The 57,671-nt window shown below is 73.0% G+C and carries 47 protein-coding genes and 1 tRNA gene (2 of these 48 only partly in view); 16 read left to right on the top strand and 32 right to left on the bottom strand.

Translation table 11 applies throughout. The features are described 5' to 3' along the window. On the bottom strand, positions 1–190 hold the 5' portion of the coding sequence (locus tag ACYVDA_RS08315) for a DUF3072 domain-containing protein (protein ID WP_460817079.1). It extends 119 nt beyond the left edge of the window; the window shows 190 of its 309 coding nt (coding positions 1–190); it begins with the start codon at positions 188–190; the stop codon falls past the left edge of the window. Positions 191–257: 67 nt separating this feature from the next. Continuing rightward, positions 258–638: a PLD nuclease N-terminal domain-containing protein gene (locus ACYVDA_RS08310; protein ID WP_460817076.1), complete on the bottom strand. Its 381-nt coding sequence runs from the start codon at positions 636–638 to the stop codon at positions 258–260. 69 nt (positions 639–707) lie between these two features. Between ACYVDA_RS08310 and ACYVDA_RS08305 the strand changes: the two genes are divergently transcribed. Beyond that, entirely contained in the window at positions 708–2,006 is a 1,299-nt protein-coding gene (locus ACYVDA_RS08305) for a class I adenylate-forming enzyme family protein (RefSeq protein ID WP_460817073.1), read from the top strand. Further along, positions 2,006–2,578: a mismatch-specific DNA-glycosylase gene (locus tag ACYVDA_RS08300; RefSeq protein ID WP_460817071.1), complete on the top strand. Its 573-nt coding sequence runs from the start codon at positions 2,006–2,008 to the stop codon at positions 2,576–2,578. Before ACYVDA_RS08305 ends, ACYVDA_RS08300 begins: the two co-directional genes overlap by 1 nt. Positions 2,579–2,692: 114 nt before the next feature. On the opposite strand, the gene rpsA is transcribed toward ACYVDA_RS08300, so the two are convergent. Together rpsA and ACYVDA_RS08290 are read right to left on the bottom strand one after the other, a co-directional pair. Beyond that, entirely contained in the window at positions 2,693–4,165 is a 1,473-nt protein-coding gene (gene rpsA, locus ACYVDA_RS08295; protein ID WP_460817069.1) for a 30S ribosomal protein S1, read from the bottom strand. A 196-nt stretch (positions 4,166–4,361) separates the two neighbouring features. After that, positions 4,362–5,297: a phosphotransferase gene (locus tag ACYVDA_RS08290; RefSeq protein ID WP_460817066.1), complete on the bottom strand. Its 936-nt coding sequence runs from the start codon at positions 5,295–5,297 to the stop codon at positions 4,362–4,364. Between the two features lie 44 nt (positions 5,298–5,341). Here ACYVDA_RS08290 and ACYVDA_RS08285 point away from each other — a divergent pair, with 44 nt between their 5' ends. Continuing rightward, a complete protein-coding gene (locus tag ACYVDA_RS08285; protein ID WP_460817064.1) occupies positions 5,342–6,151 on the top strand; it encodes a class I SAM-dependent methyltransferase in 810 nt (269 codons plus the stop codon). Positions 6,152–6,205: 54 nt separating this feature from the next. Here ACYVDA_RS08285 and ACYVDA_RS08280 read toward each other — a convergent pair whose 3' ends face one another. Then, positions 6,206–7,084, bottom strand: a complete 879-nt coding sequence (locus ACYVDA_RS08280; RefSeq protein ID WP_460817062.1) for a PorA family protein — start codon at positions 7,082–7,084, stop codon at positions 6,206–6,208. A gap of 156 nt (positions 7,085–7,240) precedes the next feature. On the opposite strand from ACYVDA_RS08280, the gene ACYVDA_RS08275 reads away from it, so the two are divergent. Next, positions 7,241–9,076, top strand: coding sequence for a hypothetical protein (locus tag ACYVDA_RS08275; protein ID WP_460817060.1), 1,836 nt, complete (start codon positions 7,241–7,243; stop codon positions 9,074–9,076). Then, entirely contained in the window at positions 9,073–10,299 is a 1,227-nt protein-coding gene (locus ACYVDA_RS08270) for an acyltransferase family protein (RefSeq protein ID WP_460817058.1), read from the top strand. The genes ACYVDA_RS08275 and ACYVDA_RS08270 overlap by 4 nt, the downstream gene beginning before the upstream one ends. On the opposite strand, the gene ACYVDA_RS08265 is transcribed toward ACYVDA_RS08270, so the two are convergent. Further along, entirely contained in the window at positions 10,185–14,318 is a 4,134-nt protein-coding gene (locus tag ACYVDA_RS08265; RefSeq protein ID WP_460817055.1) for an alpha-(1->3)-arabinofuranosyltransferase domain-containing protein, read from the bottom strand. The two genes, ACYVDA_RS08270 and ACYVDA_RS08265, sit on opposite strands and share 115 nt — an antisense overlap. After that, on the bottom strand, positions 14,315–15,067 hold the full coding sequence (locus ACYVDA_RS08260) for a class I SAM-dependent methyltransferase (protein ID WP_460817053.1): 753 nt from the start codon (positions 15,065–15,067) through the stop codon (positions 14,315–14,317). Before ACYVDA_RS08260 ends, ACYVDA_RS08265 begins: the two co-directional genes overlap by 4 nt. Positions 15,068–15,105: 38 nt before the next feature. On the opposite strand from ACYVDA_RS08260, the gene ACYVDA_RS08255 reads away from it, so the two are divergent. Beyond that, positions 15,106–16,275: a glycosyltransferase family 4 protein gene (locus ACYVDA_RS08255; RefSeq protein ID WP_460817052.1), complete on the top strand. Its 1,170-nt coding sequence runs from the start codon at positions 15,106–15,108 to the stop codon at positions 16,273–16,275. A gap of 102 nt (positions 16,276–16,377) precedes the next feature. Here ACYVDA_RS08255 and ACYVDA_RS08250 read toward each other — a convergent pair whose 3' ends face one another. Continuing rightward, positions 16,378–16,542: a hypothetical protein gene (locus ACYVDA_RS08250; RefSeq protein ID WP_460817050.1), complete on the bottom strand. Its 165-nt coding sequence runs from the start codon at positions 16,540–16,542 to the stop codon at positions 16,378–16,380. A gap of 21 nt (positions 16,543–16,563) precedes the next feature. Next, positions 16,564–18,351: a hypothetical protein gene (locus ACYVDA_RS08245; protein ID WP_460817048.1), complete on the bottom strand. Its 1,788-nt coding sequence runs from the start codon at positions 18,349–18,351 to the stop codon at positions 16,564–16,566. An 87-nt stretch (positions 18,352–18,438) separates the two neighbouring features. On the opposite strand from ACYVDA_RS08245, the gene ACYVDA_RS08240 reads away from it, so the two are divergent. Next, positions 18,439–19,701 (top strand): lipopolysaccharide biosynthesis protein, encoded by a 1,263-nt coding sequence (locus ACYVDA_RS08240; RefSeq protein WP_460817046.1) that lies wholly within the window; start codon positions 18,439–18,441, stop codon positions 19,699–19,701. A 34-nt stretch (positions 19,702–19,735) separates the two neighbouring features. On the opposite strand, the gene polA is transcribed toward ACYVDA_RS08240, so the two are convergent. Continuing rightward, complete coding sequence (polA, locus tag ACYVDA_RS08235) at positions 19,736–22,438, bottom strand: DNA polymerase I (protein WP_460817044.1); 2,703 nt, start codon at positions 22,436–22,438, stop codon at positions 19,736–19,738. A 67-nt stretch (positions 22,439–22,505) separates the two neighbouring features. Then, positions 22,506–23,072, bottom strand: a complete 567-nt coding sequence (locus ACYVDA_RS08230) for a GNAT family N-acetyltransferase (RefSeq protein ID WP_460817041.1) — start codon at positions 23,070–23,072, stop codon at positions 22,506–22,508. A gap of 84 nt (positions 23,073–23,156) precedes the next feature. Here ACYVDA_RS08230 and ACYVDA_RS08225 point away from each other — a divergent pair, with 84 nt between their 5' ends. Then, positions 23,157–23,930 (top strand): DUF554 domain-containing protein, encoded by a 774-nt coding sequence (locus ACYVDA_RS08225; RefSeq protein ID WP_460817039.1) that lies wholly within the window; start codon positions 23,157–23,159, stop codon positions 23,928–23,930. A gap of 16 nt (positions 23,931–23,946) precedes the next feature. On the opposite strand, the gene ACYVDA_RS08220 is transcribed toward ACYVDA_RS08225, so the two are convergent. Beyond that, positions 23,947–24,642, bottom strand: coding sequence for an ANTAR domain-containing response regulator (locus ACYVDA_RS08220; RefSeq protein ID WP_460817036.1), 696 nt, complete (start codon positions 24,640–24,642; stop codon positions 23,947–23,949). A gap of 50 nt (positions 24,643–24,692) precedes the next feature. Here ACYVDA_RS08220 and ACYVDA_RS08215 point away from each other — a divergent pair. The 6 genes from ACYVDA_RS08215 to ACYVDA_RS08190 all read left to right on the top strand — a co-directional run bounded on the left by ACYVDA_RS08215 (position 24,693) and on the right by ACYVDA_RS08190 (position 31,374). Then, positions 24,693–24,765 (top strand) — tRNA-Leu (locus tag ACYVDA_RS08215). Between the two features lie 319 nt (positions 24,766–25,084). Beyond that, entirely contained in the window at positions 25,085–26,275 is a 1,191-nt protein-coding gene (locus ACYVDA_RS08210; RefSeq protein ID WP_460817035.1) for a branched-chain amino acid ABC transporter substrate-binding protein, read from the top strand. Positions 26,276–26,449: 174 nt separating this feature from the next. Then, the gene (locus tag ACYVDA_RS08205) at positions 26,450–27,394 is read left to right on the top strand and encodes a branched-chain amino acid ABC transporter permease (RefSeq protein WP_460817033.1); all 945 of its coding nucleotides are present in this window, start codon (positions 26,450–26,452) and stop codon (positions 27,392–27,394) included. Next, positions 27,391–29,649 (top strand): branched-chain amino acid ABC transporter permease, encoded by a 2,259-nt coding sequence (locus ACYVDA_RS08200; protein WP_460817030.1) that lies wholly within the window; start codon positions 27,391–27,393, stop codon positions 29,647–29,649. Before ACYVDA_RS08205 ends, ACYVDA_RS08200 begins: the two co-directional genes overlap by 4 nt. A gap of 7 nt (positions 29,650–29,656) precedes the next feature. Next, the gene (locus ACYVDA_RS08195) at positions 29,657–30,661 is read left to right on the top strand and encodes an ABC transporter ATP-binding protein (RefSeq protein WP_460817028.1); all 1,005 of its coding nucleotides are present in this window, start codon (positions 29,657–29,659) and stop codon (positions 30,659–30,661) included. Further along, positions 30,658–31,374 (top strand): ABC transporter ATP-binding protein, encoded by a 717-nt coding sequence (locus ACYVDA_RS08190; protein ID WP_460817026.1) that lies wholly within the window; start codon positions 30,658–30,660, stop codon positions 31,372–31,374. Before ACYVDA_RS08195 ends, ACYVDA_RS08190 begins: the two co-directional genes overlap by 4 nt. 17 nt (positions 31,375–31,391) lie before the next feature. Here ACYVDA_RS08190 and ACYVDA_RS08185 read toward each other — a convergent pair whose 3' ends face one another. From ACYVDA_RS08185 to trpC, 10 genes are all read right to left on the bottom strand, one after another. After that, positions 31,392–32,471: a kelch repeat-containing protein gene (locus tag ACYVDA_RS08185; RefSeq protein WP_460817024.1), complete on the bottom strand. Its 1,080-nt coding sequence runs from the start codon at positions 32,469–32,471 to the stop codon at positions 31,392–31,394. Then, positions 32,468–33,736 carry a YVTN family beta-propeller repeat protein gene (locus ACYVDA_RS08180; RefSeq protein ID WP_460817022.1) on the bottom strand — a complete coding sequence of 423 codons (1,269 nt, stop codon included), beginning with the start codon at positions 33,734–33,736 and terminating at the stop codon, positions 32,468–32,470. Before ACYVDA_RS08180 ends, ACYVDA_RS08185 begins: the two co-directional genes overlap by 4 nt. 182 nt (positions 33,737–33,918) lie before the next feature. Beyond that, positions 33,919–35,364, bottom strand: a complete 1,446-nt coding sequence (pyk, locus tag ACYVDA_RS08175; RefSeq protein ID WP_460817019.1) for a pyruvate kinase — start codon at positions 35,362–35,364, stop codon at positions 33,919–33,921. 202 nt (positions 35,365–35,566) lie between these two features. Next, positions 35,567–37,033: a glutamate synthase subunit beta gene (locus ACYVDA_RS08170; RefSeq protein WP_460817017.1), complete on the bottom strand. Its 1,467-nt coding sequence runs from the start codon at positions 37,031–37,033 to the stop codon at positions 35,567–35,569. Beyond that, positions 37,026–41,564 carry a glutamate synthase large subunit gene (gltB, locus tag ACYVDA_RS08165; RefSeq protein WP_460817015.1) on the bottom strand — a complete coding sequence of 1,513 codons (4,539 nt, stop codon included), beginning with the start codon at positions 41,562–41,564 and terminating at the stop codon, positions 37,026–37,028. Before gltB ends, ACYVDA_RS08170 begins: the two co-directional genes overlap by 8 nt. 190 nt (positions 41,565–41,754) lie before the next feature. After that, positions 41,755–42,654, bottom strand: coding sequence for a prolipoprotein diacylglyceryl transferase (lgt, locus tag ACYVDA_RS08160; RefSeq protein ID WP_460817013.1), 900 nt, complete (start codon positions 42,652–42,654; stop codon positions 41,755–41,757). Next, positions 42,651–43,322, bottom strand: coding sequence for an SCO family protein (locus ACYVDA_RS08155; protein ID WP_460817009.1), 672 nt, complete (start codon positions 43,320–43,322; stop codon positions 42,651–42,653). The genes lgt and ACYVDA_RS08155 overlap by 4 nt, the downstream gene beginning before the upstream one ends. After that, positions 43,312–44,118, bottom strand: a complete 807-nt coding sequence (trpA, locus tag ACYVDA_RS08150) for a tryptophan synthase subunit alpha (protein ID WP_460817007.1) — start codon at positions 44,116–44,118, stop codon at positions 43,312–43,314. The genes ACYVDA_RS08155 and trpA overlap by 11 nt, the downstream gene beginning before the upstream one ends. Then, a complete protein-coding gene (trpB, locus tag ACYVDA_RS08145; protein ID WP_460817144.1) occupies positions 44,115–45,356 on the bottom strand; it encodes a tryptophan synthase subunit beta in 1,242 nt (413 codons plus the stop codon). Before trpB ends, trpA begins: the two co-directional genes overlap by 4 nt. Positions 45,357–45,496: 140 nt before the next feature. After that, entirely contained in the window at positions 45,497–46,306 is an 810-nt protein-coding gene (gene trpC, locus ACYVDA_RS08140) for an indole-3-glycerol phosphate synthase TrpC (RefSeq protein ID WP_460817005.1), read from the bottom strand. Positions 46,307–46,453: 147 nt separating this feature from the next. Between trpC and ACYVDA_RS08135 the strand changes: the two genes are divergently transcribed. Next, entirely contained in the window at positions 46,454–46,972 is a 519-nt protein-coding gene (locus ACYVDA_RS08135; RefSeq protein ID WP_460817002.1) for a DUF4190 domain-containing protein, read from the top strand. A 60-nt stretch (positions 46,973–47,032) separates the two neighbouring features. Here ACYVDA_RS08135 and ACYVDA_RS08130 read toward each other — a convergent pair whose 3' ends face one another. The 6 genes from ACYVDA_RS08130 to ACYVDA_RS08105 are packed head-to-tail and all read right to left on the bottom strand — an operon-like array spanning position 47,033 to position 52,502. After that, positions 47,033–47,512 carry a DUF2752 domain-containing protein gene (locus tag ACYVDA_RS08130; protein ID WP_460817000.1) on the bottom strand — a complete coding sequence of 160 codons (480 nt, stop codon included), beginning with the start codon at positions 47,510–47,512 and terminating at the stop codon, positions 47,033–47,035. A gap of 4 nt (positions 47,513–47,516) precedes the next feature. Beyond that, complete coding sequence (locus ACYVDA_RS08125; protein WP_460816998.1) at positions 47,517–47,723, bottom strand: HGxxPAAW family protein; 207 nt, start codon at positions 47,721–47,723, stop codon at positions 47,517–47,519. 32 nt (positions 47,724–47,755) lie between these two features. After that, the gene (locus ACYVDA_RS08120; RefSeq protein ID WP_460816996.1) at positions 47,756–48,427 is read right to left on the bottom strand and encodes a Trp biosynthesis-associated membrane protein; all 672 of its coding nucleotides are present in this window, start codon (positions 48,425–48,427) and stop codon (positions 47,756–47,758) included. Beyond that, positions 48,420–48,782, bottom strand: a complete 363-nt coding sequence (gene hisI / locus ACYVDA_RS08115) for a phosphoribosyl-AMP cyclohydrolase (RefSeq protein ID WP_460816994.1) — start codon at positions 48,780–48,782, stop codon at positions 48,420–48,422. Before hisI ends, ACYVDA_RS08120 begins: the two co-directional genes overlap by 8 nt. A gap of 34 nt (positions 48,783–48,816) precedes the next feature. Beyond that, positions 48,817–50,646 (bottom strand): ABC transporter ATP-binding protein, encoded by a 1,830-nt coding sequence (locus tag ACYVDA_RS08110; RefSeq protein WP_460816992.1) that lies wholly within the window; start codon positions 50,644–50,646, stop codon positions 48,817–48,819. Continuing rightward, complete coding sequence (locus ACYVDA_RS08105; protein ID WP_460816990.1) at positions 50,643–52,502, bottom strand: ABC transporter ATP-binding protein; 1,860 nt, start codon at positions 52,500–52,502, stop codon at positions 50,643–50,645. Before ACYVDA_RS08105 ends, ACYVDA_RS08110 begins: the two co-directional genes overlap by 4 nt. Before the next feature lie 123 nt (positions 52,503–52,625). On the opposite strand from ACYVDA_RS08105, the gene ACYVDA_RS08100 reads away from it, so the two are divergent. Then, positions 52,626–53,267 carry a TIGR03085 family metal-binding protein gene (locus ACYVDA_RS08100; RefSeq protein ID WP_460816987.1) on the top strand — a complete coding sequence of 214 codons (642 nt, stop codon included), beginning with the start codon at positions 52,626–52,628 and terminating at the stop codon, positions 53,265–53,267. A gap of 39 nt (positions 53,268–53,306) precedes the next feature. On the opposite strand, the gene ACYVDA_RS08095 is transcribed toward ACYVDA_RS08100, so the two are convergent. The 4 genes from ACYVDA_RS08095 to ACYVDA_RS08080 all read right to left on the bottom strand — a co-directional run. After that, positions 53,307–54,332: an SH3 domain-containing protein gene (locus ACYVDA_RS08095; RefSeq protein ID WP_460816984.1), complete on the bottom strand. Its 1,026-nt coding sequence runs from the start codon at positions 54,330–54,332 to the stop codon at positions 53,307–53,309. Positions 54,333–54,452: 120 nt separating this feature from the next. Next, entirely contained in the window at positions 54,453–55,628 is a 1,176-nt protein-coding gene (gene dusB, locus ACYVDA_RS08090) for a tRNA dihydrouridine synthase DusB (RefSeq protein WP_460816983.1), read from the bottom strand. 49 nt (positions 55,629–55,677) lie between these two features. Continuing rightward, complete coding sequence (locus tag ACYVDA_RS08085; protein WP_460816982.1) at positions 55,678–56,379, bottom strand: hypothetical protein; 702 nt, start codon at positions 56,377–56,379, stop codon at positions 55,678–55,680. 86 nt (positions 56,380–56,465) lie between these two features. Beyond that, positions 56,466–57,671, bottom strand: the 3' portion of a protein-coding gene (locus tag ACYVDA_RS08080; protein ID WP_460816981.1) for a glycine--tRNA ligase. Its footprint extends 207 nt past the window's final position; the window shows 1,206 of its 1,413 coding nt (coding positions 208–1,413); its start codon lies beyond the right edge, outside the window; it ends in the stop codon at positions 56,466–56,468.

Here is a 57,671-nt window from a genome sequence, read left to right as displayed (position 1 = left end):
CCTGGCGGGCCAGGTTGTCGAGGTAGCTGCGCTGGGGGCCGGTCATCGGCTCGTCGCCGGTGACCCAGTGCTCGGGGTCGCGCACGGCACCGGGCTCGGGGGTGGGGGCACCCAGCGTCTCACCCTGCTGCGGGGCCTGCTCCTGGTCGGTCGAGGTGGTGGGGACGTTCTCGTCGGTTCCTTCGCTCATGTGTTCGAACGTACCCCGATCGGGCAAGCCCCACACCCGTGCGGACGAGGGCGTGGGCCCGGTCGACTCAGTCGGCGTCCGGGCGCTCGGCCCGTCGCCGCTGCTCCTCGCGGTAGCGCGCCCGCTGCTCCTCGGCCCGCTCGCGGACGCCGCGCAGGAACGCCTCGTCGGCCGCGGGGTCGGCGGCCGCGGCGCGCCCCGGGCGGTCGTACTCCGGGAACTGCGGGACGGCGCGCTCGTACGGCGAGCGACGGTCGCCGGCCACGTCGGGCCGGCCGGCCACGAGCCACGCGATCGACCCGGCCAGGGGGAAGAACAAGATGATGAGCAACCACCAGACCTTGGGCAGGTGCCGGATGCGCCCCTCGTCGGCGCCGATCGCGTCCACGAGGCAGTAGACCCACAGCGCCAGGGACACCAACCCGAAGAACAGCTCGAACCTGATCACGGGCAGCAGTCTCACCCACCGCGCCCGTGCTGTCCTGGAGAACGGGCACGATGCTGGCAGGATCGCGGCGTGGACCTGATCCCCGGCACGCGCGTGGCGCTGCTCGTCCCCGGCTCCCCGGCGTACGCCGACCTGGTGGTCGCCCTGCTGCGCCACGGCGTCTTCCCGGTCCCGATGGACCTCAAGCTGACCGCCAGCGAGCGGGCCGACCTGCTCGGGACCCTGGAGCCGGTCGCGGTGCTCACCACCCAGGCGGAGGTCGAGACGCTGCTCGCGCAGGTCCCAGCGGTCGACTGCCCTCCCCTGGGCCGGCCGATCCACCTGACCAGCGGCACCACCGGACGACCCAAGGGGGTCTTCTCGGGCGTGCTAAGGCCCGAGGACGCCGCGGCGCTCGTGGCCGAGGAGCGCGACCTGTGGGGCTTCGACCCGGACGACGTCAACCTCGTGCTCAGCCCGATGCACCACTCGGCCCCGCTGCGGTTCGCCACCGGCACCCGCCTGGCGGGGGGACGCGTGGTCGTCCCGGGCCCCTTCGACCCCGCCACCGCGACCCGCGCCATCGAGGCGGAGCGGCCGACCACGATGTTCTGCGTGCCCGCCCACCTCCAGCGGCTGATGGCGCACTGGGACGAGCACGGCGTGCCGGACCTCTCCTGCTTCCGGCTGGTCGCCCACGCCGGCGCCCCGTGCCCGGAGTGGGTCAAGCGGCGGCTGGTCGAGCTGTTCCCGCCGGGGTCGACCTGGGAGTTCTACGGCTCCACCGAGGGCCAGTTCACCGCCTGCCGCAGCGAGGAGTGGCTGGCGCGCCCCGGCACCCTCGGGCGCGCCCGGCCGGGCCGGTCGATGAGCGTGGACGACGACGGCCGGCTGTGGTGCGCCGTCCCGCCGCACGCGCGGTTCACCTACCTCGACGACCCCGGGAAGACCGCCCAGGCGTGGCGCGAGACGCCGGACGGGGCGGCGTTCAGCGTGGGCGACCTCGGTCGGCTCGACGACGACGGACACGTCTTCCTCGACGGCCGCCGCGAGGACCTGATCATCACCGGCGGGGTGAACGTCTACCCGGCCGAGGTCGAGCGGGTGCTCGCCGAGGTCGACGGGGTGCGCGACATCGCGGTCTTCGGCGTCGAGGACCCCGACTGGGGCATGCGGGTGTGCGCGGCCGTCGTCGGCGACGCCGCCCTGGACGACGTGCGCCGCCACGCCCGCGAGCACCTCGCCGGGCCCAAGCGGCCGAAGTCCTGGCACCGGCTGGCCGAGCTGCCCCGGACGCCGACCGGCAAGGTGCGTCGCCTGGACCTGCCGGCCCTGGTCGCGCAGGAGCCGGCCCCCGAGAGCCCCGACGACCCCGGCGGCCGGGCCTGATGGGGTTCACCCGCGCCGAGCTCGAGGGGTTCCGCGACGCGCTGGTCCCCGACCTGCTCCCCCCGCCCGACCGGCCGCTGCGCCTGCTCTTCGTCGGCATCAACCCCGGGCTGTGGACCGCGGCGGTGCAGACCCACTTCGCGCACCCGGGCAACCGGTTCTACCCCGCCCTGCTGCAGGCGGGGGTGCTGGAGGAGCCGGTCGACCCCTCGCGCGGGATGACCGACGCCGACCGGGAGCGGTTCACCGCGCGCGGGCTCGGCATCACCAACCTCGCTCCCCGGGCGACCGCGAGGGCCACGGAGCTGACCGCGGCGGAGCTGCGGGCCGGGGGCGAGCGGCTCCGCGCCCTGGTGCTCGCGCGGACCCCGCGGGTGGTCGCGGTCGCCGGCGTCACGGCGTACCGCCAGGCCTTCGGGGAGCGGCACGCGGTGACCGGTCGCCAGCCGGAGCCGTTCGCCGGCGCCGAGCTGTGGGTGGTGCCCAACCCCAGCGGGCTCAACGCCCACGAGACCACCGCCAGCCTCGCCACGGCGTACGCCGCCCCGGCCCGCGCGGCCGGCCTGCTCTGAGCACCGCTCCGGGGAGACCCCCCGGACGCGCCGGAGCCCGGCCCCCGCGAGGAGGACCGGGCTCCGGTCGGTGCTGCGCTGGTCAGGGACGCGAGCGTCCGCTGACCGTCCGGATCAGCTGGCGCCGCCGGTGAGCTTCTCGCGCAGGGCCTGCAGGGCCTCGTCGGAGGCCAGCGAGCCGCCGTCGGACTCGCCCGACTCAGCAACGTCGTCGCCGCCGCTGGAGTAGGACGTGGCCTGACCGGCCTCGGCCTCGGCCTGCTTGGCCTCGGCCTGCTGCTTGACGTGCGCCTCCCAGCGGGCGTGCGCCTTGGCGTACTGGTCCTCCCAGACCTTGCGCTGCTCGTCGAAGCCCTCGAGCCACTCGCCCGAGTCGACGTCGAAGCCCTCGGGGTAGATGTAGTTGCCCTGGTCGTCGTACGTCGCGGACATGCCGTAGAGCGTCGGGTCGAAGTCCTCGCCCTCGACGGCCGCAGCGGTCTCGTTGGCCTGCTTCAGCGACAGCGAGATCCGGCGACGCTCGAGGTCGATGTCGATGATCTTGACCATGACGTCGTCGTTGACCTGGACGACCTGCTCGGGGATCTCCACGTGGCGCTCGGCCAGCTCGGAGATGTGCACCAGGCCCTCGATGCCCTCCTCGACGCGGACGAACGAGCCGAAGGGCACCAGCTTGGTGACCTTGCCCGGCACGATCTGGCCGATCTGGTGGGTGCGGGCGAAGTGCTGCCACGGGTCCTCCTGGGTCGCCTTCAGCGACAGGGAGACGCGCTCGCGGTCCATGTCCACGTCGAGGACCTCGACGGTGACCTCGTCACCGACGGTGACGACCTCGGACGGGTGGTCGATGTGCTTCCAGGACAGCTCCGAGACGTGGACCAGGCCGTCGACGCCACCGAGGTCCACGAAGGCACCGAAGTTGACGATCGAGGACACGACACCCTTGCGGATCTGGCCCTTCTGGAGCTGGGTGAGGAAGCCGTGGCGGACCTCGGACTGGGTCTGCTCGAGCCAGGCACGGCGCGACAGGACCACGTTGTTGCGGTTCTTGTCGAGCTCGATGATCTTGGCCTCGAGGGTCTGGCCGACGTACGGCTGCAGGTCGCGCACGCGGCGCATCTCCACCAGCGAGGCGGGCAGGAAGCCGCGCAGGCCGATGTCGAGGATCAGGCCGCCCTTGACGACCTCGATGACGGTGCCCTCGACGACGCCGTCCTCCTCCTTGACCTGCTCGATGGTGCCCCAGGCGCGCTCGTACTGGGCGCGCTTCTTGGACAGGATCAGGCGGCCTTCCTTGTCCTCCTTCTGGAGGACGAGGGCCTCGACCTTGTCGCCGACCTCGACGACCTCGTTGGGGTCGACGTCGTGCTTGATCGAGAGCTCGCGCGAGGGGATGACGCCCTCGGTCTTGTAGCCGATGTCGAGCAGGACCTCGTCGCGGTCGACCTTGACGATGGTGCCTTCGACGATGTCGCCGTCGTTGAAGTACTTGATCGTCGCGTCGATGGCGGCGAGGAAGTCCTCCTCCGACCCGATGTCGTTGATCGCGACCTGCGGGGCGGCGGAGAGAGTGGGGGTGATGGTCATAGGAGGAGAGGAACCTTCGGGTGGACTAGGAGTGGTGCGAGAACGCGCAGGAGACCGTTTCACTCCTCACGAGCGTGAGATCGTCCCCGGGGACCGGGGTGGAGGGCGAGCATGGGACTGCTAGGTCTGAGCCACAGGCAGACTCCTGGCGCACCGCCCAGTCTATCCGCCGCCTGACCACACCGTCCAACCGGCGTCAGCGGTGGGATCCCGGCTGGTCCCCCGCCGTCCGCGCGAGCAGCTCCCGGGCCTGGTCGACGCCCGGCCCCGGCTCGGTCCTGGCGGCCAGCTCGACCAGCGACCAGAGGTCGGCCGCCCTGGCGAGGGCGAGCAGCTCGGCGTGGCCGTCCGGCCCTCCCCGGCCCCGGCCCGGGCGCGGTGCCAGGTCGGCGTACGCCGTCAGCACGGCGCGGGTCCAGGCCTCGTCGTCCTCCCGCCCGCGCAGCAGGTGCCCCAGGTCGGTCCAGGCGGACCCCACGTGGGCGAACTCCCAGTCCAGCAGGGCGCTCACCTCCAGCGTGCCGGGGTCCACGAGCACGTTGGCAGGCCCCAGGTCGCCGTGCACCAGGCAGCGGCGACGCGTGGTCGCGAGCAGGTCCTCGGCGTACGCCGCCCGCACGCGCAGCGCCTGCGTCACGCCCTCCCCCAGCACCTCCTCCAGGCGCTCCGCGTGGTGCTCGACCCAGGCCTCCAGGTCGCGCAGCTCCGACGGCAGCGGCGCGGGCACCAGGCCGGGCTCGAGGAACAATCCCGGCGCCGGGTGGACCACGTGCCCCAGCCGTGCGGCCACCGCACCCAGCTGCCGACCCACCCGCTCCGAGCCCGCGTCGTCGAGGTCGTCGACCAGGTCCGCCAGCCGCACCCCCTCGACGCGCTCGCACACGAGCAGGCCGGGCAGGTCCGCCGACGGGTCGCCGGGACGGACCTCCAGCACGCGGGGCACCGGCACCAGCTCGGCCACGAGCTCGAGCACCGCCGCGTCGACCTCCGGCGCGCGCGGCCCCCGGGCCAGGGACCGGCCCCCGTAGATGCGCAGCACCACCTCGACCCCGTCGGGGCCGGGCGAGAGGAAGGTCTCGCCGCTGGCCCCGCCCTCGAGCGGGCGCAGGCCCCATCCCCCGTCGTCGCTCACGGCCCCGAGCCTGCCACGGTCCGGCGGGGGTCTAGCCTCGAGGCGTGTCTGGAGTGCGGCCCGAGCGGCGACCCGTGGACGAGGCCGAGTCCCTGAGGGCCAACGCGGCCGACTGGGACGCCTACGCCGACGAGTACCAGTCGACCCACGGCGAGTTCCTCGGCGACGCCGGCTTCCTCTGGGGGCCCGAGGGCGTCCGCGAGGACGACGTCGCCGCCCTCGGTGACGTCGCCGGTCGCCGGGTCCTGGAGATCGGCTGCGGGGCCGGCCAGTGCTCGCGCTGGGTCCGGGAGCGCGGAGGGGACGCGATCGGGATCGACGTCTCGCTGCGCCAGCTCCAGCACAGCCGCCGCATCGACGAGGAGCACGGCGTCGTGGTCCCCACCGTCCTGGCCACGGCGGCCGACCTGCCGTTCGCCGACCGCAGCTTCGACGTCGTCTTCTCCGCCTTCGGGGCCCTGCAGTTCGTCGCCGACGCCACCGCCCTGGTCGGTGACGTCGCCCGGGTGCTGCGCCCGGGAGGAGTCTTCGCCTTCTCGGTCACCCACCCGACGCGGTGGATGTTCCAGGACGACCCCGGCGAGGAGGGGCTGGTGGCGTCGCAGTCCTACTGGGACCGCACGCCGTACGTCGAGGTCGACGACGAGACCGGTGAGACCAGGTACGTCGAGCACCACCGCACCCTCGGCGACTGGGTGGCCGCCCTGGCGGGGCACGGGTTCTCGCTGACCGACCTGCACGAGCCCGAGTGGCCGGCCGACCACGACCGCACCTGGGGCGGCTGGAGTCGCACCCGCGGGATGCTCACCCCCGGGTCGGCGATCTTCGTGTCCCGGCTGGGCGCACCGCGCTGACGCACCCACCGGAGGCGCCGGGCCGACCCGCAGGCCGACCCGACCCCGTCTCGCTCAGTCGCGCCGGCGGCGCAGCACCAGCAGGACCACCGCGGCGGCGAGGCAGACCAGACCGCCCACGATGCCCACCAGGGGCACGGTGCGCGTCACCAGGTCGAGCTGCTTGATGTTGTCCTGGGTGTCCTTGACGTTGGCCGCGACCTGCTGGTCGGTGAAGTCGAGCTTGAGGTCGAGCACCTTCTGACCGCTGTCCAGCGCACGCTGCTGGCTGTCCTTCTGGTCGATGATCGTCCCGGTGCGGGGGTCGACGTAGATCTGCTTGCTGTCGTCGTAGGTGCCCTTGATGCCCTCGGCGATGTCGATCGGGGCCTGGGAGACGCTCACGTCGTAGACGTAGGTCTCCAGGCCGCGGACGGTGGCGGTGCGCTTGAAGGTGGCGTCGACGGCCTTGCCGGCGGTGCCGTCCCAGTAGGCGTAGGTGCGCTTCTGGGCGTCGAAGGGCCACTTGTTGACCACGCCCTGGTGCGGGGTGGCGTCGGAGGGCAGGTACTTGCTGGAGTTGACCGACAGGGCGGTCTTCCGGTCGGTGGCGAAGACGTCGGTCGAGGCCGAGATCAGGCGCGGGTCCTTGCCGTCGACGCACGCCGGCGGGTTGCCGGTGTCGATGACCAGGCAGGTGGAGTTGGTGAAGGCCACGACCGAGCCGTCGGAGACCTTCGAGTCGGCCTTGGTGATGCTGGTGGCCTTGACCGCGTTGCTCTCGAGCTGGCCGCTCGCGGTGTTCAGCTTCTGGGCCTGGCCGCTGAGCCGGGTCGTGGAGTTCACGTCGAGTGGGGTCTTCTTCACGGTGCCGGGCGCCCACAGAGCCGCCACCAGACCCGCCACCAACAAGAACCCACCGAGTCCGAACAGCACCGGAACAAACTTGCGCATTACCCACCCTTCCCTGGTGTGTGATCGCCGAAGGTTAGCCCACGTCGTCCCGATAGATGAGACGGGGCTCACGGAGATCGGTCACATTCCGAGCACGGCCCGTTGCGCCGGGTCGCCCGCCCCGCCTGTGGCACAATCGCCAGCCGAGGAGGCACGGTGCGACAGCTCGTGGCGCGGCTGGGTCGTCGCCTGGACGTGCTCGGCACGTCCCCGTCCACCCCCGGCCTCGTCCTGGGCGCTGCGACCCTCCTGGTGCTGGCCCAGCTGGCCCTGCGTGCGTGGGCGCTCTACCCGAGCTGGTTCTACCTCGACGACTACCTCCTGCTCCTGCGCGCCCAGCAGGGCGCGGGCCTCCACGTCCTGCTGGAGCCGCACAACGGCCACCTGATGCCCGCCGGGCGGCTCCTCGCCTGGCTGGTGCTGTCGTCCGGCACGCTGAACTGGTCGCTGGTGGCCACGACGACGCTCCTGCTCCAGGCGGTGGCCGACGTGGCCGCGGTGTGGATGCTGGTCACGCTGTTCGGTCGCCGGTGGGGCATCCTCGCCCCGCTCGTGCTCTACCTCTTCGGGACGCTCACGCTGCCCGCGCTGATGTGGTGGGCCGCCAGCCTGAACCAGCTGCCGATGCAGACCGCCTTCTTCGTCGCCGTCGGGTCCTGGACGCTCCACCTGCGCGAGGGCCGACGGCGGTGGTTGGCCGTGACGGTGCTGGCGGTCGGGTTCGGGCTGCTGTTCGACGTCAAGGCGCTCCTGGTGCTGCCGGTGCTGGTGTTCCTGCTGCTGGGCTACTTCGCCACCGGCGGACTCCGCTCGCGGGTCACCCAGGCCGTGCGCCGCTGCTGGCTCGCGGCGCTGGTGCTGGGGGGCGCGGCCGCGGCGTACGTCGGCTACTACGTGTCCGCGGTCGACGCCCCCTTCACCCCCGTCTCCACCTCCGCGGTGCTCGGCACGGCCTCCACCATGCTCGGCACCGGCTTCGTCACCGCGGCCGTGGGCGGCCCCTGGCGCTGGGCTCCCCCGATCGCGCCCAACGTCGGGGCCGCCCCGCCCGACGTCGCCGTCCACCTGTCGTGGGTCGTGGCCAGCCTGGTCGTCCTGCACGCCGTGCTGCGGCGCCGGCGCACCCTGCGGGCCTGGATGCTGCTGCTGGGCTACCTGCTGGCCCTGCTCGCCCTGCTCGTCACCAGCCGGGTCTCGGCGTACGGCGCGGCCCTGGGGCTGCAGTTCCGCTTCCTGACCGACGCTGCGTGCGTGCTCACCCTCGTGCTCGGGCTGGTCTTCCTGCCGCTCCTGGGAGCCCGGGAGTCGAGCGAGGAGCGGTCGGAGCCGTGGCTGCGCGGCCCGCTGCCGCGGCCGGCCGTCGTGGCCCTGGTCCTGGCGCTGGTCGTGTCCGGCGTCGTGAGCTCGGTGCGCTACGTGACCTGGTGGCACCGCGACAACACCAGTGCGCCGTACGCGCGCAACCTGGAGAGCGACCTGCGGGCCGACGGCCCCGTGGACCTGGCCGACCTCGCCGTGCCCGGAGGGGTCGTCGAGCCGCTCGCGGCACCGGCCAACCAGCTCGAGCGCTTCGTGACCCTGCTGCCCAACCAGGCCAGGTTCCCGCGGGCCACGGCCGGCCTGCACGTCGTCGACGACGCGGGGCGGGTGCGGCCGGCGGTGGTGGCCGCCAAGCTCACGTCGGCGCCGGGGCCGCAGCCGGGGTGCGGGTGGCGGGTGAGCGGCACCGGGCTCACGATCCCGCTGGACGGCCGGGCGGTGCCCTACCCGTGGTGGGTGCGGGTGGGCTACCTCTCCTCCTCGTCCTCCCCGGTCGTCGTGCGCGCGGGCGGCACCGTGGTCCAGACCGAGGTCCGGGCGGGCCTGCACAGCCTCTTCGTCCGGCTCGACGACACCTTCTCCAGCGTGCGTCTGGAGGGCCTCACCTCCGGGACGACGCTGTGCGTGGACACCGTGCAGGTGGGTGACGCCGTACCCTCGGACCCACGATGAGCGACCACGAGACGGCCGACCAGGAGCTGCTGCGCCACGAGTTCCCGGTGCTCGACACGCTGCGTGCGGTCGGCGCCCTGGCGGTGTTCACCACCCACGCCGCGTTCTGGGCCGGCGCCTACACCCGCGACGGCGTCGGGGGCACGCTGCTGGCCCGGTTGGACGTCGGCGTCGCCATCTTCTTCGTGCTGTCGGGGTTCCTGCTCGCGCGGCCCTTCCTGGCCCGGTCGATGCTCGGCCACCCGGCACCGCCCGTGCGCCGCTACCTCTACAAGCGGGCGCTGCGGATCCTGCCGCTCTACCTGGTCACCGCGGTGCTCGCCCTCGCCCTGATCACGAAGAACGACGGTCTTGGGCCGCGCGACTGGGCGGTCACCCTGGTCCTGGGCAACACCTTCGTCGACCCCACCCTGCCCAACGGCCTCACCCACATGTGGAGCCTGGCGGTGGAGGTCTCGTTCTACCTCGTGCTGCCCCTGCTGATGCTGGCCGCGGTGGGTCGCCAGAAGTTGCTCGACCCCCGCCGGGTGACCGCGGTCGTGGTCCTCCTGGCGGCGGCCTCCGCCTGGTGGATCCTCGCCGGCGTGCCGCGCGTGGGCGCGGCGACCCACGCCCAGCCGGGCCAGTGGCTGCCGGCCTACCTCGGGTGGTTCGGCATCGGCATCTTCCTGGCCCTGGTCGAGCTGCTCGCGCGCCGGGACCGCTGGACCCCCGTGACGTCCCGGGTGATCGCACTGGCCCACCAGCCCGGCGCCTGCTGGGCGATCGTGGCCGGTCTCCTCCTGGTCGCGGCGACGCCGATCGCCGGCCCCTCCATGCTCGCCGCCCCCACGGTGGGACAGGTGCTGACCAAGAACCTGCTGTACGCCGTCGTCGGCGCGCTGGTCGTGCTGACCGGCGTCTTCGCCGAGGCCGACGGTCGCTACCGCCGGCTGATGTCGCACCCGCCCGGACGGCACCTGGGCAACGTGTCCTTCGGGTTCTTCTGCCTGCACCTGCCGGTCCTCCACCTCGTGATGTGGGTGACCGGGTGGCAGCTCTTCGAGGGCCGCTTCGTCGCGATCTGGACGATCGGCCTCTTGGTCAGCCTCGCGGCCGCCGAGCTGGCCTACCGGCTGGTCGAGACCCCGGCGCTGCGTCTGCGCGACGCGCGCATGTCCGACCTGCGGCGACGCCCGCCCGCCGACACGATCGCGACGACCACCGGGACCAGCACCAGGTAGTGCGGCCAGGCGAGGTCGCCGGCCCACCCGCCGGGATCGGCCCAGGGGTGCAGCAGGTAGGCGCCCGAGGCCAGCACGGCCACCGCCGCGAAGACCCACGGCACCGCACCGGGGGCGCGCCGGTCGACGACGTGCGCCAGGCCGGCGGCGGCCACGGCCACCAGGCCCCCGGGCCACCCCGCGAGCAGGACGGCCGCGACCAGTGCGAGACCGACCGCGACCGGGGCCCCCACGGTGGCCGTCCCGACTGGAGCGGGTCCGTCGGCACCGCGTCGGCGCCACGGTCCGAGCACGAGCGCCACCAGCCCGAGGAGGCACACCAGGCCGAGACCGAGCCCGAGGCGGTAGGCGGTGTCGGGTGCGAAGCCGGCCCGGACGGGCTGGGTCGGCGAGCGCAGGAACCACCCCTGCTGCCAGCCGTCCAGGGTGACCGCGGTCAGGCGGCGCCCGCCCTGCTGCGCCTGCCACCCGGGGTTCTGGTTCTGCTCCAGGTCGACCACCCGGGCCGAGCCTCCCGCGGGGTCGACCACCCGGCGCACGGGGCTCTGAACGTCGGTCGGGGCGGGTCCGCCCGCCGACGACGCGACCGGCGCCGCCGGGTCGCGGAGCACCAGGGAGACCGCGTCGAAGGCGCTCGACCCCCGCAGGGAGACGTCGGTGCGTCCGGCGCCCAGGGCGATCGTCCCGGTGCCGCCGTCGTCGCAGACCGTCGCGGGGAGGTCCTGGCCGGAGAGGAGCTGCGCCGGCGAGGCGACGACCGTGGTCCGGTGCAGCACCCCGTCGACCGTGACGGCCGGGCCGGTCCCGCACCCCAGGTCTGCCTCGGTCGTGGACACGACCGAGGGCACGTAGGACAGCCCGTCCAGCCGGAGCTCGGTGACGCCCACGGGCAGCTGGCTCTGGCGGGCGGCGAAGTCGAGTCCGGTCGCGAACCTGGCCTCGTCGACCTGGATCGTCACCCGGGAGGCGCGGAACGCCGGGAAGCGCGCCCGTCCGCTCCGGTCGAGCGTCACCTCGCGCCGTCCCCCCGGCCAGACCAGGGTCACCGTGGAGGGGGCTCGCGCCGCCGTCTGGTCCGCGGTGGTGAGGGTGAGACCCCGGATCGTGCGGCGGCCGATCCAGTTCAGCTGCAGCGACGGCCGGAAGTCACCGGTGCGCGCGACCCACGTCGTGGTCGGGTCGCCGTCGATCGCGGCGATCGCCGACCCGCGCGGGTCCGCGGTCCCGACCGAGGAGGCGGCGACGTTGACCGGCTGGTCGCGCTGGACCAGGTCCTCCAGCGCCTGGCCCGCGCGGGGACGCACCCGCACGCTCGGGGTGAGGGCCCGCGCGCGCGTGAGCTCGAAGCGGCGGTCGAACCCGGCCTCCTCCTCGCCCGTGCGGTCCCGGTCGGGGGCGCACCGGACGTCGCCGTCCACGACGGCACAGCCCCGGCGGGCGTCCAGGTCGGCCCGGAGCACGATCGCCGCGGGGTCCCCCCACGACGCGGGCGGCGTGGGCAGCACCAGTCGGCGTACGACGGAGCGACCCGGCCAGGTCACCTCGGCCAGGGACAGCGAGGACCGGGACGCCGACGGCGACTCGACCCGGATCCAGGAGGTGGACCCGGCCGGGAGGTCGAGCTCGACCCGCTCCCCGGCGTCCACGGCGCGCTCCGCGCCGACCCCACGGGCGGTCCGGACCCGCAGCACCTGGTTGTCCTGGGAGTCCGGGCCGGCGACCACGCTCACCCGGCGCACGTCGGTGGCCCGGTCGAGGTCGACCCGCCACCACGCCTGGCCCTGCTGGCCGGGCGAGGTCGACCAGGCGGTCGCCGACGACCCGTCGAGGGCGGCGAAGGGCAGGTCGCCCCGACGCGACCCGCCGGGCGCGCCGGCGTCCGAGGCCGACGAGGAGGCGGACACCGACCGCGCTCCCTCCAGCACGGCCCGCGTCGCCCACGCGTCCTGCCCGGGATCGACGTAGTCGCGCCGCGGGCTGGCGGAGCGCAGCCGGTCCCCCGGCGTCACCACCGGGGAGTAGCCGTCGTGGATGCGGGCGAAGGAGCGCTCGCGCTCGCGCAGCCCGTCGGTGAGCACGAACCCGCCCGGTGCTGCCGGCAGTCCCGAGCCGCGTGCGACGTCGGACGCCAGCACCGTCGGGTCGGCGCCGATCAGCCCGAGGTCGGCGAGGTCGGGCAGGTCCTCGGGGCCGCCGGCCACGACGGTGGGCACGCCCCCGGTCCGGGCGTCGCTGGTGCCCGGCACGCGGAACACCTCGATGGCCGGGTAGCGGGTCTGCCACCCGTCGTTGACCACGCTGCGGAGGCCGCCCCGCGTGAAGGAGGCGCTCCCCCCGACGACCGGGCCGAACGACGCCACCCGGGTCAGGCCGGGTGAGTCGGCGATGGCCTGGTGCACCAGCACCGGGTCGGGCACGTCGCTGCCCGGCTGCAGGTCGTTGCGCACGACCAGGTAGCCGACCCCGCTCCGTCGCAGGAAGGCGGTCGTCCCGGCCGAGCCCCGTCCCTGGGCGAAGCGGTCCTCGATCGCGTCGAGCGCGCGGATGTTGCCGGTGGGCGCGAGGGGGATGGCGTTGCGCACCGACCAGGCCGCGGTGGTGAGGAACTGGAGCGGCTCGTCGCGCGGCGTACCCCACAGGTAGCTGCCGAAGGACGTGCCCGGCGCCAGCAGCGCGCTGCCGGCGTGGTGGTGGTCCTCCAGCCACCGCGCCGCCTGGGTCCAGTACGCCGGGACGCTGGCGACCCGGCCGGACGTCTCGAGGCGACCCGCGAACGCCGGCACGGCCGACCCGGCGACACCGAGCAGGACCAGCCCGACCAGCACGGCCCCGTTCACGCGGTCCAGCCGGGCCTGGAGCCCCGCGCTGCGGCCGGCGGGGGCGCGCCGCGCGGCCAGGACGCGGTCCAGGGCGAAGGCCAGCCCGAGCACGAGGGGCAGCCGCACCACCGGGTCGAACTTGTGCACGTTGCGCAGCGGGGCCAGCACGCCGTCCAGGAGACCGTGCAGCGGGCCGGCGAGGACGCCCTGGACCTCCCCGAGGTGGCCGGCCGTCACCATCAGCAGGCCCACCGCGAGCCCGAGGGCGAGGAAGAGCCGGTGCGGGTTGCGCCGGTCGACCAGGCCGGCCAGGCCCGCCATCAGGACCAGGCCGCTGTCCAGGGCCAGCACGCCGGTGATGAGCAGGTCGTTGCCGGCCCGGGAGTCGGCCGAGACGTAGGGGACCCAGTTCGAGGTGCCGCGCAGGGCGTCGAAGAGGGTGGTCGGGAAGGTGGTGACGGTGGTGGTCTCGATGAAGTCCAGGAACGGCGGGCTGTAGGCGCCCATCACGAACAGCGGCACCAGCCACCACAGGGTGCCCAGGAGGGTGAACAGCGGCCACCACACCATCAGCGCCGTACGCCGCCGCCCGCGACGCCGCGTCAGCAGCCACACCACCCCCAGGGGCAGCACGGCGAACGTCGCGGCCGCGTTGACCCCGCCCACCATCGCGACCGCCAGGGCCGAGAGCGCAGCCGCGCGTCGGGGCGACCCCGACGTGGAGCCGAGCACGAGCGGCAGCAGGACCCAGGGGGCCAGGGCGCTCGGCCAGGCCTCGATGGAGATCGGTCCCAGCACCGTCAGCATCCGCGGCGACAGGGCGTAGGCCAGGCCCGCCACCACCACGGTCACGTCGGAGCGGGCGCCCAGGGCCCGGCTGACCCGTGCCGCTCCCAGGAAGGCCACGCACAGCACCAGCGCCTGCCAGAGCCGCTGCACCACCCAGCCGGGCACGTCGAGGGCGTGGAAGAAGGTGAAGAACGGGCCCATCGGCCACAGGTAGCCGTAGGCCTGGTTCTGCAGCTGCCCGAAGGCACCGCGGTCGTCCCACAGGTGCAGCGCGCGCTGCAGGAACTCCCCGGGCGAGACGGCGAGGTCGAACTTGGTGTCACCGACGAGGTAGCCGGGGTCCTGGACGAACGCGAGCCCGACCAGGAGCACCACGACCGCGACCAACCGGACCCGGGTGCGGCCGCTCACCTCGTGCGCAGGACGATGACGAGGTTCCACGTCACCACCTCGCGCACCACCGGCACGTGCAGGAGCCAGCGGGACCACCAGGGGTTGTAGCGCGGCGAGAGCTCCACGACGTCGGCCCGGTCCTGGGTCCGGGCCCAGCGCAGCCCCTGGCCCACGGTGACGGCGAACAGCGACTCCCCGAAGCGGTTCTTCGGCTCGTGCCCGTGCGTGCGGCGGTAGCGCCTGCGTGCGCGGCGACCCCCCAGGTAGTGCCACGGCGCGGTCTCGTGCCCGCCCCACGGCCCGAACCAGACGGTGTAGCTGATGAACACCGTGCCGCCGGGTCGGGTCACCCGGACCATCTCCTCGGCCATCCGCCACGGGTCGGGCACGTGCTCGAGGACGTTGGAGGAGTAGCAGACGTCGAGGCAGTCGTCGGCGAAGGGCAGCTGCATCCCGCTGCCGATCACCGTGCGGGGAGCGATCTCCCCCAGGCCGGCGAGCTCGCCCACGTCGCTGTCCAGGGCGAGGTACGTCGCACCGGCCGACTCGAAGGCCGTGCGGAAGTAGCCGGGCCCGCCGCCGACGTCGAGCATCGTGGCCCCGGCCAGGTCGACGTGGTGGGCGAGCTGCGCGGCCGAGTCCTCGGCGAGCGCGGAGTAGAACCGGTCCGGGTCGGGCTGCTCGTACCGGAACTCCCGCAGCAGCCGGATCGAGCGCCGCAGCGTCGCGCGCCAGCGCGGGTTCGACGCCGGAGGTGGGAGTGGCACGCGGAGGACCATATCCTGAGACGTACACTTGGTCCGAAATGAGCAGAGCGATCGACCTCACCGGCCGGCACGTCGTCTTCCTGAGCTGGCGTGACACCCACAACCCCGAGGGGGGCGGGGCCGAGCGCTACCTGGAGAAGATGGCCGCGGGCCTGGTCGCCCGCGGCGCCTCCGTGACGATCTTCTGCGCCGCCCACCCGGGCGCCGCGCCCGACGAGGTCGTCGACGGCGTGCGGTTCGTGCGCCGCGGCTCCAAGCTGAGCGTCTACCCCGCCGGCATGCGGGCCCTGCGGCGCGGCGACCTGGGCCGGCCCGACCTCGTGGTCGACGTGCAGAACGGGCTCCCCTTCTTCTCCCGCCTGGTCACCTCCGCGCCCGTCGTGGTCCTGGTGCACCACGTCCACCGCGAGCAGTGGCCGGTCGTCTACCCCGGCCTCGTCGGCCGGGTCGGCTGGTGGATCGAGCACGTGCTGGCGCCCCGGCTCTACCGCAGGTCGCAGTACGTCGCGGTCTCCCGCGCGACCCGCGACGAGCTCCGCGAGCTCGGCGTCCGCGGGCCCCGCGTGGCCGTGGTCCACAACGGGACCGACCTGGCCCTGGGGCTGGGCACCGGCCGGTCGGCCGCTCCCACGGTCGCCACCGTCGGCCGCCTCGTGCCCCACAAGCAGGTCGAGCACGCGATCGACGCCGTGGTCGCGCTCCGCGAGGAGGTCCCGGGCCTCACCCTGCACGTCGTGGGCAGTGGCTGGTGGGAGGGCCGGCTGCACGAGTACGCCGCCGAGCACGGCGCGCTGGACAGCGTCGTCTTCGAGGGCCACGTCGAGGAGGACCGCAAGCACCGCGTCTACGAGCAGGCCTGGGTGCAGGCGCTCCCCTCGCTCAAGGAGGGCTGGGGTCTGGTGGTCGGCGAGGCCGGCATGCACGCGACCCCGACCGTGGCCTACCGCAGCGCCGGCGGGACCCGCGAGTCGATCGCGGACGGGCGCTCGGGGCTGCTGGTCGAGACCGGCACGGAGTTCACCGAGGCGCTGCGCCGCGTCCTCACCGACGAGGCCCTGCGGACCCGCCTGGGGGACGGGGCCCGCGAGATGAGCCACGCCTACACGTGGGACCACGCGCAGAGCTCCTTCGCCGTGGTCGTCTCCGAGGTGCTCGCGGGGCGTCGGGTCGACAGCCAGGACCCCGAGCCCGAGGTGTCCGCCCGCTAGTCCGTCGTGGGCGCTGCCCGGGGACGACGAAGGCGCCCGCCCGGTGGTGCCGGGTCGGACGCCTGTCCTAGGACCCCGTCGCGACGGGGTGGTGGGGTCGGGTCAGCCGTTGCTGCCGTAGTCGATGCTCACCGGCTGCGAGATGTTGCCGGGCGAGTTGGTCGGCGCACTGGTCTGCGAGCTGACGAGCCCGACGACCGACACGACGGCGACGGCGCCGCCCGCGAGGATGCTGCCGATGGTCGCGAGAATGGTGGTGGTTCCCACAGTCGTTGTCCCTCCCTGGAATCAGCCGCGATCGTACCAGCAGGTGGACACCTCCCCCGCCGCACCCGGCGCGCCCCGCCGGCGCCGTCGTGCGCGTGCCGGGACCACCACCAGCCCCGCGAGCAGCCCGAGCACCGGCCCGGCGGCGTACGCCGTCCAGGCGACCGCCACCGCCGCCGTGCGCCAGGCCGGCGGACGCTCCACCCGGACGCCGCGCAGCGCCTGCAGCCGCAGCCCGGACGAGCGCAGCAGCACGGTCCCCGCCACCCGCGGCGCCGGGCCGGCACCGACCTCGGTGAGCACGAACCCGACGCCCTCCGCGGCCAGGGCGGCCGACCGGGCGGCCGGCCCGGACCGGCGCAGGTCGTCGGCGACCCGACGCACCCGGGGGTCCTCCCCCGCCACCCGGCGGCCCGAGACGAGCAGGTCGTCGCCGGCCACGACGTCACCGCCGACGAGGCGTCCGGTGGGGTCCAGGACCTTGCGACCGCCGTTCCAGCCCGGCGCGCGGTAGCTGCTCAGCGGCAGCAGGAGCACGTCGCCCTCGCGGCCCTGCGACCGCGCGCGGTCCAGCACCGTCCGTGCCGCGACGAGGTCGCGGGGGTAGGCGACCGGCTCCAGGCGGCCGGCCCAGCCCAGCGCGACGTCGGGCATGGTCGCGACCGGCAGCAGCAGCAGCGCCACGGCGGCCGCGGGACGGGCCGGCGCGGCCAGCCGCTCGACCACCCGTGCCGCCCCGTGCCCCGCGACCACGGCCAGCAGCGGCGCGCACAGGGCCAGCACCCGCGCGCCGTCGCGCAGCAGACCGGCCCCGGGGACGTGGGCGCCCAGCCACCCCGACGCCGCGGGCCAGGCCCACGTCAGCACGGCCAGGCTCCAGCCGACCACCCAGCACACGGCGTACGCCGGCACCTCGCGCGCGCCGGGACCCGCCGCGTCCCGGCGCCACCGGCTCCACCCCAGCGCGACCAGCACGAGCAGCAGCACCAACCAGGTCCAACCGAGCACGCCCCCCCGCGACCCGGGGACCACCTCGCTGTTCCAGATCCCGCCCAGGCTCAGCGCGGCCAGCGGCGCCGGCACCGACCCCTCGCCGGCCAGCGCGAAGACCCGCGCGCCCAGCGGGTCGGTCAGCGCGGTGCCGCCGTGCAGGGCGCCGGTGACCACCCACGGCGCGTTCGCGAGGGCCAGGAGGCCGGCGAGCAGGAGCAGCCGCCGCGGGCTGCGGGCGACCGCGAAGACGACCAGGACCACCGCGCTGACCACCCCGGCGCTCGCGCTGAGGCTGGCCGCCGGCAGCACCACCCACAGGGCCACCGGCACCCGACCGGTCGTGCGCCACGACCGGGCCAGCAGCACCAGCCACGGCAGGGCGGCGTACCCGAGGAGGACGGGCCAGTGCCCGATCAGCAGCCGCTCGGCCACGAACGGGCTCCACACGTAGACCCCGGAGGCCACCAGCTGCGCCGTCACCGAGCGCCGGTCGGTCAGACGTGCGGCCCCGGCCCCCGCCAGCACCAGGGGGACCAGCAGGACCAGCTTCTCGAGCAGCATCCCCGGCACGACCTCGTCGAGCACCGCGACGACCGCGTCCGACGGGACCGCGCGCGGCAGCCCGGTCCCGAGACCGAAGACGTCGGAGTGGAGGGTCAGGTCGGGCACCCAGACCATGTCGTAGCTCAGGACGTAGCCCCGACCCAGCGCCGGCCCCAGCAGGAGCAGGGCCAGGCCCAGGGACCACACCCAGGGCGCCCAGGGCAGGACACGGCGCCACGTCGTCGGCTGGGACGTCGGACCCGGTGTGCTCACCCCGCAGAGCATCCCCTACCGGATCGACACGACGATCCGGGCACCGTCGCGGCACCCGGCGGGGTGGGTGGCCTTAGGCTCCTGGACGTGAGCTCTCCCCTGGCGCGCGTGCGCGACCTCCTGCGCGGCAGCGCCGGCATCGCGGTCGCCATGGGCGTCATGAACGTGACCACCTACGGCTACACGATCATCGCCGCCCGTCTCCTCGGCCCCCGCAGCTACGGCGCGTTCGCGGCCGTGATGGGGCTGCTGCTCGTGATCGGCGTGCTCCAGCTGGGCCTCCAGGCCACCGGCGCGCGACGGATCGCCGCCGACGAGCGCGACGTCGCCGAGATCGAGCGGGCCCTGGTCCGGGTCTCGCTGGGGTCCAGCCTGGTGCTGGCCGCCGCCTGCCTGGTGCTCTCCCCCGTGATCAACTCCCTGCTCCACCTCGGCAGCCTCGGCACGGCCGTCCTCGTGGGGCTCACCGCCTTCCCGATGACGCTGATGGGGGGCCAGGCCGGCATCCTCCAGGGGGAACGACGCTGGACCGCCCTCTCGCTGCTCTACCTGGCCGCCGGGGTGCCCCGCATCCTCATCGGCGGTGCCCTCCTGCTGTGGCGGCCCACCGAGGCGATGGCCGTGACCGGGGTGCTGATCGCCTTCTTCGCCCCCGTGGCCGTCGGCTGGGTGGCCCTGCGCACCTCGCGCCGCCCGCACCGCGACCACCACAGCGGGCGCCACGACGCGCGCAGCATCCTGGGCGAGACGCTGCGCAACTCCCACGCGCTGCTGGCCTTCTTCGCGCTGTCCAACGCCGACGTCATCGTCGCGCGCGACGTGCTCTCCGGGCACCAGTCGGGTCTGTACGCCGGCGGGCTGATCCTGGTCAAGGCCGTGCTGTTCCTGCCGCAGTTCGTGGTGATCATCGCGTTCCCCTCGATGTCCACCCAGGCCAACCGCCGCGGGGCGCTGGTCAACAGCGTCGTCCTCGTGCTCGCCCTCGGCGCGTTCTGCACGGCGGGTGCGTGGATCCTCAGCTCGATCGCGGTCACGTTCGTCGGCGGGCCGGCGTACGCCGCGATCCAGGGCCGGCTGTGGCTGTTCGCGGTGCTGGGCACCGTCTTGTCGATCATCCAGCTGCTGGTCTACAGCGTGGTCGCCCGTCAGTCGCGCAAGTCGGTCTACATGATCTGGACCGCCCTGGTGGTGCTGGTGGTCGCCACCCGCGGCGCCGGCGACACGACCACGCTGCTGCTGACCGTGACCACCGTCGACCTGCTCCTGCTCGTCGTCCTGCTGCTCACCAGCCTGCGCAAGCTGAGCGCGACGGCGCCCGCCGAGGAGCTCGAGGGGCAACCGGCGGCCTGAGCCGCCCGACCGTGCGACCGTGCGCCCCGCTCGATCAGTGGGCGGCGGCGTGCCAGCTCGCGCCGGTGCCCACCGAGACGTCCAGCGGCACCGCGAGGTCGGCCGCGGCGGCCATCTCGCGACGCACCAGCGCCTCCAGCGCGTCGTGCTCGCCCTCGGCGACCTCGAGCACGAGCTCGTCGTGGACCTGCAGGAGCAGCCGCGAGGCCAGCCCCTCCTCGCGCAGACCGCGGTCCACCTTGAGCATCGCGACCTTGATGATGTCGGCGGCCGAGCCCTGGATCGGGGCGTTGAGCGCCATCCGCTCGGCCATCTCGCGCCGCTGGCGGTTGTCGCTGGTCAGGTCGGGCAGGTAGCGCCGGCGGCCCATGATGGTCTCGGTGTAGCCCGTGCGACGGGCCTCGTCGACGATCCCGCCGAGGTAGTCGCGGATGCCGCCGAAGGTCTCGAAGTACTCCTCCATCAGCCCGCGCGCCTCGGTGGTGTCGATGCGCAGCTGCTGCGACAGCCCGAAGGCCGACAGGCCGTAGGCCAGGCCGTAGTTCATCGCCTTGATCTTGGCCCGCATCTCCGAGGTCACCTCGGTGGGCTCGACACCGAAGACCCGCGCCGCGGTCACGGAGTGGAAGTCGTGGCCGGAGCGGAACGCCTCGATCAGCGCCGCGTCCTCGGAGAGGTGCGCCATGATCCGCATCTCGATCTGGGAGTAGTCGGCCGTCATCAGCTCGGCCCACCCCGGACCCACCACGAACCCCTCGCGGATCCGACGCCCGGCCTCGGTGCGGACCGGGATGTTCTGCAGGTTGGGCTCGGTCGAGGACAGCCGGCCGGTCGCGGCGATCAGCTGGTTGAACGTGGTGTGGATGCGGCCGTCCTCGGCCACGGTCTTGAGCAGGCCCTGGACGGTCTGGCGCAGCCGGATCGCGTCGCGGTGCTCGAGCAGGTGCTCGAGGAAGGCGTGGCCGGTCTTCTCGTACAGGCTCTGCAGCGCGTCGGCGTCGGTGGTCCAGCCGGTCTTGGTGCGCTTGGTCTTGGGCATCTCCAGCTCGTCGAAGAGGATCACCTGGAGCTGCTTGGGCGAGCCGAGGTTGACCTCCTTGCCGATCACGGCGTACGCCGCCTCGGCCGCCTCGCGCACCCGGGAGGCGAAGCCCTCCTCGAGCTCGTCGAGGAGGTCGTGGTCGACCGCGATCCCGACCTGCTCGACGCGGGCCAGCACGTCGATCAGCGGCAGCTCCACGTCGGCCAGGAGGCCGGTGCCGCCGCGCTCGGCCAGCTCCTCGTCCAGGGCCGCGGCCAGGTCGAGGACGGCACTGGCGTGCAGCATCGCGGTCTCGGCGCCCGCCTCGTCCGCGGAGCCGTCGAGCCCGTCCAGGCTGAGCTGCCCGTCGTCGACCGCGCCCTGCTTGAGCTCGCGCTTGAGGTAGCGCACGGTCAGGTCGGCGAGGTCGTAGGAGCGCTGGTCGGGCCGGGCGAGGTACGCCGACAGCGCGGTGTCGCGCTCCAGCCCGCGCAGGGTCCAGCCCCGGGCCGCCAACGCGAGCATCGGCCCCTTGGCGTCGTGGAGCACCTTGGGCTGCGCCGGGTCGCCCAGCCAGGCCACCAGGGCCGCGTCGTCCTCGGGGGTGACGTCGCCGACCGGCAGGTGCGCGGCCGTGCCGGCGGTGGTGGCCAGCGCGAGCGACTCCACCTCGCCGGTGCCCGAGCCCCAGCTGCCGTCGACGTGCAGGCCGACGCGCTGACCGTCCGCGGCCTGGTCGGCCAGCCACGCGGCGACCTCGCCGGGGGCCAGGCGGGTCATCTCCAGCGCGAAGCCGGAGGCGTCGATCTCCTCGACCGACTCCAGGGTCTCGAAGAGCCGGTCGCGCAGGACGCGGAACTCCAGGCCGTCGAAGAGGGTGTGCACCTCCTGGCGGTCCCACGGGCGCAGCGCGAGGTCTCCGGGGGCCAGCGGCAGGTCCAGGTCGGTCACCAGCGCGTTGAGGCGCCGGTTGCGGATGACGTCGCCGAGGTGCTCGCGCAGGCTCTCGCCCGCCTTGCCCTTGATCTCCTCGGCGCGGTTGACGACGTTGTCGAGCCCGTCGTAGGTCGCGATCCACTTGGCGGCGGTCTTCGGACCGACTCCGGGCACGCCGGGGAGGTTGTCGGAGGTCTCCCCCACCAGGGCCGCGAGCTCGGGGTAGCGGCCGGGCACCACGCCGTACTTCTCCTCGACGGCGGCCGGGGTCATCCGCTTCATCTCCGAGACCCCGCGCATCGGGTAGATCACGGTGGTGTGCTCGTCGACCAGCTGGAAGGAGTCGCGGTCGCCGGAGCAGATCAGCACCTCGAAGTCCTCGGCCCGGGCGCGGGTGGCCAGCGTGCCGATGACGTCGTCGGCCTCGAAGCCGTCCTTCTCCACGAACGGGATCCGCAGCGCGTCGAGGACCTCCTTGATCAAGGAGACCTGACCGGCGAACTCCGAGGGCGAGGTGGAGCGGTTGGCCTTGTACTCGACGTACTCCGCCGAGCGGAAGGTCTGGCGCGAGACGTCGAAGGCGACCGCGAGGTGGCTCGGCTGCTCGTCGCGCAGGACGTTGATGAGCATCGCGGTGAAGCCGTAGACCGCGTTGGTGTGCTGTCCGGTGGAGGTCGAGAAGTTGTCGACCGGCAGCGCGAAGAACGCGCGGTAGGCCAGCGAGTGGCCGTCGAGCAGGAGCAGGCGGGGACGGTCGAGGTCGACGGCGGAGTCAGGCACGGATTCGACCCTAACCGAGCCCGCCGACAGGTGGACCGGGCAGGCGTCGGGCGGCGGTCCGACCGGGTCAGCTCGAGGTCTGGCGGCGCCGGGCCGAGCGCCGCTGGGCCAGCACCTCGACCAGGTGGCGGTTGGTCCCGCTGACGCGTCGACGCTCCGCGGCGAGGTGCTTGCGCAGGGAGGCGGTGGTGGTGTGCCGCACCGACGCGACCGAGACCAGGCCGAGCCGGGCGAAGAAGCGGTTGGTGTCGCGGTCTCCGTCGGTGATCGCGGTGACCTGCGCGACGTCCTTCTCCTCGGCCCACGTGACCGCGGCCTCCATCAGGGCGTGGCCGTAGCCGTGCCGGCGCTGGCCCGGCTCCACCATCAGGTGGGAGGTGTGCACGACCGACTCCCGCGAGAGCGGGGACAGCGGCGCCCGGGTGAGCTGCAGCGCGGCCACGACGTGACCCTCGACCTCGGCCACCAGCAGACGGTCGTCGGGGGCGGCGGCGGTGCCGGCCAGGGCCTGCTCGGCCTCGGCCAGCGCGCGGGGCGCGGCGTCCTCGGACGGGGACGTGCGGACCCAGAGTCGCAGCAGGTCCGCGGCGTCCGCGGGGACGGCGTCACGGATCTGCGGTGCGGGACGAGGCATCGGACTACTCCTGGTGTCCCCGAGATCGACTGTGGACGGGTGAGAGACTAACCGCCAACGTAGTTCAGTTGTAAAGGAGATGCGGTGTTCCCGGGTACCGGCACCCTCGTCAACGCCCTCGCCGTCCTCCTGGGCGGCACCGTCGGCGCCCTGGTCGGTCACCGGCTCCCCGAGCGCACCCGCACGGTCGTCACCGACGGGCTGGGCCTGGTCACGCTGCTGATCGCCGCGGGGTCGGCCGCCGCGGTGGGCGACCAGGTGCTGAGCCGGGCCGTCGGCTCCTCGGCCCCGATGCTGATCGTGCTGGGGTCGGTCCTCGTCGGCGGCATCGTCGGCTCTCTCCTGCGCATCGAGGACCGGCTCGAGGGTCTGGGCGGCGTCCTCCAGCGCTTGCTCGTACGCCGGCCGGCCGACGCCGCGGGTCACCACCGGACCGCGCACGAGTCGCGCGAGCGGTTCGTCCAGGGCTTCGTGGTCAGCTCCCTGGTCTTCTGCGTCGGCCCCCTGACCATCCTGGGCTCGATCAACGAGGGCCTGGGGAACGGCGCCGACCAGCTGCTCCTGAAGTCGGCGCTGGACGGCTTCGCCAGCATCGCCTTCGCCGCGTCCTTCGGCTGGGGGGTGACCGCGAGCATCCTCTCCCTGGTCGTCGTCCAGGGCGGGCTGACGCTCGTGGGGGCCGCCCTGGGCAGCTTCGTCCCCGACGCCCACCTGGCCGCCCTGACCGCGACCGGAGGCCTGCTGCTGATCGGCGTCGCGCTGCGGCTGCTCGACGTCAAGCAGGTCAAGGTCGCCGACCTGCTGCCCGCCCTCGTGGTGGCGCCGCTGCTCACGCAGCTGGTCGTCAGCCTGCGCTGAGGGGTCCCACCGTGGCTCAGTCGGCCGTGGGTGGAGCCTGCTCCGACGACGCGCCCGGCTCCCCACCCGACTCTCCACCCGACTCCGGGGTGAAGCCCCCCGTGCCGTGGGTGAGCACCCCGTCGGCGACCTGGCGCATCGACAGGCGCAGGTCCATGGCCGTCTTCTGGATCCAGCGGAACGACTCGGGCTCGCTGAGGCCCAGGGACTGCTGGAGCACGCCCTTGGCCCGGTCGACCAGCGTCCGGGTCTCCAGCCGCTCGGTCAGGTCCGAGACCTCGGCCTCGACCTGCCGCAGCTCGGCGTACCGGCTGACCGCCATCTCGATGGCCGGCACCAGGTCGGTCTGGTCGAAGGGCTTGACGAGGTAGGCCATCGCCCCCGCGTCGCGGGCCCGCTCGACCAGCTCGCGCTGGCTGAACGCGGTGAGGATCACCACGGGTGCGATCCGCCGGGCCGCGATCTGCTGGGCGGCGCTGATCCCGTCGAGCCGGGGCATCTGCACGTCGAGGATGACCAGGTCGGGTCGCAGCTCGGTGGCCAGGGCGACCGCCTTCTCGCCGTCCTCGGCCTGACCCACGACGTCGTACCCCTCCTCGGCGAGCATCTCGGCGAGGTCCAGGCGGATCAGCGCCTCGTCCTCGGCGATCACGACGCGGCGCGCAACGGCGCTGGTCGAGGGGGCGCGGGGCGAGCGGGGCGGGGTTCTCACAACCCCAGAGGGTAGTGGGGTCCAGGTCCGGTAGCGTGTGCGCGCGGTCGGCCCCGGTATCCCAACGGCAGAGGAAGCGGTCTCAAACACCGTCCAGTGTGGGTTCGAGTCCCACCCGGGGCACCCCGTCGTACTCCGTCGCACGCCCCTCTGGTCGCCCACCTCCCCGGGCGACCGGACGGTGAACCGCCGGTGCACGGCAGGATGACAACGAAAGACGAGCAGGCCACCCTAGGCCCGCAGCGCCCCAGGAGGGGCGGGCTTCGCCCTACTTGTCCAGACCAGTGGAATCGTCCATGTTTCGCTTAGGCCACGAACGGCCCTGACGCTTGACTCCGCTCACCGCGACCCACAATCTCAAGCCTGCGGGCTCACCCGAGACCCAGATCACGTGGCCCAGAACGGGCCCCGGCAACGGAGGAATTGCATGCGCACTCGCCCCATGGCGAAGCTGGCAGCGGTCGGTCTCATCGGCGCGATGGCGCTCACCGGCTGCGGCAGCTCCAGCGACAAGAGCAGCGGCGGCGGCCTCAGCGGCGGGAGCAGCGGTGGCGGTGGCAGCAACAGCACCTACACCATCGCCTTCGAGGGCCCCCTGTCCGGCGACAACCAGCAGCTCGGCATCAACGAGGTCAACGGCACGCAGCTGGCCATCGACCAGGCCAACAAGTCCGGCAACCTCGGCTTCAAGCTGAAGCTGCTCAAGGCCGACGACGGCGGCGACCCGGCCAAGGCGCCGGCTGCGGCCGCCCAGGTCATCCAGGACAACAGCGTGATGGGCGTCGTGGGCCCCTCCTTCTCCGGCGCGACGCAGGCCGTCGGCAAGAAGTACGGCGACGCCGGCATCACCATCGTCAACCCCTCGGCCTCCAACGGTGAGCTGCAGAAGCAGGGCTTCACCACCTGGCACCGGGTCATCCCCAACGACTTCGCCGAGGGTCCGGCCGCGGCCGACTGGCTGGCGAAGAAGGCCAAGAAGGTCATGGTCGTCAGCGACAAGAGCGCCTACGGCGACGGTGTCGCGCAGGCCGTGGCCAAGGAGCTCAAGGCCAAGGGCGTCACCGTGGTCAACCAGGCCGCGGACGCGACCTCGACCAAGGACTACGGCCCGATCGCCCAGACGGTCGTCCAGGCGGGCGTGCAGGCGATGTTCTACGCGGGCTACGACCAGCAGGGCGCCCAGTTCGCCAAGGCCCTCCAGGCCGCCGGCTACAAGGGCATCCGGATGTCGGGCAACGGCGTGAAGTCCAGCGTCTTCACCGACGGTGCGGGCACCGCGGGCGAGGGCTACTACTTCTCCTGCGGTTGCGCGGACGCCACCGTGGCGCCCGACGCCAAGCAGTTCACGGCCGACTACCAGGCGGCGTTCAACACCCCGCCGTCGACGTACTCCCCCGAGGCCTACGACGCGACGAACATCATCATCGCCGCGATCAAGTCCGCCAAGGCCGCCGGTGGCGTGAACCGCAAGGCCGTCAACGACGCCGTGAACAAGACCGACTACAAGGGCATCACCGCCCAGATCAAGTTCGGCTCCGACGGCGACCTGCCGGCCGGCACCGGCACGGTCAACCTCTTCCAGCAGAAGAACAAGAAGATCGTGAGCCTCGGCGACATCAAGAACGCCAAGTGACCTCGCCCGACCTTCACTGATCCACACCTGCTCCATCGGCGCTCGGGCGCCGTCGCCACCTCGACCAGGGGTGGCGGCGGCGCCCGCTCGTCAGCGAACGACCGCACCGGCCGGCCCGATCGGCCGCCGCTGCGAGAACGACCTCGACCCTGGCCCCTGGAGAGGACCCCCTCCGTGCACGACTTCTTGAACTTCTTGATCCTCGGTCTGACCCGAGGATCTCTCTACGCGCTGATCGCGTTGGGCTACACGCTGGTCTACGGCGTGCTCCAGCTGATCAACTTCGCCCACAGCGAGGTGTTCATGTCCGGTGCGTTCGGCAGCTTCCTCGTCGTCCAGGCCGTCATCGGCGGCAGCTCCAACCCGCCGTGGTACGCCGTCGTCGGCGTCCTCGCGCTCGGGCTCGGCTCCGGCGCCCTCGTCGGCGCAGCCGTGGCCTGGTCCCTCGAGCGGGTCGCCTACCGCCCGCTGCGCAAGCGTGGCGCCCCGAAGCTGGCCTTCCTGATCAGCGCGATCGGCGCCTCGTTCTTCCTCTCCCAGCTGGCCGGCAAGCTCTTCAGCCGCCTGAACAACAGCTTCCCGACGTACTTCAACCTCAACGCCCACGTGCTCGACCTCGGCGGGGTCTACGTCTCCCTGATCCAGGTCATCATCATCGGCTCGGCCATCGTGATGATGCTCTTCCTCGACACGCTGGTCTCGCGCACCAAGCTCGGCCGCAGCATCCGCGCGGTCGCGGAGGACGCGCCGACAGCGGCCCTGATGGGCGTCAACATCGACAAGACCATCTCGCGCACCTTCATCATCGGCGGCGCCCTCGGCGGCGCGGCCGGCTTCCTGTTCGGCACCGCGCTGTTCTTCTCCAACACCATGGGCTTCATCCCCGGGGTCAAGGCGTTCGCGGCGGCCGTGCTCGGCGGCATCGGCAACATCCGCGGCGCCATGATCGGTGGTCTGCTGCTCGGCGTGGTCGAAGCCCTGCTCCCGACCTTCCCCTGGTACAGATCCGGGTTCATCGGCATCCAGTGGACCGACGTGGTGGCCTTCCTGGTCCTCGTCCTGGTCCTGGTCGTGCGACCCACCGGCATCCTCGGCGAGCGTCTGGGGCGTGCGGCATGAAGAAGCGTCGTTCCGAAGCGGCCGAGAACCGCATCGCCCACGCCCAGCGCCTGGTCGCCTGCCTGGCCGGCGGCTTCGTCCTTGCCCTGATGGTCGGCACCCAGGAGGGCACCCAGCAGGACATCTGGCTCGCCTTCCGCCAGGCCGTCTTCAGCCCCCGCATCGTGCTGTTCCTCCTGATCGGCGTGGCGCTCTACGTCGCGATCACCTTCGGTCCCCGGGGCGTGCCCTACCTGAGCCGACCGGGCCTGCGCCCGCTCGGCGCCGGGTTCCTGACCGTGCTGGTGGCCTTCACGCTGCTGCGCTGGACCGACAGCACCGACATCGGCGCGGGCAAGTTCAAGGACCTGGCCGGCGCCGCCGCCCAGACCGGCGGGCTCGACCCGATCACCCGGGTGTTCTTCGGCTCGCTGTTCTCGCTGTTCCCCTGGGTGCTCCTGCTGGGGGTGGCCCTCCTGGCCGCCGTGGCCATCCTGCGCCGCATCCCCGCCCTGGGGTACGCCGCCGGGGCCCTCGCCGTCGTGTTCGGCCTCTGGGCGATCTACGCCCAGGTGGCGGTGCGCAACTTCTTGAACTTCCCCGACCACGCCACCGGCGGCGCGGTCGCCATGCTGGGCTTCTTCGCGATCGCGGCCGCCGCGCTCGTGGCGGCCCGCAGCAAGTCCGACGTCGCCGACACCGACGACTTCGTCGACCGGGCGATGGCCTGGCGCCCGGGCATGCCCCTGGTCGTGCTCGGCGCGGTCATCGGCCTGGTCGGCGTCCTGGTCGCCACGTGGTTCTCCCCCGGCAACAAGAACGCCACCCTGAGCGGCACCGCCGGTCTCTTCCAGGGCGAGGGCCTCGACGCGTTCGCGTCGGCGTACCTCGGCTGGCTGGGCTACGTGCTGTTCGTGGTGACGCTCGCCGTCGCGGCGGCCGCCTCCTTCCTGCGCCACCGCCTGCTCGGCACGGTCGCCGCCGTGCTCGGCGTGGTCTCCGTCGTCATCACCCTGGTCGTCATGCACGACTTCTCGGGGCTGGCGGCCGGCAAGGGCTTCGACGGCGCCTCGGGCGGCTGGGCCAACCTCGGCACGGGCGGCTGGATGACCTGCGGGGCGTTCTCGCTCCTCGCCGGCGCCGGCTACCTCGTCGTCAAGGCCCTCTCCGACCAGACCCGCCTCGCCGAGGACCGGGCCGTCGCGGTCGACTCCGACCACGCCCCCGCCCGACGCGCGGGCCGCAGCCAGCTCGGCACGGCCACCCTGCTGGTCGTCATCACCGCCGCGCTGTTCTACCCGCCCACGGCGACCGACTTCTGGCAGACGGTGCTCGTCACCGAGATCGGCATCTACGTCCTGCTCGCGGTCGGCCTCAACGTGGTCGTCGGCTGGGCCGGTCTGCTGGACCTGGGGTTCATCGCGTTCTACGCGATCGGCTCCTACACCACCGCCTACCTGACCGGCCGCCTCCCGGTGCAGCCGCCGGAGTGGCTGCAGCTGTCGCCGTTGGCGGCGATCCCGTTCGCCATCGCGGTCTGCCTGGTGGCGGGCGTGACGCTCGGAGCCCCGACCCTGCGGCTGCGCGGTGACTACCTGGCCATCGTCACGCTCGGCTTCGGCGAGATCATCCGGGTCATCGCCAACAACGCCAACGGGTTCACCAACGGTCCCCGCGGTGCCTTCAAGATCCCGCCGCCGGAGATCCACCTCGGCCCCATCCACCTCACCTGGGGCAGCAGCGCGCTGGGGTTCTGGTACCTCCTGCTCGTGCTCGTCGTGATCGTGGTCCTGCTCTTCCGTCGGCTGGAGAACTCCCGCCTCGGTCGGGCCTGGGCCGCCGTCCGCGAGGACGAGGTCGCGGCGCAGGCCACCGGCATCAACACCACCCGGGTCAAGCTGCTCGCCTTCGCGATCGGCGCCTCCACCTCGGGTGTGGCCGGTGTGTTCTTCGCCAGCCAGGTCGGGTCCTTCACCCCGGAGAACTTCGTCCTGAACAACTCCATCCTCGTGGTGGCCTACGTCGTCTTCGGCGGCATGGGCTCCCTGCCGGGCGCCATGGCCGGTGCCGCGGTGCTCACCTGGCTCCCGGAGTTCCTCAAGGACCAGGTGCCCGCCGAGGACCGTCAGATGTGGATCGGTGCGGTCATCATCTTGATGATGATCTTCCGCCCGGCGGGCCTGATCCCGGCCCGCCGTCGCAAGGCCGAGCTGTCGGGCCTGGAGAAGCGCGAGAGCGCCGAGACGACCGCGGTCCCCGCGGGCGAAGGAATGTGAGCCGGTCATGAGCGTCGACACCAGCACGAGCGACACCTCCGCCACCACGCGCGAGGTCGTCTACGACGTCAAGGACGTGGTGCTCCGCTTCGGCGGCGTCACCTCGCTCAACCACGTCTCCCTGCAGATGCACCGCGGCGAGATCCTCGCGGTGATCGGGCCCAACGGCGCCGGCAAGACCTCGCTGTTCAACTCCCTCACCGGCGTCTACACGCCGCAGGAGGGGTCGATCGACCTGGCGGCACGCAAGGGCGACACGTTCAGCTCGGTGCTGGGCAAGAAGACCCACGTGATCAACCGGCTCGGGGTCGCGCGCACCTTCCAGAACATCCGGCTGTTCCCCGCGCTCACGGCGCTGGAGAACGTCAAGGTGGGGGTCGAGACCCGGCAGAAGTCGGGCCCGATCGCGGCCATGCTGGGGATGCCCTGGCAGCGTCGCGAGGAGCGCGAGTCCACCGAGCGCGCCTACGAGCTGCTGCGCTTCGTCGGCCTGACCCGACGGGCCAACGAGCTCGCCGGCTCCCTGGCGTACGGCGAGCAGCGCCGCCTGGAGATCGCCCGTGCCCTCGGCACCGACCCCGGCGTGATCCTGCTCGACGAGCCGGCCGCGGGCACCAACCCGGTCGAGAAGCAGGAGCTCGCCGCGCTGATCCAGAAGATGAACGTCGAGGACGACATCTCCGTGCTGCTGATCGAGCACGACATGAAGCTGGTGATGTCGGTGGCCCACCGGCTCGTGGTGCTCAACTTCGGCGAGAAGATCGCCGAGGGCACCCCCGAGCAGATCCAGAAGGACCCCGCGGTGATCGCGGCCTACCTCGGCACCTCCGAGGACGAGGCCGCCCAGATGACCGAGGGCCTCGAGGTCCACACCATCGACGTGGACGAGAGCGTGCTCGACGAGCCGCAGCCCGGCGGCACGACCGCGCCGGACCACCCCGCCAACCCCGGCCACACCGGCCGGACCGACCAGACCGGCGACAGCGCCCAGCCCGGAGGGACCCACCGATGAGCCTGCTCGAGGTCGACGACATCGAGGTCCGCTACGGCGCGATCCGCGCCCTCAAGGGCGTCAGCTTCCACGTCGAGGAGGGCGAGGTCGTCGCCCTGCTCGGCGCCAACGGCGCCGGCAAGACCACCACCCAGAAGACCGTCTCGGGGATGATGCGCCCGAGCCTGGGCGAGATCCGCTACGACGGCCAGCGCATCGACGGCCTGCCCGCCCACGACCTGATCCACCTCGGCATCTGCCACGTGCCCGAGGGTCGCCGGGTGTTCCCGCTGATGTCGGTCTCGGAGAACCTCGAGATGGGCGCCTACCGGTTCAAGCGGCCCGACCAGCAGGTCCTCGACCGCTGCTTCGAGCTGTTCCCGCGGCTGCACGAGCGCCGCACCCAGTACGCCGGCACCCTGTCCGGCGGCGAGCAGCAGATGCTGGCCATCGGCCGGGCCCTGATGGGCAAGCCGCGGCTGCTGCTGCTCGACGAGCCCTCGATGGGTCTGGCCCCGCTGATCGTCAAGCAGATCTTCGACATCGTGCGCGAGATCAACTCCACCGGCGTGACGGTCCTGATCGTGGAGCAGAACGCCGCGCAGGCGCTCGCGCTGGCCAACCGCGGCTACGTCCTGGAGACCGGCGAGATCGTGCTCTCCGGCACCGGTCGCGAGCTGCTCGCCGACGACCGCATCCGCGCGGCGTACCTCGGCGAGGAGATCAACGCCTGAAGCCCTGACCGACCGGGTCAGGACCAGCGCACCTCGACGACCCGGTCGGTGACCTCGGGCGACTCCCCGCCCAGCAGCCAGACCCGGTCGGGGCCGGCCACGATCGCGGCGTCCGAGAGGGCGACCGGCAGGCGCCCGGCGCGCGTGAACCGGTCGGTCGCGGGGTCGAACCACCACGCCGCCGAGGTCTGGGTGTCGGGGTCGGTGCGGCCGCCCAGCAGCAGCACCCGCCCGCCCACCGTGGTCGCGACGGCGTGGCCCAGCGGGCGCGGCAGCCGGGCCACCACGCGCGTCCGCCCGGTCCGGAGGTCCAGGCGCTGCACCTCGGCCAGCTCGCGGTGGTCGACCTCGCCGCCGAGCACGTAGACGGCACCGCCCACCTGCGCGGTCGCGGCGTACCGCACACCCTCGCGGAGCGACCCGACCCGCCGGAAGCCGCCCGGGGTGGCTGTGGCTGGCCGCAGCACGTCCGTGGGGACGTGGACGCCGTCGTAGCCCCCGACGACCACCGAGGACCGGCCCGTGGTGACCACGGAGAGGTCCGAGCGGGTGGTGGGCAGGTGGGCCGCGGTGTGCCAGCCGCCCCGTCCCAGGGTCTGCACGACCGACTGCTCGCTGCTGTTGCCGCCGCCGAAGACCGCAGGCCGTCCGAAGGCCCACCCCGCGGCCGCGTCGTGGACCGGGACGGGCAGCGAGGGCGCGGCGTGGGTCCGGCCGGCAGTCGGGTCGACCGCGGTCACCTGGCCGGTGGACGAGTCGCCCGGCAGCATGCCGCCGACCAGCAGCGTGCGGGCCAGGGTGCCGTCGGCCGAGGTCACCGCGGCACGGGCGACGGCGTACGGCAGGTGCCAGGTGGTGGTGCGGGCCCGGATGCGGGTCGGGACGGGCGCGGGGGTCGGCGAGGCCGCCGCTCCCCCGCTGGCCGACGGACTGGCCGACGGATTGGCCGACGGGCTGGCGGCCGGGCTCGAGGCGGGTGCCGCGGACGACGCACCGGCGTGGGTGGCGCAGCCCGTGGCGACCGCCGCCAGGGCGAGGACCGTCGTGCCGACCCGGGTCGTCCGGGCGAGGTGGGTGCCGCGCGAGCGGGAGCTCACCGCATGTTCCCGGTGTGGCCGAGCGAGTACCGGCCCGGCTGCGGCCAGACCGCGAGCCCGTGGGGGCTGCCGCCCACGGGGATCCGGGCGACCAGGCGGCCGGTGCGGGTGTCGAAGCCGTAGACCTCCCCGTCGTAGCGGCCCGCGAGCCACAGCATCCGGCCGTCGGCGGAGACCCCGCCCATGTCGGGGCTGCCGCCCCCGGGGATGGTCCAGGTGGCGACGATGCGGTTGGTGCGCGGGTTCACCACGCTGACCTCGCCCGCACCGCGGTCCGACACGTAGAACAGCCGGCCGTCGCGGCTGGGGTAGATGCCGTGGGGGTGGCTGGGCATCCCGATGACCCCGACCTGGCGGAAGGTGCGGGCCGAGACCCGGCGCAGCTCGTTGGTGCCCATGTCGGCGACGTAGAACGTGCGGCCGTCCGGGGAGAGCCGCACGTCCTGGGGCATGCTCATCCCCATCGTGCTGGCGTCGCCGCCGGTCGCCGTGCGGTGCGGGTCGAAGGAGATCTCGCCCAGCACCCGGTGGGTCAGGGTGTCGACCTTCACCAGCTGACCGGAGAACTCGCAGGTCACCACGAAGAAGCGGCCGTTGGCGGAGAAGTCTGCGTGGTTGGGACCGCGGCAGCCTGCGGGGTGGACCTCGTCGCGGACCGCGAAGGTGTGCGGGTCGGAGAACCGCAGCGTGTCGTGCTGCTCGACCATCACCACGGCCTGCTTGCCGTCGGGGGTGAAGTAGAGGTTGTAGGGCCGCGGCACCGTGATGGACCGGCCCCGGGTCACCGTGTGCGGGTTCAGCGGCACGAGCTCGTTGGCGACGCTGGCGTTGACCAGCAGCCGCTTCAGGTCGTACGCCGGGACCACGTGCTGGCTCAGGTAGCCGGTCGGGATCACCTTGACGATGCGACGCGTGCGCGGGTCGATGACCGTGACCGAGCTGCCCCGCGAGTCGGGCACGTAGAGCAGCGACCGCTCGCCGGCAACGGTCGGGCTGAGCATGCCGCGCCCGGTCTGGGAGTAGACGTTGTCGCCGATGACGGGCGGCATGCCGGGCAGCGGGTTGCGGAAGGGCCACGCGAGGGGGGTTGCCCGTGCCGGGGCCACCGGGGCACCCCGCGCGGGCGTCGTCGCCGTGCTGCTGCTCGACGCCCCGGGACGGCCCGGGCTGCTCGCCGACGTCGCCGTCGGGCCCGATCCGCACGCGGCCAGCGTCACCGTGGCCAGCAGGCCCGCGGCGACGACCGCTGCTCGACTGCGCCGCACCAGCACCCCTCTCGGTTCCCCACCGCACGGCTCGCCCGGGGTCGGGCTGAGCCCGTGTCGGGGCACGGCCGGGACTGCCCACGGCCGAGGCCCGAGCCTAGGCCCCGTCGCTGAACGCAGCCTGGCGACACCCGGGAGGGTGGGCCGGGCCGTCCGCGAACGGCCGCCCGGGCGTGACGGGGTCAGCGACGCCGGTAGGCGGGGGCGACCTCGTTGATCGCGTCCCCCATCCGGTGGATGCGCAGCGCGTTGGTCGACCCGGGGATGCCGGGCGGGCTGCCCGCGATGATGACCACGAGGTCGCCCTCGGTGACGCGACCGCTGCGCAGCAGCTGGTCGTCGACCTGTCGGACCATCTCGTCGGTGTGCTCGACCGAGGCCGTCTTGAAGGTCTCGACGCCCCAGGTCATCGACAGCTGGGAGCGCACCGTCGCCTCGGGGGTGAAGGCCAGCACCGGGACGGCGCCGCGGTAGCGGGCCAGCCGCCGGGCGGAGTCGCCGCTCTGGGTGAAGGCGACGAGGTACTTCGCCCCGACCCGGTCGGCGACCTCGGCGGCCGCCTTGGCGATCACACCGCCGGTCGTGCGCGGCTGCCAGTCGATGGCCGCCATCGAGGCCAGGGCGTGGTCCTCGGTGGAGGAGATGATGCGGGCCATCGTGCGGACGGTCTCGATGGGGTACTCCCCCACGCTGGTCTCACCCGAGAGCATCACCGCGTCGGCCCCGTCGAGCACGGCGTTGGCCACGTCGGAGGCCTCGGCCCGGGTGGGCGCCGGGTTGGTGATCATCGACTCCAGCATCTGGGTGGCCACGATCACCGGCTTGGCGTTGCGCCGGGCCTTCTCGACCACGCGCTTCTGCAGGAACGGCACGTCCTCGAGCGGGCACTCGACGCCGAGGTCACCCCGGGCGACCATGAAGCCGTCGAAGGCCTTGATGATCTCGTCGAGGTTGTCGATCGCCTGCGGCTTCTCGATCTTGGCGATGACGGGCAGCAGGATGCCCTCCTCGCGCATCACGCGGCGCACGTCCTCGGCGTCGGCGGCGTTGCGCACGAAGGACAGCGCGATGAAGTCCACCCCGAGGTGCAGCCCCCAGCGCAGGTCGGCGAGGTCCTTCTCCGACATCGCGGGGACGCTGACCGGGACGCCGGGCAGGTTGATGCCCTTGTGGTCGCTGACCCGCCCCCCGGTGACCACGACCGTGTGGACGTCCTGGCCGTCGACCTCGACGACGCGCAGGCGCACCTTGCCGTCGTCGATCAGGATCGGGTCGCCGGCCGAGACGTCACCGGGGAGGCCGGCGTACGTCGTGGAGGCGATCTCGTTGTCGCCGGGCACGTCGCGCGTGGTGATCGTGAACGACTGGCCGGTCTGGATCCGCGACGAGCCCTCGCGGAACTTGCCCAGGCGGATCTTGGGGCCCTGGAGGTCGACGAAGACGCCGACCCCGTGGCCGCTCTCGTCCGCCGCCTGGCGCACCCGGTGGTAGACGACCTCGTGGTCGTCGTACGACCCGTGGGACAGGTTGAGCCGGGCGACGTCCATCCCCGCATCCACCAGTTCACGGATCCGCTCGGCCGACGACACCGCCGGGCCGAGCGTGCACACGATCTTCGCTCTACGCACGCCCTGACCCTAGCCGTCCCCGCTTGAACGTTCCAAGCAGCGGGTCGGGCCGGGCTACTTTTCCCCGGCTAGCCGGGGAACAGTCGCCTTGTCGGCCGAACGTTCACCCGACAAGGTCACCCTTTGCCCGACAACCTCACCCCGAGCACGTACGCCGACGCGAGGGGTGGCCCGACCGCCACGGGTCGGGCCACCCGGCGCGTCAGACGGTGAGGGGGCGCTCGCTCGGGCGGATCGGGGCCGGCAGCGTGGTGGACCCGGTGAGCCAGGTGTCGACGGCGGCCGCGGCGGCGCGGCCCTCGGCGATCGCCCACACGATCAGCGACTGGCCGCGGCCGACGTCGCCGGCCACGAACACGCCCTCGACCGAGGAGGAGTAGCCGTCGTCGCGGGCGACGTTGCCGCGCCCGTCGAGCTCGACGCCGAGCTGGTCGATCAGGCCGTCCTTCTCGGGGCCGGTGAAGCCCATCGCGAAGAGCACCAGCTCGGCCGGGATCTCGCGCTCGCTCCCGGGGACCTCGGAGAACTTCCCGTCGACGAACTGCACGTCGACCAGGCGCAGGGCGCGCACGCGGCCGTCGTCGTCGCCCAGGAACTCCTGGGTGGAGACCGAGTAGACGCGCTCGCCGCCCTCCTCGTGGGCCGAGGAGACCTTGTACGTCATCGGGTACGTCGGCCAGGGCTGGTTGCTGGGCCGCTCGTCCGCGGGGCGGTCCATGATCTCGAGCTGGGTGATCGAGGCCGCGCCGTGGCGGATCGAGGTGCCCAGGCAGTCGGCCCCGGTGTCGCCGCCGCCGATGATCACGACGTGCTTGCCGTCGGCGCGGATCTGGTCCGGCACGTCCTCGCCGAGCGAGGCCCGGTTGGACTGCGGGAGGAACTCCATCGCCTGGTGGATGCCCTGGAGCTCGCGGCCCGGGATGGAGAGGTCGCGGGCCTCGGTGGCCCCCATGGCCAGCACGACGGCGTCGTAGCGGTCGCGCAGCTGGTCGCCGGTCAGGGTGTCGCCCACCGCGACGCCGGCCCTGAAGACGGTGCCCTCGCGACGCATCTGGTCCAGGCGCCGGTCGAGGACCTTCTTCTCCATCTTGAACTCGGGGATGCCGTAGCGCAGCAGCCCGCCGATCTTGTCGGCGCGCTCGTAGACGGCCACGGTGTGCCCGGCCCGGGTGAGCTGCTGGGCGACGGCCAGGCCGGCGGGGCCGGAGCCGACCACCGCGATGGTCTTGCCGGTCAGCCACTCCGGCGGCTGGGGGCGTACGGCGCCCGACTCCCACGCGCGGTCGATGATCGTGACCTCGACGTTCTTGATGGTCACCGGGTCGGCGTTGATGCCCAGCACGCAGGCGGTCTCGCACGGGGCGGGACACAGCCGACCGGTGAACTCCGGGAAGTTGTTGGTCGCGTGCAGCCGCTCGATCGCGGCGTCCCAGTCGTCGCGCCAGACCAGGTCGTTCCACTCCGGGATGATGTTGCCCAGCGGGCAGCCCTGGTGGCAGAACGGGATGCCGCAGTCCATGCAGCGCCCCGCCTGGGTGGTGATGATCGGCAGCAGCGCGCGGCCGGGGCCACCGGGGTAGACCTCGTTCCAGTCGTGCTTCCGCTCCTCGACGGGGCGGCGCTCGGCGACCTCGCGGCCGTCCTTCAAGAATCCCTTGGGGTCAGCCATGGAGGGCCTCCATCATCGCCGTGGCGATCTCGTTCTCGTTCTTCCCGTCGGCCTCGGCCTTGGCCTTGGCGTCCATCACGACGCGGTAGTCGCGCGGGATCACCTCGGTGAAGCGGGTGATCGCGGTCTCCCAGTCGGCCAGCAGCTCCTCGGCCACCTCGGACCCGGTCTCCTCGTGGAAGGTGCGCACCAGGGCGTGGAGCTCCTCGGCCGCGTCCTCGACGACCGGGGCCAGCTCGACGAGCTCCTGGTTGACACGGAAGTCCTTGAGGTCGAGCACCCAGGCGACGCCCCCGGACATGCCGGCCGCGAAGTTGCGCCCGGTCTTGCCCAGCACGGCCACCCGGCCACCGGTCATGTACTCGCAGCCGTGGTCGCCCACGCCCTCGGTGACCACCGAGGCGCCGGAGTTGCGCACGGCGAACCGCTCCCCGACGCCGCCGCGGATGAAGATCTCCCCCGACGTGGCGCCGTAGGCGATCGTGTTGCCGGCGATGATCTGCTCGTGGGAGGCGAAGGTCGCCGCGCGGTCGGGCCGCACCACGATCCGCCCGCCGGAGAGGCCCTTGCCGACGTAGTCGTTGGCGTCGCCCTCCAGCCGCAGGGTGATCCCGCGGGGCAGGAACGCCCCGAAGGACTGCCCGGCCGAGCCGGTGAAGGTCAGGTCGATGGTCCCCTCGGGCAGACCCTCGCCGCGGTGCCGCTTGGTCACCTCGTGGCCGAGCATCGTGCCGACCGTGCGGTTGACGTTGCGGACCTCGAGCTGGGCGCGCACGGGCTCGCCGCGCTCCAGGGCCGGCTCGCAGATCTCGATCAGCTCGCGGTCCAGCGCCTTGTCCAGGCCGTGGTCCTGCGTCGTGGTGTTGCGACGCGCGGCGTCCTGGTGCAGCTCGGGGACGTGGAAGACCGGCGCGACGTCGAGGCCGGCGGCCTTCCAGTGGTTGACCGCCCGGTCGGAGTCGAGGACGTCGGCACGGCCGATCGCCTCGTCCAGGGTGCGGAAACCCAGCTGGGCGAGCAGCTCGCGGACCTCCTCGGCGATGTACTCGAAGAAGGTCACGACGTACTCCGCCTGGCCCGAGTAGCGCTGGCGCAGGACGGGGTTCTGCGTGGCCACGCCCACCGGGCAGGTGTCGAGGTGGCAGACCCGCATCATCACGCAGCCGGAGACGACCAGCGGCGCGGTGGCGAAGCCGTACTCCTCGGCCCCGAGCAGCGCCGCCACGACCACGTCGCGGCCGGTCTTGAGCTGGCCGTCGGCCTGCACCACGATCCGGTCGCGCAGCCCGTTGAGCAGCAGCGTCTGCTGGGTCTCGGCCAGGCCCAGCTCCCAGGGTCCGCCCGCGTGCTTGAGCGAGGTCAGCGGCGAGGCGCCGGTGCCGCCGTCGTGCCCGGAGATCAGCACCACGTCGGCGTGCGCCTTGGAGACGCCCGCCGCGACCGTGCCGACCCCGACCTCGGCGACGAGCTTGACGTGCACCCGGGCCGAGGGGTTGGAGTTCTTCAGGTCGTGGATCAGCTGGGCGAGGTCCTCGATGGAGTAGATGTCGTGGTGCGGCGGCGGGGAGATCAGGCCCACGCCGGGCGTGCTGTGCCGCGTCTTGGCCACCCACGGGTAGACCTTGTGACCGGGCAGCTGGCCGCCCTCGCCGGGCTTCGCGCCCTGCGCCATCTTGATCTGGATGTCGTCGGCGTTGGTGAGGTACTCCGAGGTGACACCGAAGCGGCCCGAGGCCACCTGCTTGATCGAGGAGCGCCGCTCCGGGTCGTGCAGCCGCTCGGGGTCCTCGCCGCCCTCGCCGGTGTTGGACTTGCCGCCGAGACGGTTCATCGCGATCGCGAGGGTCTCGTGGGCCTCCTGCGAGATCGACCCGTAGGACATCGCGCCGGTGGAGAACCGCTTGACGATCTCGGAGACCGGCTCGACCTCGTCGATGTCGATCGGGGCGCGCCCGGTGGTCTCGCCGTCCTTGAAGCGGAACAGCCCGCGCAGCGTCATCAGCCGCTCGGACTGGTCGTTGACCCGGGCGGTGTACTGCTTGAAGACGTCGTACTTGCCGGCGCGCGTGGAGTGCTGGAGCTTGAAGACGGCCTCGGGGTCGAACAGGTGCAGCTCGCCCTCGCGGCGCCACTGGTACTCCCCGCCGACCTCGAGCTCGCGGTGCGCGGGCGCGATGCCGCCGACCGGGTAGGCGACGTGGTGGCGCTTGGCCACCTCGTCCGCGACCACGTCGAGGCCGATGCCGCCGAGCTTGGAGGTGGTGCCGGTGAAGTACTGGTCCACCAGCTCCTGGGACAGGCCGAGGGCCTCGAAGATCTGGGCCCCGGTGTACGACGCGACCGTCGAGACGCCCATCTTCGACATCACCTTGAGCACGCCCTTGCCCAGGCTCTTGACCAGGTTGGCCACGGCCTTCTCGGGCTCGACCTTGACGTAGTAGCCGTCGCGGGCGAGGTCCTCGACGGTCTCCATGGCCAGGTAGGGGTTGACCGCGGCGGCGCCGTAGCCGATCAGCGTGGCGACGTGGTGCACCTCGCGGACGTCGCCGGCCTCCACGATGACCCCGACCTTGGTGCGGGTCTTCTCGCGGACCAGGTGGTGGTGGACCGCGGCCGTCATCAGCAGCGACGGGATCGGTGCCTGGGTGGCGTCGGCGTGACGGTCCGAGAGCACGATCACGCGGGCGCCGCCCTCGATCGCCTCGCTGACCTCGGCGCAGATCTCCTCCAGGCGCGCGGCCAGGGCCTCGCCCCCGCCCTCGACGTCGTAGAGACCGCGCGAGACGTGGGTGATGAAGCCGGGCATGTCGCCGTCACGGTTGATGTGGCGGATCTTGACCAGCTCGTCGTTGGTGATCACCGGGAACGGCAGCACCACCTGGCGGCACGACGCGGGCGTCGGGTCGAGCAGGTTGGCCTCGGGCCCGATGGTCCCGTTGAGGCTGGTGACCAGCTCCTCGCGGATCGCGTCCAGCGGCGGGTTGGTGACCTGGGCGAAGAGCTGCACGAAGTAGTCGAAGAGCATCCGCGGCCGGTCGCTGAGGACCGCCACGGGGGTGTCGGTGCCCATCGAGCCGATCGGCTCGGCCGAGGTGTTGGCCATCGGCGAGAGGATCACGCGCAGCTCCTCCTCGGTGTAGCCGAAGATCTGCTGGCGACGGGTGACCGAGGCGTGGGAGTGGATGACGTGCTCGCGATCGGCGATGTCGGCGAGCTTGATCAGCCCGGCGTGCAGCCACTCGTCGTACGGGTGCTCCGAGGCGAGCTCGTCCTTGATCTCCTCGTCCTCGATGATCCGGTGCTCCTCGGTGTCGACGAGGAACATCTTCCCGGGCTGGAGGCGACCCTTGCGGACCACCTTGTCCTGGGGGATGTCCAGGACGCCGACCTCGCTGGCCAGCACGACCAGGCCGTCGTCGGTGACCCAGTAGCGGGAGGGTCGCAGGCCGTTGCGGTCCAGGACGGCGCCGACCTGGGTGCCGTCGGTGAACACCACGCAGGCGGGCCCGTCCCAGGGCTCCATGACCGCGGAGTGGAACTCGTAGAAGGCCCGGCGCTTGGCGTCCATCTCGGCGTGGTTCTCCCACGCCTCGGGGATCATCATCAGCACCGAGTGGGGCAGGCTGCGCCCGCCCACGTGCAGCAGCTCGAGGACCTCGTCGAAGGAGGCGGAGTCGCTGGCGCCGGGCGTGATGATCGGGAAGATCCGCTCCAGGTCGCCGGGGATCACGTCGGAGGACAGCAGCGCCTCGCGGGCCCGCATCCAGTTGCGGTTGCCCATGACGGTGTTGATCTCGCCGTTGTGGGCGATGTAGCGGAACGGGTGCGACAGCGGCCAGCTGGGGAAGGTGTTGGTGGAGAACCGCGAGTGCACCACGGCGACGGCGCTCTCGACCCGCTCGTCGACCAGGTCGGGGAAGACGTGGTCGAGCTGGTCGGTGGTGAGCATCCCCTTGTAGACGATGGTGCGCGCCGACAGGGAGGGGAAGTACACGTCGGTCTCGAGCTCGGCGCGCTTGCGCAGCACGTAGGCGAGACGCTCCAGGCCCATGCCGACGACACGGCTGCCGCGGGCGGCCACGAAGAGCTGGACGAAGGACGGCATGCAGTCCACGGCCGTGCGGCCCAGCGACGACGGGTCGGTGGGGACCTCGCGCCAGCCCAGGACGCTCAGGCCCTCCTCGTCGGCGATCTCCTCCAGGCGGGTCCGCGTGGCGGCCACCTGGTCGGCGTCACCGGGGAGGAACGCGGTGCCGACGGCGTACGCGCCCTTGGTGGGCAGGTCGAAGTCCACGACCTCGCGCAGGAACCGGTCGGGGACCTGCATCAGGATGCCGGCGCCGTCGCCGGAGTTGACCTCGGCACCCGCGGCACCACGGTGCTCGAGGTTGCGCAGGGCGGTCAGCGCCTGGTGGACGATCGTGTGGCTCGGCTCGCCGGTCATGGTGGCCACGAAGGCCACTCCGCAGGCGTCGTGCTCGTGAGCCCCGTCGTACAAACCCTGGGGCGGCGGGAATGCGTGCATGGGCATTCTCCCGTCGTCTGTCAGCGCACCACAGGAACAGCCCGGGATGGACGGCCCGTCGAGTGCGTCGGTGTGAGCATGCAGGTGCTGGGACGACATTGGCCCATACGCCGCTGAGCGTACCGCAGGGCCGCAGGACCTCCGCGGGTCGTTCGACCCCCGGGACACCGCGGGGAGAGTCGTCAGCCGGGACGGCTCAGGCGTGCTCGACCGGGTCGGGCTCCGCCGCGCGGGTGTACGGCGTGGTCTCGCGCGTGTCCGGCGGGCGGTGGCGCCGCCCGACCACCAGGAGGTACGCCGTCGCGAGCGCGAACAGCACGATCGACATCCAGACCCCCCAGCGCAGCCCGAGCACGTCGTTGAGCTCGATGGTGTCGATGCGGAAGGTCTCGATCCAGCCGCGGCCGGAGGTGTAGATCATCACGTAGATCGCGAACACCCGGCCGTAGCCGAGCTTGAAGCGCCGGTCGAGCCAGATCAGCAGCGCCATCCCGGCCAGGTTCCACAGCGCCTCGTAGAGGAACGTGGGGTGGAAGGTGGTGCCCATCGCGAAGGTGCGGCCCGTGGGCCAGTGGGCCGGCGAGATCTCCAGGCCCCACGGCAGCGTCGTGGGGCGGCCGTAGAGCTCCTGGTTGAAGTAGTTGCCGAACCGGCCGAGCACCTGGGCGAGCAGCAGCGCCGGGGCCAGGGCGTCGGCCAGCGGGCGCAGCCGCACGTCGTGGCGGCGGCAGTAGAGCCACGCCCCGAGCATGCCGCCGGCGATGCCGCCCCAGATGCCGAGGCCGCCGTGCCAGATCTTGAGGGCGTCGACGACGTGCTTGCCGGGCCCGAAGTAGAGCTCGTGGTCGGTGGCGACGTGGTAGAGCCGGGCGCCGACCAGGCCCGCCGGCACCGCCCAGATCGCGATGTCGCCGATCTGGCCGGCGGTGCCGCCGCGGGCCACCCACCGGCGCTCCCCCAGCCACACCGCGGCGAAGACGCCGGCGATGATGCACAGCGCGTAGGCCCGGATCGGCAGCGGTCCGAGGTGCCAGACGCCCTGGGCGGGGCTGGGGATCGACAGGGGGATCATGAGGGGCAGGTCGAGCAGCGTCACCGGTCGGCCCCCAGCACCTTGTGCAGGTCCGAGGCGAGGTCGCTGGGCGAGGTCGAGGCCGTCCACACCAGGTCGCCGACCGCGTCGCGGACGCTGATCACGTTGGTCGTGTGGTCGACCTCGTAACCGCCGCTGGGGAGCTTCTGGCCCTTGGCCACCTCGATGCCCATCGGCTTGCCGAGCGCCTCGATGCGGGCCAGCGGGCCGGTGACGCCCTGGAAGGACGGGTCGTAGCGGTCGAGGTAGGTGCGCAGCACCTTCTCGGTGTCGCGGGCGGGGTCGGTGGTCACGAACAGGACCTGCACGCGTGCGCGGTCGGCCTGGTCGAGCCGGGCCACGGCCGAGGCGATGGTGCTCATCACGATCTGGCAGATGTCGGGGCACTTGGTGTAGCCGAAGAACACGATGGTGCGCTTCTGCTGCTTCGACAGGTCGTAGGGCTTGCCGGCGGTGTCGGTCAGCGGCACCGACGGGACGCGGTAGGCGGTGTCGAGCTTGATGCCCTTGTAGCCGTCGTCGTCCGGGACGCGGAGGTCCTTGACCGGCGCGCCGGACTGCGACGCGGAGTCTCCTGCGTCGCTGCCGCAGCCGGCGAGGGCGGGAGCGAGCAGGAGCGGCAGGGTGGCGGCGAGCGCGGCCAGCCTGCGACGGGAGCGGTCAGCGGCCACGGCGTACTCCCCCGGCGAGGTCCTCGGTGAGGGCCGCGAGGGCCTTCAGCCCGGCGCGCGGGTCCTCGGCGTCGAGGAGGGTGCGCACGAACGCGGAGCCGACGATCACCGCGTCGGCGTACGCCGCCACCTCGGCCGCCTGGTCGCCGTCGGAGACCCCGAGGCCGACCCCGATCGGGAGGTCGGTGACCGCCCGGGTGCGCTCGACGAGCGGGCCGGCGAGGTCGGAGGTGGTGGTGCGCGCCCCGGTCACGCCCATCACGGCCGTGGCGTAGACGAAGCCGCGGCAGGCCGCGGTCGTCGCGGCCAGGCGGGCGGGCGTGGAGGACGGGGCGACCAGGAAGATCTTGTCCAGGTCGTGCTCGTCGGCCGCCGGGATCCACTCGTCGGCGGAGTCGGGGATCAGGTCGGGGGTGATCAGCCCGGCGCCCCCGGCCGAGGCCAGGTCGCGGGCGAACCGGTCGACGCCGTAGCGCTCGACCGGGTTCCAGTAGGTCATCACCACCGTGGGCGTGCCGGTCGCGGCCACGGCCTCGACGACGCGCAGGACGTCGGTGGTGCGGGTGCCGTGCTCCAGCGCCTGGAGGGCGGCCGCCTGGATCGTGGGGCCGTCCATCACCGGGTCGCTGTAGGGCAGCCCGACCTCGATCACGTCGCAGCCCGACTCCACCATCACCCGGACGGCCTCGATGGAAGCGTCGACGTCGGGGAAGCCGGCCGGCAGGTAGCCGACCAGCGCGGCGCGGCCCTCGGCGCGGGTGCGCTCCAGGACCCGGCCGGTGGAGGCCTCGTTCACTTCGCCCCCTCGGCGATCTGCTCCTGGTCGGCGGGCTCGGGGGTGCCGTCGGGCGCCACCTGACCCAGGCCGAACCACTCGATGGCGGTGCCCATGTCCTTGTCGCCGCGGCCCGAGAGGTTGACCAGGATCGTGGAGCCGGGGCGCTCGCGAGCCAGGTCCATCGCGCCGGCGACGGCGTGGGCCGACTCGATCGCCGGGATGATCCCCTCGGTGCGCGAGAGCAGCGCCATCGCCTCCATCGCGGCCTGGTCGGTCACGGGGCGGTACGTCGCCCGGCCGATGTCGGCGAGGTGGGCGTGCTGCGGACCGACGCCGGGGTAGTCCAGGCCGGCGCTGATCGAGTGCGACTCCGAGGTCTGGCCGTCCTCGTCCTGGAGCACGAAGGTGCGGGCGCCGTGCAGCACGCCGACCTGACCGGCCCAGATGGTCGCGGCGTGCCGGGGGGTGTCCACCCCGTCGCCCCCGGGCTCGAGGCCCACGAGGTCGACCCCGGCGTCGCCGAGGAACGCGGTGAAGATGCCGATGGCGTTGGAGCCGCCGCCGACGCAGGCCAGCACGGCGTCGGGCAGCGCGCCGGTCAGCTCGAGCACCTGCTCGCGGGCCTCGTCGCCGATGCCGCGGCAGAAGTCGCGCACCATCGCGGGGAACGGGTGCGGGCCCGCCGCCGTCCCGAAGCAGTACGCCGTGTGGTCGACGCTGGCGACCCAGTCTCGGATCGCCTCGTTGATCGCGTCCTTGAGGGTGCGCGAGCCGCTCGTGACCGGGATGACCTCGGCGCCCAGCAGCTGCATCCGCGCGACGTTGAGGGCCTGGCGCTGGGTGTCGACCTCGCCCATGTAGACGGTGCAGTCCAGGCCGAGGTACGCCGCGGCCGTGGCGGTCGCGACCCCGTGCTGCCCGGCGCCGGTCTCGGCGATCACGCGGGTCTTGCCCATCCGCTTGGTCAGCAGGGCCTGCCCGAGCACGTTGCGGATCTTGTGGGCGCCGGTGTGGTTGAGGTCCTCGCGCTTGAGCAGGATCCGGGCGCCGGCGAGCTCGCTGAGCTTGGTGGCGTCGTAGAGCAGGCTGGGCACGCCGGCGTACTCCACGAGCATCCGCTGGAACTCGGCCGTGAAGGTCTCGTCGCGCATCGCCTCGTGCCAGGCGGCGGTGAGCTCGTCGAGGGCGGCCATCAGCGCCTCGGGCATGAACTGACCGCCGAAGACGCCGAAGCGGCCCCGCTCGTCGGGCCCCATTGCGTCGGCCTCGACCGTGCGGGCGAGGTCCGCCCCGGAGGCGGCCTGCCCGGGCACGGCGGTGCCGGGGTCCCGGTCGGTGACGGGGTCGTGCGCCCGGTCGGGTGCCTGCCCGGGTCGGGTGGAGGAGGTCGGTGCGCTCATCGGCGGGTGTCCTGTCGTGCGGGGCCGGTGGGCACGGCCCTCATGGCGGCGACGGCGACGCGGGGGTCGCCGTCCTTGACCAGCGCCTCGCCGACGAGCACCACGTCGGCGCCCTCGCCGGCGAACCGCTGGGCGTCGGCGAGACCGGTGACCCCGGACTCGGCGACCTTGACGACGTCGGCGGGCAGGTGGGGGGCGAGGCGCCCGAAGGTGTCGGGGCGGACCTCGAGGGTCTTCAGGTCGCGGGCGTTCACGCCGACGACGTCGGCGTCGACGGCCAGCGCCCGCTCCAGCTCGTCCTCGTCGTGGACCTCGGTCAGGACGGTCAGCCCGAGATCGCGGGCGGTCTGGTGCAGGTCGCGCAGGGCGACGTCGTCCAGGGCGCTGACCATCAGCAGCACCAGGTCGGCGCCGGCGGCGCGGGCCTCGAGGAGCTGGTAGTCGGTGACCATGAAATCCTTGCGCAGCACCGGCGTCGGCACGGCGGCCCGCACCGTGCGCAGGTCGTCCAGGCTGCCCCCGAAGCGGCGCTGCTCGGTGAGGACCGAGATGGCGTCGGCCCCGCCCGCGGCGTACGCGGCGGCGAGCGCAGCGGGGTCTGGGATGTCGGCCAGGTGGCCCTTGCTCGGGGAGCGCCGCTTGACCTCGGCGATCACCGACAGCCCGGGCGACCGGAACGACGGGCGCGGGTCCAGGGGCGCGGGCAGGTCACCGACGGCCGCCTCGAGGTCGGCCTGGGTCACCCGGGTGCGCCGCTCCTCCAGGTCCTCGCGGACACCGGAGATGATGTCGTCGAGCACGGACATGCGGCAGCCTTTCGGGGGCGGGGAGGGCGCGCAGCGCGGCGCGCCTCGTGCCCTTCAAGGTTCTCACACGCCTCCCACCGGTAGGTTCACAGCCACCGCACGCCGCTCGGGCAGCTCCGGCTGCCCGTCGACCACGAAGGGCACCCCATGAGCAACCAGTACCCGCCGTCCGGGCCGCCCCCGGAGGGCGACGACCCCCACGCGTCCGGGGACCAGCAGGGCCAGCCGGGTCAGTACGGCCAGCCCTACGGCGACCAGCAGGGTCAGCGCGGCCAGTACGGCCAGCCCTACGGCGACCAACAGGGTCAGCCTGGCCAGTACGGCCAGCAGGGCGGCTACGGCCAGCCCGGTCCGTACGGCGCTCCCCCGCCGTACGCCGGTGGCGGCTACGGCGGCTTCACGGAGCCGAAGACCTCCCCGCTGGCCATCGTGTCCCTGGTGCTGTCCATCGTCGGCATCTGCGGGTGCGGGGTGTTCGTGTTCGGCATCGGTGCCGTGGTCACCGGCGTGATCGGCCGCAAGCAGATCAACGAGTCGCAGGGGCAGCTCAAGGGCGCCGGCATGGCCCTGGCCGGGATCATCATCGGGGCGGTCGGCCTCGTCCTCGGCCTCGTCTACTGGATCCTGATCGCGACCGGCGGCTTCAACTTCAGCACCAGCCCCTAGCCCGCCGGGCCCGCACCACTCCTGCGGGCGTCCTGGCTCGCCCCCTCCCGGTCACCGACCTCAGGGTGCGAGCCAGGCGCCGGCCGGGGTGTTGCGCAGCACGGTGAACACCACGGTGACCAGGACGGCCCCCGCGATGACGACGGTGCGGGTCCGGGCCGACACGACCGGGGCGGGCGCGCCCGTCCAGGCCCGTCGGACCCAGCGGACCCACCACACCAGCAGGAACGGCACGGAGAGCACGAAGACCAGGTTGCTGCTCAGGGCGGCGACGACGTGGCCGTCGGTGAGGTCGTTGACGGCGCGCAGGCCGCCGCACCCGGGGCAGTACATCCCGGTCAGGGCCAGCCACGGGCACCCGCCCCAGCTGCCGCTCGTGTGCGGGTCGCGCAGGTGCAGGGCCAGGGTGAGGGCGGTCACGGTGCCGCCGACCAGCAGCGGGTCGCGCACCCCGCGCCACCGTCGGGGGCGCTCCGGGGCCGGCGGACGGGAGAAGGCGGACGGGTCCCCCACGACCGGCGTGGCGGGACCCTGGCTCACCGGCTCAGCGGTGGTGCTCGCGGGGGGCGGACCCCATGCCCGCGAGGGACATGACCTTGCCCAGCACGATGGCGATCGGTGCGCAGGCGACGCCGATCCAGAAGACGGTGATGCTCCCGATCATCAGGCCGATGCCACCCACGACGAAGGCCAGGAGGCCCACGATCACGGCCGCCCAGGCCGCCGGGGTGTTGCCGTGGTTGTCGGACATGGAGCTCCTCGTCGTCGTGCGGGTGTCGGCGGTCATCCTAGTGGGCCGGACCTGTCGGCCGGGTCGGTGGGATCGTGCCCGGCGTCGAGCGCCTTCCACAGCTCCTGCTCGGTCTCCGGCGCGGGAGCCGCCTCGCGGGCCAGGCGGTCGGCCTGCACCCCGGGCGCGTCGTAGCGGCTGCCCATCTCGGGCCACGAGCCCACCAGCCGCACCGCGAGGACGGCCGGGACCAGGGCGAGCACGGCGGCGACGGCGCTGGTCCAGAACCACCCGGTGAAGCCGGTGTCGGCCGCGCGACCGGCCAGGACCGACTGCGTGCTGGCCCGCGCCTGGTCGGGCAGCTGCGCGTGCCCGGCGACCACGGCGGCGAGCAGGCCGAGCGCGGCCAGGGCGGCGAGCACGGCGAAGGCCCGGCGCACCCGACCCCGGGTCACCAGCAGGACGCCCCACCCGGCGAGGAGCACCAGGGCCAGGGCCGAGGCGACCGGGTAGCGGGTGCCGTTGTCGACCGCCGACATCGTGGCGTCGGTGCCGCCGGCCGAGGCTCCGCCGATCCACGGCTTGGAGCTCGCCACGGCGGCCAGACCGGCCGTGGCCAGCCCGAGAAGCACGACGGGGCCGAAGGTGCCGCGCCGGGTGCGCCCCGACTGGTCCGACTGGCCCGACGGTCCCGGGGTCTCGGGCGGCTCGGTCGCGTCAGCCACGAGCGGGCTCGGCGAGCAGCACGTCGGCGTCGAAGCAGGTGTGGTCCCCGGTGTGGCAGGCGGGACCGGTCTGGTCGACGGTGAGCAGGATCGTGTCGCCGTCGCAGTCGAGCCGGACCTCGACGACGCGCTGGACGTGGCCGGAGGTGTCGCCCTTGACCCAGTACTCCTGGCGCGACCGGCTCCAGTAGGTGCCACGGCCGGTGGTCAGGGTGCGGTGCAGGGCCTCGTCGTCCATCCACCCCAGCATCAGCACCTCGCCGGTGCCGTGCTGCTGGACCACGGCCGGGACCAGGCCGGAGGGGTCGCGCTTGAGCCGTGCCGCCACGGCAGGGTCCAGGGAGGAGGAGCTCACCGGCCCAGTATCCGTGACGGCCGCGCGCGAGGAGTCACAGGGACTGCTGGGCCGACCACGAGTCGTGCAGGCGGGCGTAGACGCCGTCCCGGGTGACCAGCACCGCGTGCGGGCCGCGCTGCACCACCCGTCCGGCGTCGAAGACCACGACCTCGTCGGCGTTCTCGGCCGTGGAGAGCCGGTGGGCGATGGTGACGCTGGTGCGCCCCGACATCAACCGCTCCAGGGCACGACCGATCCGCATCTCCAGCGCGGGGTCGACCGCGCTGGTGGCCTCGTCCAGGACGAGCAGGTCGGGGTCGGCGAGGTGGGCCCGCAGCAGGGCCACGAGCTGGCGCTCGCCGGCCGAGAGGGACTCCCCCCGCTGACCGACCCGCGTGTCCAGACCTCGGGGCAGGCCCTCGAGCCAGTCGCCGAGTCCCAGCTCGACGGCGGCCGCGACGACCTGGTCGCGGGTGGCGTCGAGGTCGCCGTACCGCACGTTGTCCAGCAGGGTGGAGTCGAACAGGAACCCCTCCTGCGGCACCAGCACCACCCGTCGGCGCAGCGAGGCGAACTCCACCTCGCGCACGTCGATGCCGTCCAGGCGCACCACGCCCGCGGTCGGATCCATCAGCCTGGTCAGCAGCTTGGCGAAGGTGGTCTTGCCCGAGCCCGTCTCCCCCACGACCGCCACCCGGCTGCCCGAGGCGATGTGCTCGTCGACGTCGCGCAGCACCAGCGTGCCGCCGGGGTAGCCGAAGTCGACGCCCTCGAAGGTGACGTCCATCGCGCCACGGGGCAGCGAGGCGCCCGAGGGGCCGGGGTCGTCGAGGTCGGCCGGGGTGTCCAGGATGCCGATCACCCGGCGCCAGCCCGCGATCGCGTTCTGGGCGTCGGTGAGCACCTGGGTGCCCATCTGCACCGGCCCGACGAACAGGGTCACCAGGAAGGCGAACGCGATCACCTCGCCCGAGGTGATGTCCCCGGCCAGGCCCAGCAGGATGCCCAGGACGATCACGCCGGCGTTGGCCAGGCCGGCCGAGACGCCGCCCAGGCTGAAGGAGAACGCGGTCAGGCCCTGGGCCTTGGTCGAGGCCTCCTGGTTGACCCGGATGGCCTCGTCGATGCGGGCCTGGGTGCGCTCCTCGATGGCGTAGGTGCGCACGGTCACCGCCCCCACGACCGGCTCGGAGACGGCCGAGAGCATCGCGCCGACCGAGCGCCGCACGACGGCGTACGCCGCGGACAGGCGGCGCTGGAAGTAGCGCAGGGACAGGAACAGCGGCAGGAAGCAGATCCAGACCAGGATGGTGAGCTGCCAGGAGTAGAACAGCATCACGACGGTCGCCAGGAGCACCTGCCCGACGCTGATGATCCCGAACACGCCGCCGAAGACCAGGAACTGCGACACCTGGTCGACGTCGCTGGTCACCCGCGACACCAGGGCGCCCCGCCGCTCGGTGGACTGCGTCAGCAGGGGGAGGTCGTGGACGTGGCGGAAGGCCTTGGTGCGCAGCGTCGCCAGGCCCCGCTCGGAGGCGGTGAACAGCCGCACCGTCATGAGGTACGACGACAGCCCGGTCACCAGGATCGCGACCGCGGCCACCGCGGCCATCAGCCCGACGAAGCGCAGGTCGACGCCGCCCGGGGCGTTCACGCCGCGGTCCAGGGTCTGCTGCACCGCGATGGGCACGACCAGGCGCCCGGCGGTGCCGACGGCGGCCAGGAGCAGGGTGATCCCGAAGCCCTCGGCGAGCTCGGGTGAGTGGACCAGGCCACGGCGCAGCGTCTGGCGGGCCGAGATCTCCTCGCCGCTGTCGACGTGCGTGCCCTCGGCGGTCAGGTCGGGGTCGGTGACGCTGGACGTGACGGTCGCGCTCATGCGTCGACCTCCTCGGTCTGGTAGGCGTTGACCAGGTGGGCGTACGCCGGGTTGCGCGCCAGCAGCTCGGCGTGGGTGCCCCGGTCGGCGATCCGGCCCTGGTCGAGGAACAGCACCTCGTCGGCCAGCGCGATCGTGGCCTTGCGGTAGGCGATCAGCAGCATCGTCGAGCCGCCCCCGTCGGTGGGGTCGGGACCCCCGCGCCGGCGTACGGCCTCCAGGATGCGGGCCTCGACCTCCGGGTCGACCGCGGACGTCGCGTCGTCGAGCACCAGCAGCCGCGGGTGGCGCACCAGCGCGCGGGCCAAGGACAGCCGCTGGCGCTGGCCTCCGGACAGGGTGGTGCCGCGCTCGCCGAGGACGCCGTCGAGCCCGTGCGGAAGGGCGGCGACGAAGCCGTCGGCCTGGGCGGTGCGCAGGGCGTCCCAGACGTCCTCGTCGGAGACGTCGGCGCCGAGGGTGACGTTGCCGCGCACGCTGTCGTCGAAGAGGAACGCGCTCTGCGGGACCAGGGAGACGTGCTCGGCGATCTCGCCCGGGGCGAGGTCGCGCAGGTCGTGCCCGTCCAGGAGCACGGTCCCCTCGTGGGGGTCGACGAGCCGGGTGACCAGCGAGGTCAGGGTGCTCTTGCCCGAGGCGGTCGCCCCGACGACGGCCACCGTGCTGCCCGGACGCAGGGTCAGGTCGACCCCGCGCAGCAGCGGCTGGTCCGGGTCGTAGGCGTAGGACAGGCCCCGGACCTCCAGGGCGGCACCTCCGGTGCCGGTGACGCGGTGGTCCCCGTGGGTCGTGGTGGAGACCGTGTCGAGCACCCGGTGCACGCGGTCGAAGCCGACCACGGAGCGGGGGAACTCCCCCAGCATCCAGCCGATCGAGCGGATCGGGAAGGCCACGATCGTGAGCAGGTAGGCCACGGTCACGACGTCACCGGGACCCGCGAGGCCCTCGCGGACACGCCACACGCCGACCCCGAGGACGGCCAGCACGCCCAGGTTGGGCAGGCTCTCCAGGAAGGGGTCGAAGGCGGCCCGGATCCGACCCGCCCGGATGCCCTCGTCGCGCAGCCGCCGCGCGGTCGCCGCGAACCGCTCGGTCTCCTCGGCCTCGCGGCCCAGGGTCTTGACGACCATGGCGCCGTCGAAGGACTCGTGCGCGACCTCGCTGAGCTCGGCGCGCAACGACTGGATGCGGGTGAAGATCGGCGAGGAGAACCGCTGGAAGACCACGTTGACCACCATCACCAGCGGGAAGACCAGCAGGCCCACGACGGCCATCGTCAGGTCGGTGAGCAGCATCTGGGCGACCGCGATCACCATCATCGCGACCGTGCCGACCGCCATCGGCAGCGGGGCGATCGGCGACCAGGCGGCCTCCACGTCGGAGTTGGCGTTGGACAGCAGCTCGCCGGTGGGGTGCTGGTGGTGCCAGTCCATCGGCAGGGTGAGGTACTGCCGTGTCACCTCGCGGCGGTAGGCCGCCTGCATCCGGTACTGCATGATCCCGGCCCCGAGCCGCCGCGCGACGATCCCGACGGCACGCAGCAGGGCGACACCCAGGAACAGCGCCACCACGGCGAGCAGCGCGCCGCTGGTGGTGGCGCCGCTGCGGAACGCCGGGAGCAGGACGTGGTCGGTCGACCAGCCCAGCACCCAGGCGTCGGCCACCGTGAGCGCGCCGAAGAGCACGCTGCCGACGGTGGAGAGGGTGAAGACCCACGGCTCGCGACGGATCGCGACCCCGAGCACGCGGAAGCCCGCGGTCATCGAGGACCCCCGTGTCGACCCGGAGGCCGAGCCGGTGCTCGCGGTGGTGCTCGCGGCCGGACCACCGGCGGGGGTCGACGGGGGCGGGCTCACGGCAGGCGCGGCGGCGGGTGGGGTGGAGGACGGCACAAGACCTCAACTTAGGCCGGGGTCCTGACATTCCTGACCCCCGGACCGGCTGCCGTCGCCGGGGCGCCCGTCCTAGGATCCTGGGTCATGGAGCCGATGTCGCGCTCGGAGCGCGCTGCGCTGTGCAACACCGCCCTCGAGACGGGGCAGGAGGCGCCGACGCTGTGCGACGGCTGGACCGTGCAGGACCTCGTCATCCACCTGCTGGTGCGCGAACGCGACCCGCTCGGCGCACCGGGCATCGTGGTGCCGGCGCTCGAGGGGCTGACCCGTCGGTCGGCGGCGCGGCTCCAGGGCCACGACTTCACCGCCCTCGTCGAGCGGGTCCGCAACGGTCCGCCGCGCTGGTCGCCGCTGGCCCTGCCCCCGATCGACCGCGCCGCGAACACGCTGGAGTACTTCGTCCACCACGAGGACATCCGCCGGGCCCAGCCCGGCTGGGCGCCGCGCGAGCTCACCGACCGCGAGCAGAGTGCCCTCTGGAAGGCCGTCTCGACGGCCGGCAAGGGGCTCGTGCGCTCGGCCGGGGTCCCGGTCGAGCTGCGGTGGGACGACGGCGAGCGGCGGCGCACCGCCGTGCTGCGCGGCGGGGACGAGCCGGTCGTGCTGACCGGCCCGCCCGCCGAGCTGGTGCTGCTGCTGTTCGGGCGCGAGCAGGTCCGCGGCGTCGACACCACCGGCCCGCCGGAGAAGGTCGCCCGGCTGCGCAGCGCCGACCTCGGCTTCTGACCTCCGGGTCCCCGTCGCGGGACCCGGAGACCGACCGGGTCAGTTGATCTTGATGTGCACGTGGTCGAAGTGGTTGGCCGTGGCCGACCCGCGGTCCGGCATCGGGCGGAAGCCCTCCGAGGCGCGCTGGATCGTCCAGATGTGCTGGGACCAGATGATGTCGAACAGACCCAGCTCGGTGTGGTGGGCGTAGACGAAGTCCTTCACGCGCTCGCCGACCGAGGAGCTGGGCACCATGAAGTCGATGGCCTCGCCGTTGACGTGCTCGCCGTGCCCGTCCTGGCCGCCGTACGACGACAGCTCGGGGAAGGCAGCGCAGACGGCGCGGTAGACCTTGACCGCCTGGGGCTGAAGGGCGCTCTCGATGGCGGACCCGTCGGGGCAGGGCGCGCTCGACAGCCCGGCCGGGGCCGTGCGGGCCGAGGACGCTGCCGCGGTGGTCGTCGCGGGCTTGACCCGGGGCTTCGGCGGGACCGGCTTGGTGCGGGCGAGGTAGGTCGAGCTCACCCAGCGGGTCGCCGTGGGGCCCGTGACGATCTCGGTGAACGACCCCGAGCGGCGACCGGACAGGACGACCTTGCGCGAGGCCGGCAGGACCCCGCGCACCCGGGCGCGGTCGGTGGGGGCGCCGCGCAGCTTCAGCGGCGCCGTGCTCCACCTCGTGCCCTCGCGCTGCGGCACGCGGCTGTCGACCAGCGGGACGCGGTCGGTGGAGCGGGAGATGCCGGGTGCCCGGGCGTCCTCGGGGCTGGACGGCACGGTGGCGTCGGCTCCCAGGATCCGCGGCTCGCGGCTGACGGGACGGGCAATGGCGGCGCCGTCGAGGGCGACGGTGGCCGACGCGGCGCTCACCGCGGCGTCGTCCGAGGTGGGTGACGCGGGGGCGGCGGCACCGGAGGTGAGCACGCCGACGCCGATGACGGCGAGGGTGGCCAGGGGGGCCACGACCAGCGCGGTGCGCCGGGGGCCCGCGGTGGCCGAGGACTGCTCGGCGGCGGAGCGACGGGCGGCCGGGGACAGCGTGTGCTTCCCGGTGGAACGGCCTCGGGGGATGCCTCGGGGCACGGTGGATCCAATCGTCGGGGGCGGGGCAGACCACCGATCACACCACGACCGAGCCCCCCACCTCAAAATCCGGGCGCGTGAGAGAGGCCACGCGACGTCGCCATCGGGGCCTCCGCCGGCTCAGCCTCCGGAGGTCTCGGAGGCGTCCTCGGCCACGATGCAGGCCGTCCCGTCGGTGTCCTCGAGCCACCCCTCGGGCAGGGCCACGGAGCGGCGCGGGCTGCCCTGACGGCCGCGCGGGGTGCCGAGCTCGAGCACCGGGAACGGCGCGTCGGGGTCCAGTCGCGCGAGCAGCTCGTCCAGCTCGACCAGCGAGGACACCAGCGCCAGGGAGCGACGCAGCTCGCCACCGGCGGGGAAGCCCTTGAGGTACCACGACACGTGCTTGCGGAACTCCCGGCACCCGCGCTCCTCGCCCTGGTGGCGGGCCAGCAGCTCGGCGTGGCGGCGCATCACCGCGGCCACCTCGCCCAGGCGCGGCATGGTGGCGACCTGCTCCCCGGCGAAGGCGGCGGCCAGGTCGCGGAACAGCCACGGGCGGCCCAGGCAGCCGCGGCCGACCACGACGCCCGCGGCGCCGGTCTGCTCGACCATGCGCAGCGCGTCGGAGGCCTCCCAGACGTCGCCGTTGCCCAGGACCGGGATGTCGACGTGGGCGACCAGCTCCGCGATCGCGTCCCAGTCGGCGGTGCCGGAGTAGCCCTGGATCGCGGTGCGGCCGTGCAGGGCGATCGCCGCGGCCCCCGACTCCTGGGCGATCCGCCCGGCGTCGAGGAAGGTCAGGTGGTCCTCGTCGATCCCCTTGCGGGTCTTCATCGTCACCGGGACACCGTGGCGCTCGCCGGCGGCGACCGCCGCCTCGAGGATGCGGGCCAGCAGCGTCCGCTTCCAGGGCAGCGCCGCTCCCCCGCCCTTGCGGGTCACCTTGGGCACCGGGCAGCCGAAGTTGAGGTCGACGTGGGCCACGCCGTACTCCGTGCAGAGGATCTCGGTCGCGCGGCCGACGTACGCCGGGTCGGTGCCGTAGAGCTGCACCGACCGGACCTGCTCGGACTCGTCGAAGACCAGCATGCGGCGCGTGGTGTCGTCGCCCTCGACCAACCCGCGGCTGGTGATCATCTCGCAGACGTAGAGGCCGGCTCCCTGCTCACCGCACAGGGCGCGGTAGGCCGCGTCGGTGATCCCGGCCATCGGCGCGAGCACCACCGGCGTGGCCACCTCGAGCGGACCCAGGCGCAGCGGTCCCGTGCGCGGCGCAGGCTCCAGCGCGGACTCCAGGAGGGGGGCGGCACTCATGCCCACCAGTGTCCGACGGGCGGGGCCGTCCGCCCAAATCGCTGCGGCGCTACTTCTTCTTCTGCAGGGCCACCGGCTTGACGGTGCCCTTCCAGGTGATCGGCTCGAAGGCCTGCAATGGGCGGTAGCTCATCGCGGTCAGCGAGCCGGCCGAGGGCACCAGGTAGACCAGGCACACCGACGCCGTGGCCCCGCCCGCGAACTTCGCCGGGAGCCCGGTCGAGGGGCAGCGCTTGAAGGTGTTGCTGAAGCTGGAGGCCTGGATCAGCGTGTTCTTGGCGTCGACGGCCAGCAGCGGGACCCCCGCCGCACCGAGGTCGCCGGTGCCGACGTTCTTCACCGTCGCCCGCACGTAGAACGGGGTGGACTGCTTGGTGCGGGCGTCGAGCTGGTAGGCGGAGAAGTCCTTCATCGTCCCGGTCTGCACCGACTGGACGGTGAGCGCGAGCACCGAGGCCTTGAGCTTGTTGGCCTCGTAGGCCACCGTCGCGGTGTCGCCGAAGCCCAGGTCGGTGCCCGGCGCGGTCAGCTTGGTGCCGCTGGGCACCTTCACGTCGCCGGTGGGCAGCGCCACCGACGGCGACGGCGTGGGCGCGGCCGACGCGCCGGCGCCGGACTTCGCGCCCCCGCAGCCGGCGACCACCAGCACCGGCGCCAGGGCGAGCGCCACGAGTCCGGCACGCCGGGTGCGGACCGAGGCGGTGCGGTGGACGACAGCGGGCACGGCGGTGGAGGTCGAGGTGGGCGTCACGGCGCCCATCATGCCCGGACCCGAGCCGACGTGCGGCGCTTTGACCTGCGGCTCGCCGGGCGTCTGCACCGCCCGGCGGCCGTGGCTCAGCAGCCGACCAGGCGCTCCGCGAACCAGGTGCGTACGCCGGACAGGCTGATCCGCTCCTGGCGCATCGTGTCGCGCTCGCGCACGGTGACCGCGTCGTCCTCGAGGGTGTCGAAGTCGACCGTCACGCAGAACGGCGTGCCGATCTCGTCCTGGCGGCGGTAGCGGCGCCCGATCGCACCCGCGTCGTCGAACTCGACGTTCCACAGCGTGCGCAGCTCGGCGGCCAGCGCCCGGGCCTTGGGGGTCAGCGCCTCGTTGCGGCTCAGCGGCAGCACGGCCACCTTGACCGGCGACAGGCGCGGGTCGAGCTTGAGCACGGTGCGCTTGTCCACGCCGCCCTTGGTGTTGGGCGCCTCGTCCTCGGTCCAGGCGTCGACCAGGAAGGTCATCAGGCTTCGCGAGAGGCCGGCCGCGGGCTCGATCACGTAGGGCACGTAGCGCTCACCGGCGGCCTGGTCGAAGTAGGACAGGTCGGTGCCGGAGTGCTCGGAGTGGGTCTTGAGGTCGAAGTCGGTGCGGTTGGCGATGCCCTCGAGCTCACCCCACTCCGACCCGGCGAAGTTGAAGCGGTACTCGATGTCGACGGTGCGCTTGGAGTAGTGGCTGAGCTTCTCCTGGGCGTGCTCGAAGTGGCGCAGGTTGGCCGGGTCGATGCCGAGGTCGGTGTACCACTTCGTGCGCTCGTCGATCCAGTGCTGGTGCCACTCCTCGTCCTCGCCGGGCTTGACGAAGAACTCCATCTCCATCTGCTCGAACTCGCGCGTGCGGAAGATGAAGTTGCCCGGCGTGATCTCGTTGCGGAAGCTCTTGCCGATCTGGGCGATGCCGAACGGCGGCTTCTTGCGCGAAGAGGTCACCACGTTGGCGAAGTTGAGGAAGATGCCCTGGGCGGTCTCGGGGCGCAGGTAGTGCAGGCCCGACTCGTCCTCGACCACGCCGAGGTAGGTCTTGAGCAGGCCGGAGAACTGGCGCGGCTCGGTCCACGCGCCGCGGGTGCCGCAGTTGGGGCAGGCCAGCTCGGCGAGGTCGACTGAATCAGGATCGATGTCCGGGCCGCCCTTGACACTCTTCTTCTCGGCGTACGACTCCTGGAGGTGGTCGGCGCGGAAGCGCTTGTGGCACGACTGGCACTCGGTGAGCGGGTCGGAGAAGGTCGCGACGTGGCCGCTGGCCTCCCAGGTCTGGCGCGGCAGGATCACGCT

This window comes from Nocardioides korecus (assembly GCF_054778395.1).
Note: the sequence above shows the minus strand (reverse complement) of the source record. Positions and strands in the feature narration are given on the sequence as shown.

Bases quoted from the DNA above. Each gene is read 5' to 3' on its own strand.
- trpC (WP_460817005.1), bottom strand. From the start codon at position 46,306: ATGTCCGTGCTCGACGACATCATCTCCGGTGTCCGCGAGGACCTGGAG.
- ACYVDA_RS08125 (WP_460816998.1), bottom strand. From the start codon at position 47,723: ATGTCCGACAACCACGGCAACACCCCGGCGGCCTGGGCGGCCGTGATC.
- rpsA (WP_460817069.1), bottom strand. From the start codon at position 4,165: ATGACCATCACCCCCACTCTCTCCGCCGCCCCGCAGGTCGCGATCAAC.
- ACYVDA_RS08200 (WP_460817030.1), top strand. From the start codon at position 27,391: ATGAAGAAGCGTCGTTCCGAAGCGGCCGAGAACCGCATCGCCCACGCC.
- ACYVDA_RS08170 (WP_460817017.1), bottom strand. From the start codon at position 37,033: ATGGCTGACCCCAAGGGATTCTTGAAGGACGGCCGCGAGGTCGCCGAG.
- trpB (WP_460817144.1), bottom strand. From the start codon at position 45,356: ATGGGGCCCGACGAGCGGGGCCGCTTCGGCGTCTTCGGCGGTCAGTTC.
- ACYVDA_RS08100 (WP_460816987.1), top strand. From the start codon at position 52,626: ATGGAGCCGATGTCGCGCTCGGAGCGCGCTGCGCTGTGCAACACCGCC.
- ACYVDA_RS08110 (WP_460816992.1), bottom strand. From the start codon at position 50,646: ATGAGCGCGACCGTCACGTCCAGCGTCACCGACCCCGACCTGACCGCC.
- ACYVDA_RS08230 (WP_460817041.1), bottom strand. From the start codon at position 23,072: ATGCCTCGTCCCGCACCGCAGATCCGTGACGCCGTCCCCGCGGACGCC.
- ACYVDA_RS08190 (WP_460817026.1), top strand. From the start codon at position 30,658: ATGAGCCTGCTCGAGGTCGACGACATCGAGGTCCGCTACGGCGCGATC.
- dusB (WP_460816983.1), bottom strand. From the start codon at position 55,628: ATGAGTGCCGCCCCCCTCCTGGAGTCCGCGCTGGAGCCTGCGCCGCGC.
- gltB (WP_460817015.1), bottom strand. From the start codon at position 41,564: ATGCCCATGCACGCATTCCCGCCGCCCCAGGGTTTGTACGACGGGGCT.
- ACYVDA_RS08255 (WP_460817052.1), top strand. From the start codon at position 15,106: ATGAGCAGAGCGATCGACCTCACCGGCCGGCACGTCGTCTTCCTGAGC.
- ACYVDA_RS08195 (WP_460817028.1), top strand. From the start codon at position 29,657: ATGAGCGTCGACACCAGCACGAGCGACACCTCCGCCACCACGCGCGAG.
- ACYVDA_RS08210 (WP_460817035.1), top strand. From the start codon at position 25,085: ATGGCGAAGCTGGCAGCGGTCGGTCTCATCGGCGCGATGGCGCTCACC.
- ACYVDA_RS08270 (WP_460817058.1), top strand. From the start codon at position 9,073: ATGAGCGACCACGAGACGGCCGACCAGGAGCTGCTGCGCCACGAGTTC.
- ACYVDA_RS08135 (WP_460817002.1), top strand. From the start codon at position 46,454: ATGAGCAACCAGTACCCGCCGTCCGGGCCGCCCCCGGAGGGCGACGAC.
- ACYVDA_RS08280 (WP_460817062.1), bottom strand. From the start codon at position 7,084: ATGCGCAAGTTTGTTCCGGTGCTGTTCGGACTCGGTGGGTTCTTGTTG.
- ACYVDA_RS08300 (WP_460817071.1), top strand. From the start codon at position 2,006: ATGGGGTTCACCCGCGCCGAGCTCGAGGGGTTCCGCGACGCGCTGGTC.